A 57,671-nucleotide genomic window follows, 5' to 3' on the forward strand; every position below is an offset into this window, starting at 1 on the left:
ACCGAGGTAGCTCTTGAGGATGTCACTGTTGGCGATACTGCCGTCGCGCATCGGAAATTGAGCATCGACCAGACGGTTGAGGTTGATGCGCTGGAGGTACTTGCCAATCAAGGCCAGACCGGCCTGGGCGCTCAGGTCGTAGGGCAACTGTTTGAGAATGAAATTGGGCATGGGGATTCACCTGCTGGGCGAACAGTATTTGGAGCTTAAACTATTGATTTCAATAGGGAAACTGGAGATTTTTGACATGAATTCACGGATTCAGGGGTTTCGTCAATACCAAACCACAAAATCACCAAGGGAATCAGCGCCAGCGCCGGGATGTTGCGTACCATTTGGATGCTCGAATCGAGCAAAGTCTCGGCCCAACGCACCGAGCCGGTCAACAAGCCCAGCAGCAACCCCAAGCCACCGCCTACCGCCAAACCTGCCAAGGCGCGGCCCGTACTGACTTGCACATGCGTCCACAAGTCACCCGAGAGCGTGAGCGTCCACGCAGCGCGCAACACATCGACGGGCGCAGGCAGCACGCGCGTGGACAACCAACCCAAGGCCGAGGCGATTTGCCACAGCGCCAGCAAGCCCACGGGCAGCAACCAAGGCAGCAGGCGCTGCACCACCGCACTTATCCAAGAGCCTTCCTCGTCAGTCCCAGCGGTGTTGCTGGCTGCTGGCTGGCCGGGTAAGGATTTAACGCTGGTGTTCATAAACTTGGCCCTTGCGTACTGCTGGCGCTGGCCGTCGGGCTAAATTGGTTGCCCACGGTTTCGCCAAACGGCCCCAAAGGCGAGCCACCGGCCAGTTTTTCGCGCAACGGCAGCGGCAGCAGCGGAAACACCAATTCGGCAAAGCGGTAGGCTTCCTCTAAATGCGGGTAGCCCGACAGCACAAAGCGCTCAATGCCCAACGCTGCATACTCTTGCAGGCGTGCTGCCACCGTTTGCGGATCACCCACCAAAGCCGTGCCAGCGCCCCCGCGCACCAAACCGACACCAGCCCACAAATTGGGACTGATTTCTAATTCAGCCCGTGTACGTTTCGTGCCACGCGCATGCAAGGCGGCCATGCGGCGTTGGCCTTCGGAGTCCATGCGGGCAAATACGGCTTGCGCCCGTGCCACGGTGTCGTCATCGACATAGCGAATCAGGTCTTCCGCCGCTTGCCAGGCTTGGGCTTCGGTTTCACGCACAATCACATGCAAGCGAATGCCAAATTTCACCTCGCGGCCATGCCGGGCCGCTTTTTCGCGCACGTCGGCAATCTTTTTCGCGACTTCTGCTGGGGGTTCGCCCCAAGTGAGATAGGCTTCGGTGTATTGCGCGGCCAACTCGTGCGCTACCGGCGAAGAGCCACCAAAATAGACGGGCGGATGGGGTTTTTGCAGCGGCGGAAACAGCAGCTTGGCCCCTTTCACTTGCAGATGTTGGCCTTGATAATCCAAAGTTTCGCCTTGGTGGCTGCGCGCCAAAATTTCGCGCCAAATGTGAATGAACTCGGTCGCTTGGGCATAGCGCGTCGGATGGTCTTGGAACAGTCCATCGCCCTCCAGCTCGATTTGGTCGCCGCCCGTGACCAAGTTAATCAGCAAGCGCCCACCCGATAGGCGGTCAAAGGTCGAGGCCATGCGTGCGGCCAGTGCCGGTTGGTGCAAGCCGGGGCGCACCGCTACCAAAAATTTCAGGCGCGTGGTGGCCGGAATCAAGCTGGAGGCCACCACCCACGGGTCTTCGCACGAACGCCCTGTGGGAATCAACACCCCTTCGTAACCCAAGCTGTCGGCTGCTACCGCAATTTGGCGCAGGTATTCGGGGCTAAGCGCGCGTGCGCCTTCGGTCGTGCCCAGATAGCGGCTATCACCGTGGGTAGGAATAAACCAGAAAATTTGCATGGTGAATGTCTTTCGCAATCAGAATGTTCAGTAAGAGATGGCAAAACCACCGCGTGGAGCGCGGGCCAGCACGCGGCAAGACCGTTGCCCATTCAAGCCCCAAGCGGTAGCGGTGATGCACAACAGGCGTTGCAAGCGTTGGTGCAAAGGAAAGGGCATCGGAACAGGCGCGGGCATGGCGTTCTCCTCAAAAATCAGCAGGGTAAAGGCGCTGCAATCAGCGCAAATCAATCGGTGCGGCGTGGCGCAGATTGAGTTTTTTCGGAATCAACTTCAACTCAAAGAAGGTGTCGGCAATCGCTTGTTGCTCGGCCAAAATCTCGGGGGTGACTGGCACCATTCCGTAGCGCAAGTTGTTGACATACAGCTCAACAATGGAGCGCTCCAAGCCCAGCACTTTGGACAGCTCTTGCGCGGCCTCGGCTTTGTTTTTGCTGGCCCAAGTGTCAATGGCGCTGACTTCTTCAATCGCAATCTTCAGCACATCGGCGTTTTTGCTGGCAAAGTCACGCGAGGTAAAGTAATACTGGCGGTTGTTGGCCAAGCCTTGGGCATCGGCCAACACACGCGCCTCTAGCGTCTTGATGGCAGAGGACAAAAACGGGTCCCAAATCAGCCACGCATCGACCGAGCCACGCTCAAACGCGGCCCGTGCATCGGCGGGCGGCAAAAACACCACTTGCACATCGGCATACTTCAGGCCGTGCTTTTCCAGCAACTTGACCAGCAGGTAATGCACATTCGAGCCTTTGTTCAGGGCAATTTTTTTCCCTTTCAAATCGGCCACTTTTTGCAGCGTCGAGCCTTTGGGCACCAACACCGCCTCGTTGTGTGGGCGCGGCACGCTGGTGCTGGCATAAACCAACGGCGCGCCAGCGGCTTGGGCAAAAATCGGTGGGGCTTCGCCCACATCACCAAAATCAATCGAGCCGACATTCAGCGCTTCTAATTGCACTGGCCCAGCCGTGAACTCGGTCCAAGTGATGCTCACGCCCAAGGGGGTTAGGCGTTTTTCTAAGGTGCCCCGGCCTTTCAGGATGGAGAACCAGCCTTTTTGGTAACCAATGCGTAGCACACGATGGATATTGCCCGATTGGGCCAGTGCCGAACCGGTAGCGCCCAGCGTGGCGGCCACAGCGATGGCACTGGAAGCGAGCAAACGGCGGCGCGATAGAGAAGTAAAGTCAGACATACGCGGTGTTCTTTCAAAATCGGTGGTGAATGCAGGCAAAGCTGCGCCCGGCCCTGCTGGGGCAGGACAAAAATCAATCAAGGAGAATCAGGACGGCTTAAACGCTACAGCGCACTTGCGAGAAATCCACCGGCGCAAAGCTGCCTGCCGCCCAATGGGCCGGGCGCAAGGTTTCGCTCAGCAAAATGTGGGCGGCATCGTCCAATCGGGCCCCAATGTCGGGGTGAACGGTGTAAGCGCCTTCGGGGCTTAGCGTGACTTGGGCATCATTGGCATAAATGCCGGGCAAAATATGTTTGGCTCCCAGCGATTGCAGCACCGGGCGCAAGGCGTAGTCCAGCGCCAGCATGTGGTGTGGGCTGCCGCCGGTAGCCAGCGGCAACACGGTTTTGCCTTTCAGGGCGGTTTGCGGTAGCAAATCTAAAAAGGCTTTCAGCACCCCGCTATAAGCTGCCTTATAGACCGGCGTGGCCACCACCACCACTTGGGCTTTTTCCACTTGGGCGCTGGCCGCCACGATAGCTGGATGGTCAAATTGGGCCAGCACCAGCGCTTCCGGGGCCACATCGCGCACGCTCAGGCGCTCGCTGCGAATCCCCTGCACCGACAAACGCAGGGCCACGGCATCCAACAAAGCCGCCGAGCGTGAACGTGCCGTGGGGCTGCCAGCAATCAATAAAACAGACATGATGAACTCTTCTCTTTCGCCTGTGCTGGCTTACTTGCGCGCGGCATAAATTTGGTCAAAGCTGCCGCCATCGGCAAAATGGACTTTGGCCACCTTGTCCCAACCCCCAAAAGCCTCGTCAATCGTGAACAGGTTCAGCTTGGGGAACTGCGCGGCATACTTGGCGCGGGCTTTTTCCGATACCGCTGGGCGGTAAAAATGCTTGCCTGCAATGTCTTGGCCTTCTTCGCTGTACAGGTACTTTAAGTAAGCCTCGGCCACGGCGCGCGTGCCTTTTTTGTCCACGTTTTTATCCACCACCGTCACCGCTGGTTCGGCCAAAATGCTGATGCTGGGCACCACAATTTCTATCTTGTCGCCAAACTCTTTTTTCAGCAGATAGGCTTCGTTCTCCCAAGAAATGAACACATCGCCTTGGTTGCGCTGCGAGAAGGTAATCGACGAACCGCGCGCCCCGGTATCGAGCACCGGCACATTGGCATAGAGCTTTTGCACAAAGTCTTTCGCTGGGGCCTCGCCACCGTACTTGCGCTTGGCAAACTCCCAAGCCGCCAAATAGTTCCAGCGTGCGCCGCCCGAGGTTTTGGGGTTCGGGGTAATTACGCTCACGCCCGGCTTGACCAAATCATCCCAATCTTTAACCCCTTTGGGGTTGCCCTTGCGTACCACCAGCACAATGGTGGAGGTGTAAGGTGATGCGTTGTGCGGCAGGCGTTTTTGCCAATCTTGCGGAATCAGCTTGCCATTGGCGTGCAGCGCGTCGGTGTCCCCCGCCAAGGCCAAGGTGGCCACATCGGCGCTGAGGCCGTCAATAATGGCGCGCGCCTGCTTGCCCGAACCGCCGTGCGATTGCTGCACAGTTACCTCCTGCCCGGCCTGGGCTTTCCAGTGCTTGGCAAAGGCTTGGTTAAATTCGACATACAGTTCGCGCGTCGGGTCGTAGGATACGTTCAGCAACGTGACGTTTTGTGCAAGAGCCGAGGCAGCGCTGAGGGTCAAGGCCACAGCGGCCAGAGGAATCTTGATAAAGTGGCGACGAAGGCTCATGGTCGGTCTTTCTGGTGTCTTGAAATGCAATGGCTGGATTCTGAAAGCTAAGCTTCAAAACTGGAACGACTGAATTTTCAGTTTTTAATTACCTAAACATCTAAAGAAGCGATTTGATATGACAAGAATGGTTCAATGTATCAAGCTGGGCAAAGAAGCCGAGGGCCTGGACTTCCCACCCTACCCCGGTGACTTGGGCAAGCGCCTGTGGGAAAACGTGAGCAAAGAGGCTTGGGCCGCTTGGCTCAAGCACCAAACCATGCTGGTGAATGAAAACCGCCTGAACTTGGCCGATGCGCGGGCGCGCCAGTATTTGGCCCGGCAGATGGAGCAGCACTTTTTTGGCGGCGGTGCCGATGCGGTGCAGGGCTACGTGCCGCCCAGCGCCTAACGGTGGCGCGGACGGTGTAGCCTTTGCGCACCGTACCGTGGGTTTTGCGGGCACCCTGGGTGGTGCCTTTTTCTTGGACTCTGCTCTTTGATGCCCTGTGTCGAACCCAAGCCCCTTGCTCCCTGCCATCGCACCCGCCAGCGGTGGCGCACTGACCAATCCCACCGGGCCGCAGCGCATTGCTGCGCGCATGGCGGAAGACCTGTTGAGTGTGGCGCGCAGCCAAGACTCTAGGTCAATCGGGCTTGATGTACCGTGTGGTAGAAATACCGGCTTCAGCATGGGCCTGAGTTTTGACGAAGAAATCTACAAAAAGGCCAAGCCGTTGTTTCAGCAAGCTATTGCCAATCTTGGCAACCCCAACAGTGATTTGAAAGAGGCTATGCGTGCCGTAGTACAGCTGGTGGTGGACAAGTTCGGAACGGAGGCCGCACAGAATATGAAGCCCTATGTGGTGCGTTTTATCAGCGAGCGACAATCACCAATCATGTAGGTTGGAGGGTTGACTTGCTTCACTGAAATTGTCATACCTGTCTGACAGTGCGCCTATCTCCTTGACTTCCATGTCCCACCAAAAACCCCTGCTCCCGGCCATTGCCCCCGCCAACGGTGGCGCACTGATCAATCCCATCGGGCCGCAGCGCATTGCCACGCGCATGGCAGAAAACCTATTGAGTGTGGCACGCAGCCAAGAACGAGCGCTGGCAGCCCAGCGGCATCATCCACTTGGTGATAACAAACCTAAAAATCTCAAGCTGAACCAGTTTGATGACGGTTTAGACAAAGAAATGCTGGAGTGGGGCGTTACTCTTACGGGGTTCCACCTAGAGGCTGGTGTTCGTAAGTTTGCAGACTTGGCAGCCGTACTGGCCAATGAGCTGGGTGTCAGCCAATCTAGGCTCAAACCATACTTGCGTTGCTGGTACAACGGCGCACGGGATGTGATGGAAGATCATGGCTTGAGCATTGAGGGCATGGACTCCCCGGATGTTGTGCTCGCAGAATTGCAAAAAATACTAAAGCAAGAGCTGCTTTCAACCCTAACCCGTGTGATGGATGCTGCTTTCCGACTTGGCCACTATCAATTCAGGGAAGCAGGTCGGTTTGTCATGCAGATGATCCGAGAGGATATTAGCGATGATGTTGCAGATCAAATCACGCTAGACCTACTGCAAGGGGCGTATATTGCTATGGCGGGTAGGTACAAGAAAGATGGTGCCAGTAGCAATTTTGAGGTCATAGAAGTCAAATCACTGGACGAACTGGATCAAAGGGTTGGGCCAACCACCACAGAACAGAACTTGGGCTCAACACGCTCAAGATAAGCCCCAAATAACCCAAGCCCACATCAAGCAAAAATGAACCACCATTCTTGGATCCTCCTCGACACCGAAACCAACGGCATCAAGGCTCCAATCTACGTGGTAGAAATCGGCGCGCAAAAAATGAACGGCTGGCTGCCCGATGGCCCACCGTTTCGCCGTTTGCTCAACCACAATGCCAACATTCCGCCCGAAGCCTCGCGCGTCAACGGCTATACGCGCGAAATTCTGGAGCGCGATGGCGACGACCCGCTGGCGGTGTACCAAGACTTTGCCGCCTACGTGGGTGATGCGCCCTTGGTGTCTTACAACCTGCCGTTTGATTTGGATCGGGTGCTGCTGCCCGAGTGGCAACGTCTGAACATCACCCCGATAGGGCAACGCGGTTTTTGTGCGCTGGTGCTGGCACGTCGTCTGCTCGACCCAGTGCCCGCTGGCAATTGCAAGCTGCAAACCTTGCGCCAGTTTTACCGTCTGCCTGCCCGTGGCGCACACAGCGCGCTGGGCGATGTAGAAACCGTGGTCGATTTGCTCGACCAAGTGCTGCGCCCGCTGGCCGAAGCACGCGGCATCCAGACTTGGACTGAGGTGCTGGCCTTCACCGAAGCGCCTTGGTTTCCCTCGCTGATTGCCTTTGGCAAGTTCAAAGGCCGCAATTTCCGCGAAGCCGCCACCGACAGCGACTTGCACGATTGGTTGCAATGGCTGGCCGGTTCCAGCAACGCGCGCAGCGCCAGCATGGGCCAGTGGTATTTGGCGCAACTGGAGGCCGACGCGCCGCCACCAGCAGCCGTAGGCGTGGCTGCCAGTGACAACGTCAACATTGCCGCCTTGCCACAGGGTAGCGCCGTGGTGCTGTACCTATCGCCGCAAAAGGCTGAACTGCAACAACTCATCAGCGCGGCACGCAACCGACTGGCCGATTTAGAAGCCGACTACACCGCGCAAAAACACGCCGTCGATGTCACTTTGGCCCAACTGTTCCAGGCTTTGCGGCCCTACTACCAGCGCCGTGACCAACTGCAACTGAAAATTAACTTCCGCCGCCAATACCTCGATGTGCTGATGCAAGCCGGGGACGAAGAAGCCGAACAAGTCCAGCAAGCGCACACCCAAGCACGCCAGCAAACCGACGCAGAATATGAACAAGCTGCAACAGAAGCCGCCAGCAAACAGGCTTTGACCGAAGAAGAAGCCCAAGAAACCAAAACCATCTGGCGCAAACTGGTCAGGGCCTTCCACCCCGACCGCTGCATGGACGACGCGGAAAAACGCCAAGCGCACGAATGGCTCACGGCAGAAATCAACCACGCGCGTGACCGGGGCGACATTCAACGCCTGCGCGAGATTGCACACGACCCGGATGCCTTCCTGCTCCAGCATGGCATGGCCGTGCTGAGCCAAGAGGACTCCAACGATGTGCTGCGCTTACGGACGCTGCTGGACTCCTTGCAACAGCGTATTCTGGAAATCCTCGAAGCCTTGAACGATTTGCACGAAACCTCCGGCTACGAACTGCACCAGCGCGTCCAACAAAACAGTGATTTCTTTAACAACACCGTGGCCGAACACATCTCCGCGCTAGAGGCAGAAATCGCTGCTTTGGACGCAGAGGCCGCCCAGCTGGCCGAAGAAATTGAAGGACTAACGGGCGTGTCCATAGAAAATGATTAAGCCATGACTGAAGCAACCGACGAGCTGACCGACTCCACGCAAGCGCGCGAGGTGTTCTTGCAAGGCTGTGGCCTGCCCGAGGATTGGGCGGGTCAGGCCCAATGGCGCATCCTAGAAACCGGCTTTGGTTTTGGCCTGAATTTTCTGGTTACTTGGGCCGCTTGGCGCGCCGACCCGCAACGGCCCCAGCTGCTGCATTTCATCGCGCTAGAGGCTGGGCCGGCAGCGGCGGATGATGTGCTGCGCGTAGCAGCACGCCACCCCGAACTGGCCGAACTGGCCCAAGCCCTGGCAGCCCAATACTGGGGCTTGCTACCGGGGGTGCATCGCCTGTTTTTTGACGAAGGCCGCGTGCTGCTCACGCTGGCCATTGGCGATGCCCAAACGCTGTTGCGCGCGCAAGATTGGACGGTGGACAGCGTTTATCTGGATGGCTGCTTTAACCCAGCTTGTAACCCGGAGCTTTGGAGCCTAGCCAGCTTCAAAGCCGTGGCACGCTGTTGTCGCCGTGGCGCACGGCTGGCGACTTGGAACGTCGCCCGGCCAGTGCGCGAAGCCCTGACGCAATGCGGCTTTAGCGTGGCTAAAGTGCCGGGGATACCACCCGCGCGCGACACCCTGCAAGCCACCTTTGACCCCCATTGGCAGCCGCGCAAGCCTGCCAGCGCCAGTGCGACACCTGCACCTGCCAAAGCTGGGCAGTGTGTGGTGATTGGTGCGGGCTTGGCCGGTGCCGCCGTGGCGGCCAGTTTGGCCCGGCGTGGTTGGCAAGTGCAGGTGCTAGACCAAGCCGCGCAGCCTGCCGCTGGGGCTTCTGGTTTGCCAGCGGGCTTGTTCTGCCCGCATATTTCCCCTGACGATAGCGTGATTTCGCGCCTCTCGCGCAGTGGCATTCGGGTGCTGATGGCCCAGGCCCAAAACCTGTTGCAAGCAGGCCAAGATTGGCAACCCGAGGGCGTGTTAGAGCATCGCGTCGATGGTCGTTTGGGCTTACCAGCCCACTGGCCCGATGGCCCCGGCAGCGATTGGAGCCACCCGGCCAGCACCGCCCAACTGCAAGCCGCTGGTTTGGCGCCCGAGGCCATCGCCTGCTGGCATGTGCGCGCTGGTTGGTTGCGCCCGGCCCAATTGGTCGCCGCCTTACTGGCACAGCCCGGCATCGTCTGGCGTGGTGGTGCCAACGTGGCCCACCTGCACGCCACCGAAGCAGTCAATGGCAACTTGCAATGGCAGATGTTGGATGCCGACGGCCACCTGCTGGCCCAAGCGCCCTTGGTGGTGCTGGCCGCTGGTTTTGCCAGTCGGGCTTTGTCGGGTGAGCGCCTACCGCTGCGCCCCTTGCGCGGGCAAATCTCTTGGGCAGTGCAAGATGCGGCCTTAGAGGCCGCCTTGCCTCCCTTCCCCGTCAATGGCGAGGGCAATTTGGTCAGCCATATTCCGCTGGACGATGGCCGCCGTGCTTGGCATTTAGGCTCCACCTTCGAGCGCGGTATCGACACCCTGCCACCCACCGCAGAGGAACGCGCGCAAGCCCACGCCGCCAACCGGCAACGCTTGTCCGGTTTACTGCCCACGCTGGCCCCCACCTTTGATGCCTATTGGCCCGAGGTACAAGCTTGGGCCGCCGTGCGCTGCACCGCCCCCGACCGCCTGCCCGTGGTAGGCCCGCTAGACAGCGCCAGCCTGCCCGGCCTGTGGGCCTGCACTGCGATGGGCGCACGCGGGCTAAGCTTGTCTTTGCTGTGCGCCGAATTGTTAGCCGCCCGTTTGCATAATGAGCCGCTGCCCTTGGATGCCAAACTGGCACAAGCCTTGGCCGTAGAGCGGCTGTAAGCTGCTGCCGCCTTATACCGTGCGGCTACGCGCCAGTGGCGGATTTTTGGCAAAGTAGCGGCGGATGCCATTCATCAGCGCATCGGCCAACTCAGCCTGATAAGCGGCACTGCGGAGCTTGGCTTCTTCTTCCGGGTTGCTGATAAAGGCCGTCTCGACCAACACGCTGGGGATGTCGGGGGCTTTGAGTACCGCAAACCCGGCTTGTTCTACCCGTGGTTTGTGCAGCTTGCCTACATTGCCAATCTCGCCCAACAACACGCTGCCCAATTTCAGGCTGTCGTTGATTTGTGCTGTGGTGCTCATATCCAGTAGCGCACGCTGCACATGCTGGTCTTTGACGCGCACATTCACGCCACCAATCAAATCGGCTTGGTTTTCTTTGTTCGCCAACCAACGCGCCGCCGTGCTGGAGGCCGCTCCTTGGCTCAGGGCAAACACGCTGGCCCCACGCGCATCGGGGTTGGTAAAGGCATCGGCATGGATACTGACAAACAAATCCGCCTGCACGCGCTGGGCTTTTTGCACCCGCGTAGCCAGTGGCACAAAATAATCGCCATCGCGCGTCATGTAGGCGCGCATTGGGTTACCGGCAATCGTGGTGCGGTTGATGCGTTCGCGCAGCAGATGGGCCACGCGCAACACGATGTCTTTCTCGCGCGTACCGTTGGGGCCAATCGCGCCGGGGTCTTCGCCGCCGTGGCCGGGGTCCAGCGCAATAATGATGAGGCGGTCGGTTTGGCGTTGCTGGGCCGTGGCTGCGCTAGAGTTGCTTACGGGGGGGGGCGCGGCGGTCGCTGGAGCTGGTGCTGGCGCTACGGGACGTGTGGCAGCAGGCTTCGGTGCCGGTGCCGGAATGGGATGCTGCTCGTGGTGCTTGGCAATCAACTCCCCCAGCGGGTCCACGCCAGCACCGGCAGGCGTGGCGGCTGCCGTGGCTGGGCTGGCTGATTTGCTGGCGCTGGGCTTGGTTGCTGCGGTTACGGGGGCGGTGACAGGTGCAGGTGCAGGTGCAACTGCTGGTGCAGCGGCAACGCTGGCATCAGAATCGCGCAGGCGCTCGGCAATCAGCGCCTCTAGGGGGTCGATGGGGCTGGCGGGATATAAATCAATCACCAACCGATGGCCATAGGCGGCCACAGGCGGCAGGGCAAACACTTGGGGCCGTGCTGCTTGCTTGAGGTCAATCACCAGCCGCACCACATTCGGGGCATTTTGGCCCACGCGGATGCCCGCAATGTTGGGGTCATCGGCACGCACCTTGGCCAGCAACTCGCGCAATTGTGGGCTTAGTTCAATGCCCTCAATATCCACTGCCAGCCGGGGCGGTTGGGTGATAAAAAATTGCTTGTTGTTCAGTTTGGTGTCTGACTCAATCGTCACGCGGGTGTAATCGGCCGCAGGCCAAACGCGCACCGCCAAAATGCCAGCGCCACGGGCCAACTGGCCAGCTCCCAGCAGCAGCACCAGTCCACCACGTTGCAACAGACTGCGCCGGGTTGTATGGGCGCTCATGCTTGCAATCCTTGCAGTAGCTGTTGCCCACGCACGGTCTGGGCTTGTAGCGTGGCTTGGCGGCAGGTTTCGTCCTGTACGTCTAAGGCAATCGCCAAATCAGCCGGAGGCAGCACGGCGGCAGCTTTTTCTGGCCATTCGGCCAGTTTTAGGCCGGTGCTGGCAAAAATATCCCGAAACCCGGCATCTTCCCATTCACGCGGGTCATCAAAGCGGTAAAAATCAAAATGCCAAATGGCCATGTGGGGCGCTTGGTGTGGCTCCACCACCGCATAGGTCGGGCTTTTGATACGGCCTTGTACCCCCAAAGCGCGCAACAAATGGCGCACCAAGGTGGTTTTGCCTGCACCCAAATCGCCATGCAAAGTGATAAAAGCATCGGCCAAGGCCGGTTGTGCCGCCAAACGTTGGGCAAAATGGGCGGTATCGTCTTCATGGTGCCATGTAAACACTGCCGGTGCAGTGACAGTTTCTACAATCGGGCAATGGTGGTTTGTAGCAGTCAACTTATTCCTCAAATGCGGCAATGGGCGCGCGAGCTGGGATTTTCCCAAATTGGCATCGCGGGCGTAGATTTGTCTGGTGCAGAAGCCGGTTTGGTGCAATGGCTGGCCCAAGGGTTCCACGGCGACATGCACTATATGGCCGCCCACGGCCTCAAGCGTGCGCGGCCCGCAGAACTGGTGCCGGGCACCATCAGCGTGATTACGGCGCGCATGGATTATTTGCCGCACGATACGCCAGCGGGCTGGCAAGGTGTCGAGTTTGCCCGTTTGCAACAACCCACGCAAGGCGTGGTCTCTTTGTATGCCCGTGGGCGCGATTACCATAAAGTGTTGCGCGCCCGGCTGCAAAAGTTGGCGGACCGGCTGGCCCAAGCCGTGGGGCCATTGGGGCACCGCGTCTTTACCGATTCGGCCCCGGTGCTAGAAGCCGAACTGGCGGCACGCAGTGGCCAAGGCTGGCGCGGTAAACACACCCTGCTGCTCAACCGGCAAGCGGGTTCCATGTTTTTTTTGGGCGAAATTTATATTGATTTGGCCTTAGAACCCACCGAGGCCAGCAGCGCCCATTGCGGCCAATGCAGCGCCTGTATGGATATTTGCCCTACCCAAGCCATTGTGGCCCCTTACCGCTTGGATGCGCGCCGCTGCATTTCTTACCTGACGATAGAACACGCTGGCCCGATTCCCCTAGAACTGCGCCCGCTGCTGGGCAACCACATTTACGGCTGTGACGATTGCCAACTGGTGTGCCCGTGGAACAAATTTGCCCAAACCAGCACCTTGGCCGATTTTGCTGCGCGCGCTGGGTTGTCGGGTCAGCAGTTGGTGCATCTGTTTTCGTGGGATGAAGCCAGCTTTTTACGTTTAACCGAAGGCAGCCCCATTCGCCGTATTGGCCACGAACGCTGGTTACGCAACGTGGCCATCGCTTTGGGCAACGCCTTGCGCGTGGCCGATGCCCAAACTGCCGCGCCGCTGCGTGCTGCGCTGCACAACCGTAGCGACGCTACCAGCACCTTGGTGCGCGAGCATATCGCCTGGGCCTTGGCCCAAGCGCCCAACTTGGGCAACACTTAAAGCGACATTTGCGCCTGAATTTCGCGCGCAATCGCCTCTAGCGACACGGCACGCATCACCGCGCCGCGCTTTACCGCCTCTTTGGGCATCCCATAAACCACGCAACTGCGCTCATCTTGGCCCAAGGTTTGCGCGCCCACTTTACGCATCTCCAGCAAACCCGCCGCGCCATCATCGCCCATACCCGTCATGATGACCCCGAGCGCATTGGCCCCGGCACTTTTGGCCACCGAACGGAACAACACATCCACCGAAGGCCGGTGCCGATTGACCAGCGGGCCATCCACCACCTCGACAAAATACTGGGCACCGTTGCGCCGCAGCAACATATGCTTGCCACCGGGCGCAATCAAGGCTCGGCCTGGCATCACGCGGTCGTTGTTTTGCGCCTCTTTAACTTCAATTTGGCACAGGCCATTGAGACGGCTGGCAAAGGCAGCAGTAAATTGTTCGGGCATGTGCTGCACAATCACAATACCGGGACACACGCGCGGCAAAGCAGTCAGCACCACCTCTAACGCTTGTGTGCCGCCGGTAGAAGTACCCAAAGCCACCACGCGCTCAGTGGTTTGAATCATGGCTTGGCGGCCAGTATCGGCCACGGCGGGCAAAATCGCATCTGCCGTAAGTTTATCCCGTGGTTGTAATCGACGCACATTGGCGCGCGCCGCTGCCTTGACGGCGGCAGTTAAATCATCGCTGCTATCGGTTAAAAATTGCTTGAGGCCCAATTTGGGCTTGGTGATAATAGAAACCGCTCCAGCAGACAAAGCCGCCAAAGAAGTTTGCGCGCCCTTTTCTGTCAGGGTAGAGCAAATCACCACCGGCGTGGGATGCTCGGCCATGATTTTCTTTAAAAAAGTAATGCCATCCATGCGCGGCATTTCAATGTCCAGCACAATCACATCTGGCCATTGTTTGGCCATGCGCGTCATGGCCAAAATCGGGTCGGCCACAGCAGCCAACACCTCAATTTCGGGGTCAGATTCTAATAATGCCGTCACTACTTGGCGCACGACCGCCGAGTCATCGACCACCATCACTTTAATACGTTTCATGGCTGATTGGGGAGTTGTGTGGGTTTGACTTGGTGAGACCAAACATCCCCGGTACTGACATCAAAAATAATTTGTCGGTGGCCAATGCCAAACAGGCTCTCAGAAATAATTGGGATGCCCTGCGCCTGCAATAAAGTGCGCGCCGCCTCGCCATTTCTGCGCCCAATGTGCATCATGCCTTTGCGCGTTTGTTTAGGAAACATATTACCACCGCCAAAAATTTTGCTTTGGCATTGCTGCGGTTTGATACCAGCTTGGGCCAATTCAGCCAGCATCAGCTGCAACGCCTCGTCGCCATAGCGTGCATCCAAAGGCCGTACTCCAGCATCGAACAAATGGCGTGTAGGCAGTAAAAAATGCGACATGGCCCCGATGCGGCTGGCTGGGTGCCACAGGGTAATCGACACGCACGAGCCTAGCATGGTACGTATTTGGTAATTGGCATCACCGACAAAATACTCCCCTGGCTTGAGAAAAATGTCAATCAAATCGTTCAGGTGCGCCATTTCAGGGATTTTTGCGATAAATAGAGGGAGCCAAGGGCTGCACGTCGTGATTAATATCGTTCAAGCTTTCAGAATGTCCAATAAAGAAATGCCCCCCAGGGCGAATGGCTGCAATCACTCTGGCCACCACTTCGCGTTTAGTATTGTCATTAAAATAAATCATGACATTACGCAAAAAAACAATATCAAACAGACCCAATTGGGGTAAAGGCGCATTCAGATTCAGTTGGCGAAAATGCACTTTTTGACGCAAGCTGCGCTCAATCAACAAGCTGCCTTGGTATTCTTGCGTGCCACGCAAACAAAAGCGCCGCAGGTAGTCGGTAGGCACATCTCGCGCACGTTCTAGCGAATAATGGGCTCTGGCCGCACCACGCAATACCTTGGTGCTAATATCTGAACCTACAACCTCCCAAGGGGTATCTTGGCCCAAGCAATCGGCCAAAACCATTGCAATACTGTAGGCTTCTTCACCGCTGGAGCTGGCGGCACTCCAAACCCGAAACATCGCACTGCGCCCACGGGCAGCCGAGGCTTGGCGACGCAAAAATTCAAAATGTTTGGCTTCGCGGAAAAAATAAGTTTCGTTGGTCGTTAGCGCATCAATCGCCATCTGCAATTCTGCCGCATGTACGCCATCGTGCAGCAGCCGAAAATACTCGCCATAGCTTTCTAAGCCGTGGTAACGTAAGCGTTTGGCCAAGCGCCCACTGACCAAGGCTTTTTTAGAATCTGGCAGGGTAATGCCGGCTGCATCAAAAATAAAGCGCTGGAATAAAGCAAATTCTTGGTCACTCAACGCAGTGGTCATAGGGTGAAATACCGCCACAGTGAAAGATAAAATCCACTCGACACACCAAGCCCCCATGTGATAGCGCCCAATTTATTCATAGAGCCACCTTTTAGAATTTGGTAAACTTACTTTCGTCAATATCGGTATCGCTGCCCTCAGGGCTTGCAGAGGTCGCCAAACCCATTGATTTGATAAAAGCTTTGGATGAACCCGCAGAGACCCGCCCCCTTGGAGCCTGTGCATGACTGCTGTGCTGCGCCACTCTGCCAGCGCCAGTATAGGTAGCGGTAGAAGCTTTAGCCGTATTGGCTACCAACCTGCGACCGCTTCCCTCTAATTTGAAAAAAGCCATTGTTTGCTGCAACTGCTGCACTTGGCCGCTCATTTCTTCTGCAGTGGCTGCCAGTTCTTCCGAGCTGGAAGCATTTTGCTGTGTGGTTTGGCTCAATTGGCTGATGGCCGAATTAATTTGGCTGGCTCCAGAGGATTGCTCCTCAGAAGCTGCGCTAATCTCTTGTACCAAATCAGAGGTTTTCTTAATGCTGGGCACAATTTCATCCAGCAGCTTTCCCGCTTTTTCCGCCAAATCAACACTCGAACCCGCAACTTCGCCAATTTCTTGTGCTGCCACTTGGCTGCGCTCGGCCAGTTTACGCACTTCAGCGGCTACCACGGCAAAACCCTTGCCATGTTCACCCGCACGGGCTGCCTCAATTGCTGCATTCAGGGCCAGCAAATTGGTTTGGTAAGCAATATCGTCAATAATACCGATTTTCTTGGCAATTTGCTTCATGGCAGCTACCGTTGCTGCGACTGATTCACCGCCTTCGGTGGCTTGTTTGGCCGCTTGGCTGGCCATGCCATCGGTGACTTTGGCATTTTCGGTATTTTGCGAGATGGAAGAAGTCATCTGCTCAATCGAAGCGCTGGTTTGTTCCACACTGGCGGCCTGTTCGCTGGAGGCTTGCGACAATGATTGTGCAGTGACACTTACCTGATCCGACGCATTAGACAGCGCTTCGGTCGCATTAATAACTTCGGCAATCACGCTGGCCATTTTACCGACCGCATTATTGACCATATTCTTTAGCTCGCGCAGGTCCCCTTGATAATTGCCATCGACACTGTGTGTTAAATCACCTTGTTCAACGGAGCCAAGTACGGCACTGACCTCGTTCACTGGCTGTACCACGGCTTCTAAGGTGGCATTAATGCCTTCAATCACCTTACGGAAATCGCCCAAATGCTTCGCTGCATCGGCACGCACCGATAATTTACCCTCTAAGGTAGCTTGAGACAGCATTTTGGCATCAGCCACCAAAGCCCCTACGGCATGAATCACATCCAGCAAGCTCTTGGCCAGAATATCTTGCTCAGAACGCACCTTTACCGACACTGATAAATCGCCCTTAGCGATGGACTGGGCTGCCGCTGCCTGCTGATTCGTTGCTTCAATACAAGCATTCAAGTTATTTTTAATGGTATTAAAATCACCATTATAACTATCCGTGATGGCAGGTGGTACATCACCGATGGCAATACGGGCCACATAATTGGCGGCAACATTCAAGGGGCCAATCACGGCATCCAGCGTATCATTAACACCCTGCACAATTTTACCAAAATCACCTTGATGTTTAGAAACATCAGCACGGGTAGTCAATTTTCCCTCTACTGCCGCCTGAGATAACAAATGGGCATCGACCATCATGGTTTGTACTGCTGATTGCATAGCAGCAATAGATTGTGTCAAAGCCCCCACCTCATCACGGCTACCATGCTCAAGCTGGAATGCAAAATTGCCTTCTGCCATATTTTGTGCCGCATTCATTAATTTACGCACAGGCGGCACGATTTTCATAAACAACAACCAACCCAACACCACTGAAGTCAGCACCGCCAAGGCGGTGATAACAAAAAGCAAATTCTTCAATGTTTCAGAATGTGCGGCACTTTTTGCTACTTGAGAGGCTGTGCGCTTGTCAAGTAGTACAAAAAATTCATCGACTGGTGCCATCACCTTGGCTTTGTAGAGGTGATAATCACGGCTGTGCAGCAAATTTCTGGCCAATTCAAAATCTGGTGCTTTCGATACTGTGTAGTTACCTTGGCTATCAGCGTACAAACCCTTCGCTGCATTCATCGCCTTTATTTCGGTTTGCACCAATTCATTAGAATTAGCAGCAGATTGCTCTAGCTTGGCCAACTCTTCGGTGCTAAATCCGGCTTGTTTCATCAAGGTCAACAAAGGCACAGCCACTGTGGGCGGGCGCGGCATACTCTCACCAGCAGCTACAAAATCCCAATAAATGCGTTGATACTCTTGCGGCCTTGGTTTTTTGCCATTGCGAATATCTAAAATTTCATTGTATTGACGTTCATATTCTGCTTGGCCACCACTGACCACATAAGTGCGTGCCAAACGGGTTAAATCATCAGAGCTTTGGCGCAATTCATCGGCTAATAAATAAGCTGCATAGCGTTCTTCTTGGCGCAGAGAGGCTTCTTTTTCAGCCGAAGATGCTAGGATAGAAAAAGTGAAAATTATCAATAAAAAACTGATAATAACGGCAAAGGAAAACACCAGCAATGTACGAATAGACATATTTTTCATGATTTTCCTTAGTGAATTATCAATTAATTATTTTGATTGATGTCAATAATACTATAAGCAGTGAAGCGCCCCCCACTTAGGCGGTAGTATTTTGCAGGGTTTCAGCTTGCGTTGTCACCCGTGTTAAGCTGCTCAACTCATCGAGTGATAATACTTCATTCACATTGAGCAGAATAACAAAATGACCATTGACCTTGCCCATGCCTTCGATGAAATCAGTACGAATCTTGGCCCCAAAAGCGGGGGCAGGTTCGATTTCACTGCGTGGAATTTCCAATACTGCATTCACGGCATCTACCACTACACCCATGTCATGACTGGTATCGCCCGTTTTAACCTCCACAATCACAATGCAGGTTTTTTTGCTCACTGCCCCCGGCTTTTTACCAAAGCGCACCGCTAAATCTAACACTGGTAATACAGCACCGCGCAGGTTAATGACACCCCGAATACACTCGGGCATCATCGGTACTTCAGTTAAGCCGTTGTACTCAATAATTTCTTTAATGCACAAAATACCAATAGCAAAAGGCTCACCATTGAGTAAAAATGTCAGATATTGCTGATTTTCTTGGGTAGCAGTGCTGGTCGTTTTCGCCGACATGGGGGCAATTTGGTTCATGGAGCAGCCTTTTAAAATTTGGTAAATTTGCTTTCGTCAATTTCCGTATCGCCCGCATCCAAGGTACCCGCACTTCCCAATCCGGCGGACTCCATAAATGCCTTGGCTGGCGTGCTATTGCCTAATTTGCGCGCACTTATTTTGGCATGGGCTGCACTGCTTGTCGCTGTGGTTCTGGAGGCATGGGCGACTGGCTTGTGCAACTGATGGCCACTGCCTTGAATTTTGAAGAATGCCATTGTTTGCTGCAACTGTTGCACTTGGCCGCTCATTTCTTCTGCGGTGGCGGCCAGTTCTTCCGAACTGGAGGCATTTTGCTGTGTGGTTTGGCTCAATTGGCTGATGGCCGAATTAATTTGGCTGGCCCCAGAGGATTGCTCCTCAGAAGCGGCGGTAATCTCTTGTACCAAATCAGAGGTTTTCTTAATGCTGGGGACAATTTCGTCCAGCAGTTTGCCCGCTTTTTCCGCCAAATCAACACTCGAACCCGCGACTTCGCCAATTTCTTGCGCTGCCACTTGGCTGCGCTCGGCCAGTTTACGCACTTCAGCGGCTACCACAGCAAAACCCTTGCCATGCTCTCCGGCACGGGCTGCTTCAATCGCCGCATTCAGGGCCAGCAAATTGGTTTGGTAAGCAATATCGTCGATAATACCGATTTTCTTGGCAATTTGCTTCATAGCAGCTACCGTTGCTGCAACCGATTCACCGCCTTCGGTGGCTTGTTTGGCCGCTTGGCTGGCCATGCCATCGGTGACTTTGGCATTTTCGGTATTTTGCGAGATGGAAGAAGTCATCTGCTCAATCGAAGCGCTGGTTTCTTCTACACTGGCCGCTTGCTCGCTGGAGGCTTGCGACAATGATTGTGCGGTAGCACTGACCTGGTCCGAGGCATTGGACAATGCCTCAGTAGCATTCAGTACTTCGGCAATCACGCTGGCCATCTTACCCACTGCACTATTGACCCTATTTTTCAGCTCACGCAAATCACCTTGGTAATTGCCATCGACACTGCGCGTTAAATCGCCTTGCTCAACGGCACCCAGCACCGTACTCACTTCGTTGACGGGTTGTACCACGGCTTCTAGGGTGGCATTAATACCTTCAATGACTTTACGGAAATCACCCAAATGCTTCGCTGCATCGGCACGCACCGATAATTTACCCTCTAAGGTGGCTTGCGACAGCATTTTAGCATCGGCTACCAAAGCACCCACGGCACGAATTACATCCAGCAAGCTCTTGGCCAAAATATCTTGCTCAGAGCGTACCTTCACTGACACCGATAAATCACCCTTGGAAATAGACTGTGCAGCGACTGCTTGTTGATTGGTGGCTTCAATGCAGGCATTCAAATTATTTTTAATGGTATTGAAATCACCATTGTAGCTATCGGTAATAATCGGAGGCACGTCACCGACTGCAATACGGGCAACATAACTGGCCGCCACATTCAGCGGCCCAATCACGGCATCCAGAGTTTCATTGACACCTTGCACAATTTTACGGAAATCACCTTGATGTTTGCTGGCATCGGCACGGGTGGCCAATTTTCCATCCACCGCAGCCTTAGACAGCATGGCGGCATCGGTCACCAAAGCATTGACGGCTTCAATACAGGTATTGAGGTTATTTTTGAGTGTATTGAAATCGCCGTTATAACTGTCAGTGATTTTAGCTGGAATAGCACCACGCGAAATATCATCGACATATTTGGCAGCAACGTTCAGTGGCCCAATCACGGCATCCAGGGTTTCATTGACACCCTGTACAATTTTACGAAAATCACCCTGGTGTTTGCTGGCATCGGCACGGGTGGCTAATTTACCATCCACCGCAGCTTTAGATAATATAGTTGCATCACTGACCAAAGCATTAACGGCATCAATACAGGTATTCAGGTTATTTTTAATGGTATTAAAATCGCCATTGTAGGTTTCAGTGATTTTGGCTGGAATGGCTCCATGCGAAATATCATCGACATATTTGGCGGCTACATTCAGCGGCCCAATCACTGCATCCAGCGTATCATTAACCCCCTGCACAATTTTACGGAAATCACCTTGGTGTTGCGTTACATCAGCCCGTGTGGCCAGTTTTCCTTCTACTGCCGCCTTAGAGAGCAAGCTCGCATCAGCCATCATGGCTTGAACCGCTGCTTGCATAGAGCGCAATGATTGCGCCAGCACACCCATTTCATCTTGTTGATTCAGTGTCAGTGCATTGCCAAAATTACCCGCAGCCATATCATTGGCATGGTTCATCAATTGGCGTGTGGGTTCGGTAATACTGCGCGTAATCAGCCAACCTAAGACAGCACTCAAAGCAGCAGCAGCCACCGCTAAAATGAGCAATAAACGCTCGGCAGCTGAGGCCAATTCTTCTGCCTCTTTGCCACGGCTCACAATCAATGCGGTCTGCCCCTCTGCCATTGCATGTACGGCAGCGATATAGTCTGCTTGGCTTGCACGCAAGGCACCCGAAAGCATAGCGGTAGCTTCTTCGCGTTGACCGGCTTTAATAAAAGCAATATAGCGCTCCATGTCTTTCACATAAGCAGCCCTAACATCTTTCACCTTTTGCAGTGCCGCTTGTCCAGCATCAGTTTCGAGCATTTTTTCTAATTTAGCGACATTTTCAGTGACCTGCTTGCTTTGTGCTGGCAGACGATCCAGTTCTTTTTGTACCTCTTCGTCTTTGAAAATATGAATGTTGCGTATAATACGCGCATTGACATTAATGGCTTCAATGATTCCGTTGGCTATGACTGTTTTTGGAAAATCTTGTTGCACCAAAGATCGAATATCGCCATTAATTTGATTGATGCGTGACATGCCAATACCGACCACGACAACCAAAAAGATTAACATGGCTGAAAAGCCAATTGCTAATCGAGTGCCAATTTTCATATTTCCAAACATAGAATTTCTTTCTGGTTCCGATGTCAAGTTTTTGGCAATAGATGATTTAAATCATCGCCAGAGATTCCGTTTTTTTTGCGCTCTGCATGGCCTTGGGTGGCTTGCTGTATCAAAGCAGGCACATCCAAAATCAAGGCCACCTCACCGCTGCCTAAAATGGTAGAACCACTGATACAGCGCGCTTGGTTAAATAATTTGCCCAGGGGCTTGATGACGGTTTGAAACTCACCCAACAGGGTATCCACCACCAGCCCAGCTTTTTGCCCTGAATGCTTCAGTACCACAATATTTTCACGGCGCTTGGGCGGGGTGCGTATATCAAACAGCTCACGCAGTCGAATAAATGGCAAAATTTCACCCCGCAGATTGGTGTAATTGTGGCCTGGCTCTTCAGAAAAAGCCACACATTCTTCAATCATGTCCAATGGAATAGCAAACACCGAGGTATCCACTTCGACCAAAAATCCATCAATAATGGCCAAGGTCAAGGGCAAGCGAATTGACACCGTAGTGCCTTGCCCTTCGGTGCTTTGAATGGCCACACTACCGCGCAAAGCTGCAATATTGCGTTTCACTACATCTAAACCTACACCACGGCCAGACAGGTTAGAAACTTTATCGGCGGTAGAAAACCCTGGCTCAAAAATAAGGGCATAGACTTCGCTGTCGGTTAGGTGGTGGCCTGACTCCAGCAAGCCTCGCTCAATCGCTTTGCTGAGAATTTTTTCACGCTTGAGGCCACCTCCATCATCTTCTACGGTAATAACAATGCTGCCAGAATCATGGAAAGCATTGAGACGCAAACTGCCTTGGGCGGGTTTTCCTCGGGCTTGGCGCTCGGCTGCGGATTCAATGCCGTGGTCCATTGAGTTGCGAACCAAGTGCATTAACGGGTCGCCGATTTTCTCGACCACGGTTTTATCGAGTTCAGTGTCTTCGCCGTTGATAAGCAAAACAATGTCTTTGCCCAATTCGCGCGAAACATCGTGTACCACACGCTGAAAGCGGCTAAAGGTGGCCCCAATTTTGACCATCCGCAGTTGCAAAGCGCTGTCGCGCACCTCTTCTACCAAACCAGACAATTTAGAGGTGTGTTCTTGTAATTCGGTGATGTTGGCACGCTGCGCTACCAAATTCACACCAGCACCGACAATAATCAGTTCGCCCACCAAGTTAATCAGTTGGTCTAGTTTATCGGCATCAATGCGGATGGAGCGGCTTTCTTGGGCGTGCATCTCCTTGACTTGGGCTTGTTTTTTGATAGCAGCTTCTACGATTTCGGGCGGGACGGATTGCTGCTCTAGTAGTACCTTGCCCAGCAGTGGCGCAGGGGGGAGTGATGCGGCCTGTGTTTGCAAGGCCATGTCCAGTTCTTGCTGGGTCAGGGCACCGCAATGCACCATCATCTCGCCAATGCGGGCGGAGGCTTCGTGCGATTCTTGCTCTAGGATGCGGATGTAATCGCTGGTGCGGCTGTGGGGAGGCAAAATTTGCAGCTGGCAATCATCGCGTACAAATTCAAACACGCCCTCGATGGTAGTTTTGGTGGCGTTGCTGCTGAATTCAATTTCATAGCCCAGATAGCAATCTTCGGGGTCCATGTCGGCGGCATCGGGTAGCTTGTCCTCCAGCACCAGCATTTCCACAATTTGCCCCAAGGTTTGCAAAAAGCGAAAAAACGACAGGGGGTCCATGCCATTGCGTAGCACGTTGGGCGCAAAGCGTACCGAAATATGCCAGTGGTCTTGGGGTGAGGCGGCAGAGGGCAGGCGTTGTGCGGTGGGCGCTGGCGTAGCAGCAAGGCCCGAGCTGGTGGGCGCGGCGGGTGCGGCGGCCAAATAGCTACGCAGTTGCTCTAACAACGGTGCCCCTTGTGCCGTGAGCGTGGCATCCGAAGTATCTTGCCCGGTGGCTACCGCATCAATCAGGGCGCTGATATGGTCACAGCAGGAGAGTAACAGGGCAATGAGTTGGTCTGAGATGGTGACCCGACCATCGCGCACGCGGTCTAGGACGCTTTCGGCCACATGGGTAAATGCCACTACGCCATCGAGGCTAAACAGCCCTGAGGAGCCTTTGATGGTGTGCGCTGCCCGAAAAATAGCGTTGATGAGTTCGGTTTTTTCTTCGGCCTGCTCTAGGGTGAGCAGGGAATTTTCCATGTCTTCGAGCAGCTCTCGGCTTTCGACAATGAAGGTTTGCAGGGCTTGGTCGAGGTTCATAAAAAACACCTTTGCCGGGAGTGCCCCTGTGCTTAATGGCGCGCTGAAGTGGGCGGCGGCTGTGCGATGACTAAATCATCACCAAAATAGGCGGCTAAATTGAGCAAATCAAATACATTCAGCACCGCCGGGCTGTGGCCCATGAGGCGCAATTGCCCGTCTTGCTTGCGGGCAGTGCGCTTGGCCAATATCAGCAGTTGCAAGCCCGCAGTATCCAACTCTGTGACACCCGAGAGATCAACTTCTAGCGTGGCGCCGGGTTGTTGTAAAGGCTCAAGTAACAGCTGCTTGAGTTCTGCGGCGCGGTAAATGGTCATTTCGCCAGCCATACGCAAGCTGGTGTGGGGGGCGGCGGCAGTCGTAGTCATGGTGTGCAGACGACGTTAAAGTTTAAGGCAAACACAATTTTTGTACCGCACCCAGCATTTGCTCGGGTTTGAAGGGTTTTACCACCCAAGCCTTGGCCCCTGCCGCTTGGCCTTCGCGTTTTTTGGATTCATCGGACTCGGTGGTGAGCATGATGATGGGCGTGAAGCGGTAATTGGCCAGTTGTTTCACCGCTTTGACAAAACTGATGCCATCCATCACGGGCATGTTGACATCGCTGATGATGAGATGCACTTTTTGCCCAGTCAATTTATCTAAGGCATCTTTGCCGTCTTTGGCTTCAATCACCTCGTAGCCAGCACCGCGCAAGGCAATGCCAACTACCATACGGATAGAGGCGGAATCGTCAACAATCATGATTGTTTTGGCCATTTTCCCTCCTAGAAGAAAGTAATATCGTCGTCCGCAGCGGACGGGGTTGTGGGGGTGGCGGTTTTTTCTGCCCCAGCCTTGTTAGCACTGGAGGGGGCGATGTTTTTTTGCTCGTGCGCCAAATGCTGGTCTTTCATGACGTAGCTTTTACGCATTTCGGCCAAAAATTCTTCAGAATTGAGCGCGGCGACATTGCCCTGTTGTAGGCAGTCTTGCTCGTGTTCGGCAAAGTAGGTTGGAATGCGACCAATGTTTTGCTCTACTTGTACCAAAATTTGACTGACCCGGTCTTGGAATTGCAAATTGACCAAAGCCTCGCCAATTTCGCCATGAATGGCCATGCTTTCTTGCTTGAGCAAATCGCTGGAGGCCATCAGGCCACCGGCAATGTTGCGGAAATTTTCTACCACTGTGGTGATGCGCTCTTGCGAGGCTTGCATGGCTTGGTCTTCTTGGTTGACCGATTGTTGCGCCGTTTGGCAGGTGTTGGTGATGGCTTCGCTAATCACCTTGACCATGCTGGCAATGCGCTGGCCGGTTTCGCCCGATTGGTTAGACAACATGCGAAACTCTTTGGCCACCACCGAGAAACCCCGACCATGCTCGCCAGAGCGGGCAGCTTCGATAGCGGCGTTGAGGGCCAGCAAGTTGGTTTGGGCGGCAATTTTGGCGACATCGGTCGCCATGTCTTCTAATTGTTTGGTGAACTGGTTGAGCGATTGCACCTGCTCTAACATGCCCGCCATGCTGTGCATGGCCGAAGTTTGCGAGGCCAGCACTTGGGTAAGTTCTTGTTGGCTTTGTGCCAACACCTGCACCAAATCAAGGCCTTGGCTATCGCCCGAGGTGGTGGCTTGGCTGGCGGCAGAAACGGTGTTTTCTAGGCGCTGCACAATTTCGCTGAAACGCAGCGTCAGGGCGGTAATGGCCGATTCCATCTGCGTGCGCGAGTTGCTGATATGCCCGGCCCAGACCGGGGTAACTTTTTCGCTAAATTCGCGCTGGCCAGCTAAAAATTGAGCCAATAAGGCGGCTTGCTGGCGGCTGTGTTGCGCGTGGATAAGCCAGCCTAGCCCAGCACCAGCCAGCAGCAAGACCACAGCCAACAGCCAAGCCAGCCAGCCAGTGCTACCTACCAGCAGCACGGCCAAAGCGCCCGCTAAACCGAGCAGGGCTGAAAACCAGAAAGTCGAATTATTCCAGTCGGAGTGAATCAAGAAATTTTTCTCCTGGGTGGATAATAAATAAAACCATGCTTTGTTGTGGGTGTACCGTGATGTAACACAGTGACACAGTGCATAGGAATGCTACCAGCTTTTAATGTCCCTGAAGCCAAGCCCACAAGGGTAATAAGTGGTATGGCACTATGGGTAGGCAGCAAATAGAAAAGCCCCCAAGATTTCTCATGGAGGCTTTTAAATCTGGTAGGCGCGATTGGAATCGAACCAACGACCCCCACCATGTCAAGGTGGTACTCTAACCAGCTGAGCTACGCGCCTCTGAATTAACAGAGAACGCTATTGTAGCAGCAAAAAACACGGTCTTGGCAATTGCTTGGCAATTTTTTGCCAAAAATCTCAACGCCGCCGCGCGGCACGTACCCCCGGCACCATCGCCACGGCAGTTAGAACCCGCTTCAAGCGCCCAGCATCCGATACTTCGACCGTGAAGGTCATCCAAGCCGTGCCCTTGACGCTTTGGGTTTGTACGCCAATGACGTTGACTTTCTCTTTGGCAAAGACTTCGGAAATATCACGCAACAAGCCTTGGCGGTCGGAGGCTTGCACCACCACATCGACCGGATAGACCGAAGCCACAGCGGAAATTTTGGGCAAACCCCACTCGACATCAATCACGCGCTCAGGGGTGCGGGCGGCCAGTTCATGAAAATTGCTGCAATCAGCGCGATGCACACTGACCCCTTTGCCTCGGGTGACAAAACCCCGAATGTCGTCAGGGGGGGCCGGTTTGCAGCATTTGGCCAACTGCGTCATGAGTGACTCTACCCCGACCACCAGCACGCCACCTTTGGGGGTGCGGTCGGTGTGGCGGGCTTTTTTGAGCAGCAGGTAGTCTTCGATGTCGGGGGGTGGCTCGGGTGGGCGCAGTAAATTCTCAATGTTACGCAACGAGAACTCGTCTTTGCCCACCACTTCAAACAAAGCCTCGGCGGATTTGAAACCCAGCTGTTCGGCCAAGTCGTCTAAGCGGATGGCGGTTTTGCCTTCGCGCTGTAACAGTTTTTCTACCGCTTCGCGGCCACGGGCCACGGTTTCGTGCAAGGCACGGGCATTGAACCAAGCACGGGCTTTGGCGCGGCCTCGGCTGCTGTTGAGGTAGCCCAAATCGGCATTGAGCCAATCGCGCGAGGGGCCGCCTTCTTTGGTGGCAATGATTTCTACGGTTTGGCCGTTTTGCAACTGGGTGTTGAGTGGCACCATCGTGCCGTTGACTTTGGCCCCCCGGCAGCGGTGGCCTAGATTGGTGTGGACGGCATAGGCAAAATCGACCGGCGTGGAGCCTTGTTGCAATTCGACAATCGCAGCATCCGGGGTGAAGATGTAGATGCGGTCGTCAAACAAGCCTTGTTGTTGTGGTGCCCCCACCAAGTCGCGCTCCCAAGCCAGCAGTTGGCGCAACACGGCAATTTTGGCATCGTAGTCGCCGCTGGCCGATACCCCGGCATAGCCTTTGGTGCCAGCTTCTTTATAGGCCCAGTGGGCCGCTACGCCATGCTCGGCATGGTCGTGCATGGCTTGGGTGCGAATTTGGATTTCAATCGTGCGCCCGCCTTCGTCGCGCACCACGGTGTGTAGCGATTGGTAGCCGTTGGGTTTGGGTTTGGCGATGTAGTCGTCAAACTCTTCGGCGATGGATTCAAATTGGGCGTGAATCCAGCTCAGGGCGGCGTAGCAATCGCGCACCGTGGGCACAATCACGCGCAAGGCGCGCAAGTCAAACAGTTGGTCAAAATGCAAGGACTTGCCACGCATTTTTTTGACGATGCTGTAAATGTGTTTGGGCCGCCCTTGCACGCTGGCACTGATGCTGCGCGCGCGCAACTCAGTTTCTACCCGGTCGCGCAGTTGCGCCATATAGACTTCGCGCCACGCGCGCTTCTCATCCAGCAGTTGCGCTACTTCGCGGTAGGTTTCTGGCTCTAAAAAGCGAAAGGCCAGGTCTTCCATCTCCCATTTGATTTGCCAAATACCCAAGCGGTTGGCCAAGGGGGCAAATACATGCAGCGCCTCGTGTGAGATGCTGGGCGGCACCGGGGTTTTGCTGGCGGCGTGGTAGCGCAAGGTTTGCAAGCGCGAGGCCAGCCGGAGCATGATGACACGCAAATCGCGCGAGAACGCCAGCAGCATTTTGCGTACATTTTCGGTCTGTACCGCCGGGTCGTTGATTTGCTGCACCGAAGGGTGTACGGCGCGGGTGCGCTCTTGCAGCCGCATCAGCTTGGTGCTTTCTACCGCCAAAGTAGCAAAATTTTGCCCAAATGCCTTGGCAATCACCTCTTCCGGGCGGTTGAGGTGCATACCGGCATAAACCAGATAAATAGCCGCCTGCATGGCTTCGGAGCCACCAATGGTTTTGAGGATAGCGGCTACGGCATCGGCGTGTTCTAAGATGTTCTCGCCGGTGGGCAGGGTTTCATCGGTAATCAGGGGTTCGGCGAAGGCACGCGCGCGCACCAAAGCGTTTTCTTGTTCGGGTAAGGCTTGAGCGGTAACGGCAAACAAAGGCGCGATTAACGCCCCTTCTGGCAAGGTTTCGGGCTCTGGACTAGGAGAAAGAATCATGCGCCACCTGGGTCGGCTATTGCTCGGAAAATAAAAAATCACGCACCACGGCCACCTGTTCTGCGGCTACCAAGGTGGGGGCATGGCCTACATGCTCAAACGCTACCAAGCGCGCTTTGGGGCCGCGTTGGGTCATGGCAGTCGCCGTGGCCGCAGAGAGTAAATCGGACTGTGCGCCGCGTAGCAGCAAGGTTTGTGCCGTGATGTGTTCATAAAGTTGCCACATGGCGGCCTCGCCCGCTTGGGCCATCTCGGGGGTGGCTTGGGCCAAAGCCCGAAAGGGTTCGGCAATGGCCGGGTCGTAGTGCAGCGTCCAGCCGCCTTGGGGGTGCGGGCGCAACTGCGGGCGGCACAGGGCCAGCCATTGCTCGGGGGTGTGCGGGCCAAAATGCTCGCCTGCCATCTCCCACAGCGCTTGTGCGGCTTGTTCTACGCTGTCGAAATGCTCCATCTGCCCGACATACTCGCCAATGCGCGCCAGCGCGTCCCATTCAATCACCGGGCCGACATCGTTGAGTACCAAACGGCGCACTGGCACCGGCCAAGGCAGCTCAGGCTGGCCCAGCAAACCCATCGCAATCAGGCCGCCCATGCTGGTACCCACCCAATCCAAAGTGCGGATGGGGGCTTGTTGGTGCAATTGGGCCAGCAGCCCGAGTATGTCCATGCCATACAGTGGCACTTGGTAGCCTTGGGGGTCGGCCAGCCAGTCGCTTTGGCCGCGTCCGGCCACATCGGGGCAAATGATGCGCGCTTGGGTGCTTAAACTGCGCGCCAGCACATCAAAATCTCGCCCTTGGCGCGCCAGACCATGCACGCACAGCACCACATGCGGATGCTGGGGGTTGCCGGTGGCGTTCCACTCCCAATAGGCCATGCGGCGCACGGCTTGGGGTTGGCCTGCGGGTGCAGCCACGGGGCAGGGTACGTAGTTCAGCGTAGGTTCAATCATCAGTGTGGCTCCGGGAGGCGTGGCAGGATAATGGGGCTAAAAACTTAGCCGTTTCTTATTCCATCGTAATTCATTCGCAGGAGATTTCATGCTTAAAGGCAAAACAGCACTCGTTACCGGCTCGACCAGCGGCATTGGTTTAGGTATTGCCAAGGCTTTGGCGGCCCAGGGTGCCCATGTGGTACTGAATGGTTTTGGCGATGTAGAGGCACCGCGCGCCGAGGTGCTGGCCGCTGCTGCGGGCAATGGTGCCCGCGTAGGCTACCACGGTGCCGATATGTCGCGCCCCAGCGAGATTGAAGCCATGTTTGACTATTGCCGCGCAGAATTTGGTCCCGTGGATATTTTGGTCAACAACGCCGGTATTCAGCATGTGGCCAATATTGAGGACTTTCCGGTAGAGCGCTGGGATAGCATCATCGCTATCAATTTGAGCAGCGCTTTTCATACCACCCGGCTGGCACTGCCCGCCATGAAGGCGGCCAACTGGGGGCGCATCATCAATTTGGCCTCGGTGCATGGGTTGGTGGCCTCGGCCCAAAAGGCGGCCTATGTTGCGGCCAAACATGGCATCGTCGGCCTGACCAAAGTCACCGCGCTAGAAAACGCTACCAGCGGCATCACTTGCAATGCCATTTGCCCCGGCTGGGTACTGACCCCACTGGTGCAAAAGCAAGTCGATGCCAAAGCAGCCACGCTGGGCATTTCGAACGAAGAAGCCACGCGTTTGCTGTTGGGCGAAAAAGAGCCATCCATGCAATTTACCACCCCTGAAGAGCTGGGCGCGCTGGCGGTATTTTTCTGTTCCGCTGCGGCCAACAATGTGCGCGGTGTGGCTTGGAACATGGATGGCGGCTGGGCAGCACAATAAATTGCGACTCAATCGCAAAATGTGTAACCTTTGGTCAGATAAGGCCAGCAAATTCTGGGGTAAGCCCGTGCAAACTTGTAACAATGCCCCTTGTTACCAATTTTGCTGAAAAAAATAAATAATTACGGGATACCAAAAAATGGCAAGCACCAACCACCGGGCCGACAAAATTGTGATTGTCGATGACGATGCCCGCATCCGCGACCTGCTGCGCCGCTACCTGGCACAAGAGGGCTTTGAAGTCATGGTGGCCGAAGACGGCAAGGCATTAAGCCGCCTGTTGCTGCGCGAAACCGCCGATTTGATTGTGCTGGACTTGATGATGCCGGGCGAAGATGGCTTGTCCATCTGTCGGCGTTTGCGCGCCTCCAATGACCGCACGCCCATCATCATGCTCACGGCCAAGGGCGAAGATGTGGACCGCATCGTCGGCCTAGAAGTGGGCGCGGACGATTACTTGGGCAAGCCCTTTAACCCGCGCGAGTTGCTGGCGCGCATCCATGCGGTGCTGCGCCGCCGCCCCGCCCCCGAGGCGCCGGGTGCGCCCTCGGGCGAGAACGAGGTCGCTACCTTTGGCCCCTTCACTTTTGACATGGGCACGCGCACCTTGCAAAAGAGTGGTGAAGAATTGTCTTTAACCACGGGCGAGTTTGCCATGCTCAAGGCACTGGTGCGGCATCCACGCCAACCGCTATCGCGTGAAAAACTGGCTCTGCTGGCGCGTGGCCGCGAGTTTGAACCCTTTGACCGTAGCCTAGACGTGCAAATTTCGCGCTTACGCAAGCTGGTTGAAGACGATGCCACCACGCCGCGCTACATCCAGACCGTTTGGGGGGTGGGCTACGTTTTTGTCCCCGATGGCAACCACTAACAACCACACCCCCTACCCCGACGCGACCATCCCAGCACCCCTGCAACCCAACAAAACGCAGCGCGAAGCCAGCAAGCGTATGCGCCTGAATTTATTTTGGCGCACTTTTTTTCTGCTGGGTTTGTTGTTGGTGGTCAGTATTTTGGCGTGGCTAAAGACGCTGCACGAGTTAGAGTTTGAGCCTCGGCATTTGGACAAAGCACAGTTGTTGGCATCGCTGGTCAATATCAGCCGCACGGCCTTACTGCAGTCCGACCCCGCAAGCCGCGCCACCTTGCTCCAGCAGCTGGCCGAGCAAGAAGGGGTGCGCGTGCTGGCACGCCTGCCCGAAGACCAGTTCGTCGCGCTGCCCTCCTCCACCATGAACCAACGTTTGCAGCAAGCCATCCACCAACGCTTGGGCCGCAGTGCCTTGCTGGCGGGTAGTGTGAATGGGGATGCTGGCTTGTGGGTGGGCTTTCAGGTGGGCCGCGAGCCAAAATGGTTGCGTATGGACAGCGAACGCCTGTCCACGGCGCGCAGTACAGCATGGCTGTTTTGGCTGGTCACCGCCGGGGTGTTATCGCTGGCCGGTGCAGCGGCCATTGCGCGCCTGATTAACCAGCCGCTCAAGCAACTCTCGTATGCAGCCAACAAAGTGCAAGATGGTGATTTTGCCGCCAGCCATTTGGACGAAGAGGCGGTGACGGATGAAATCCGCGAGGTCAATATCGGCTTTAACCGCATGGCAGAAAAGCTGGCCAAGCTAGAGCAAGACCGCGCCGTGATGCTGGCCGGTATCTCGCACGATTTGCGTACCCCGCTGGCACGCTTGCGGCTAGAGACCGAGATGAGTGTCTCGGACGAGGTAGCACGCGAACATATGGTGGCCGACATCGTGCAACTGGATGCCACCATCGACAAATTTTTGGATTACGCCCGGCCCGACCATGTCAAATTGCGCCCGGTTAATTTGCAGGCCGTGGTGGCCTCTTGCGTCTATGCGGTGCAAAACCACCGTGAACTGCAAATTAGCATGACCGTGCCCGAAGACCTGAACGTGCTGGCCGACGAGGTTGAGCTGGCGCGCATTGTTTCTAATTTACTAGAAAACGCGCGCCGCTACGGCAAAACCCCCGACAGCACCGGCGTTACCCATGTCGATATTGTGGCCAAGGGCAACGAAAATTGGGCGCTGCTCAAGGTGCGCGACCACGGCCCCGGCGTACCGGCCGAGCATCTGGCCAACCTGACCAAGCCGTTTTTTCGGGGTGATTTGGCGCGTACCGCCGCCGCAGGGGCTGGGCTGGGGCTATCCATTGTGGATAAAACCGTGCAGCGCATGGGTGGGGTGTTTGCCTTGGCCAACTCCAGCGCTGGCGGCTTGGTGGCGCATGTGCAATTGCAACGCGCCCATGACCTGCCCAACGGCACCGACCCAGAGCAACGCTTGCAACGCCCCCAAGTGAAGCGCCAATTACCGCCCAACGCTAACCCAGCGTCGGGCTGAACAACAAAGCCACCGCCCGCGCCTCTATCGCCAGCCCTTGCCCGACTGGCCCGAGGCGTTCGGCGGTTTTGGCTTTGATGTTGATGTGTGCCAACGGCAAGCCCAGCCCTTGGGCGATGGCTTGGCGCATGGCCGGAATATGCGCGGCCATGCGTGGCGCTTGGGCAATGATGGTGCTGTCGATATTGCCAATCTGGTAGCCTTGGGCGCGCACCCGGCGCACCGCCTCGGCCAACAGCGCCATCGAATCAGCCCCGCGAAAGGCGGCATCGGTATCTGGGAAATGGCTGCCAATATCGCCCAAGGCAGCCGCCCCCAACACCGCATCAGTGATGGCGTGTAAGAGCGCATCGGCATCCGAATGCCCTAGCAGGCCACTGTGGTGGGCTATCTCGATGCCGCCCAATACCAAGCGGCGGCCCGGCACCAAGGCGTGGATGTCCCAGCCTTCGCCAATTCTGAAGTTCATCTATTTTTCCTTAAAAAATGGTACGTGGTGGGGCATCGCTGGCCAAGCCGCGCTCGCCGCCAAAGCGGTCTAGCGTGGGTGCATGGGCGCGTTGCGCCAGCACGGCCTCGGCCAAGGTGAAATCTTCGGGGTAGGTGACTTTGAAATTGAGCGCATTGCCCGGCACCAAGCAGGGGTGTAAGCCCAGTGCCTCTATCGCGCTGGCCTCGTCGGTGGCCGCTGGCCCCACTTGTTCTAGCGCTTGGTAGAGCAGCCCCAAACGGAACATCTGTGGCGTTTGCGCCAGCCATTTGTCATTGCGGTCTAAGGTGCTACCCACGCGCAAGCCCGCCATGCCGGTGATAGAGGTTTTCAGGGTGTCGGCCAGTTTGTGCGCCAACAAGCCGCCCACGCTGTCGATGGCGCAAGCATCTATCAGGGCATCTATTTGCTGCGGCGTAATCAGGCAACGCGCGGCATCATGCACCAAGACCCAATCGTACTCCTGTGCCCCTTGCTGGCGCAGTACGCGCAAACCACCGAGTACGGTCTCGGCGCGCGTGGGGCCACCGCATTCGGCCAAAAAGAACGCGCTTGAAGGATAAGCATCCAGAAAACGGTCACCCGCTGCCACGGCCACCAGGGTGGAGTGTATGCGTGGCACCAAGGCAAAAGCGGTCAAAGTATGCAGCACCAAAGGCTGACCGGCCACCTGCTGGTACTGCTTGGGCAGCACCGCCTGTCCATGCGGCAGGGCCGCAGGCAAGGCCCGGCTACCCGTGCCAGCACAAGGAATAACCGCCCAAAAACGGGCATGGGCAGCAGTGGTATCAGGCGGGTTTGGGAGAGGAGGCAAAGTGGCAGTCATGGCAGCATTCTAAAATTGCCGCTTCCCGTCGCGGGCGGTGCGCGCACAGTTTGCGCCATCGGGGTCGTGGCGCGGCCACTTTCCCCTTGAGCGCATGGAACTCCCGAAACTCTCTCCCGGCAAACGTTTTACCCTTCCCCGTCCTGTGGGCAGTGCCGATGCCCTGTTGCTGGCCCGCTTGGGCCAACGTGAACAAGCTGCACAACGCACCACCGCCATCGTGACCGCCGATGCCAGCGATGCCGCGCGCTTGCTAGACGAGCTGGCCTTTTTTGCCCCTGATTTGCGCTGTGCCTTGTTTCCAGACTGGGAAACTCTGCCCTACGATACCTTCAGTCCACACCAAGATTTAATCAGCGAACGCTTGGCCACCCTGTGGCGCATTCGGCAAAAATCCCAAGACACGGGGGCCGACGTAGTGATTGTGCCCGCCACCACGGCGCTCTACCGGTTGGCCCCGCCGAGTTTTATGGCAGGCTACACCTTCCACTTCAAAGTGGGGCAAAAACTGGACGAAGCCAAATTTCGCGCTCAACTCACGTTGGCAGGTTACAACCATGTGACGCAAGTGGTCAGCCCCGGCGAGTATGCCGTGCGCGGTGGTTTGATGGATTTGTTCCCGATGGGGTCGTTGGTGCCCTACCGCGTGGATTTGTTCGATGATGAAATCGACAGCATCCGCACCTTTGACCCCGACAGCCAACGCAGCCTGTACCCGGTGCCCGAAGTACGCCTGTTGCCGGGGCGCGAGTTTCCGATGGACGAGCCAGCACGGGCTAAATTCCGTAGCCGCTGGCGCGAACTGCTGGACGGCGACCCCACCAAAAGCCGCATCTACAAAGACATGGGCAATGGCGTAGCCACGGCAGGCATCGAGTATTACCTGCCGCTGTTCTTCGACGATACCGCCACCGTGTTTGACTATTTGGGCGAAAACGCCACCGTGGTGCTGCACGGCGATTTAGAACCGGTGTTTCAACGCTTCTGGCAAGACACCCAAGAGCGCTACCGCCTCGTGCAGGGTGACCCAGAACGCCCGGTGTTGCCACCGCAAGCCTTGTTTCTGAGCGCAGAACAGTTCTACGGCCAGTGCAAAGCCCATGCACAGTTGGCTTTGCGCCCAGCCAACGATGGCAACGCTGCCACCCCCGGCCTACAAGCCCTGCCCGATGTCTCGGTGGTACGTGGCGCAGAAGAACCGCTGGCCCGCTTGCGCGCCCATATTGCCCAAACCACACAGCGCGTGCTGCTGCTGGCCGAAAGCGATGGTCGCCGCGAGAGTTTGTTAGATTTTCTGCGTGCAGGCAAGGTGCAGCCGGTGGCGTTTGAGTCACTGGCCGCCTTTGCCGCCAGCACCGAGCCGCTGGGCATCGCCACCGCTGCTTTGGCGGTCGGTTTTGCTTGGCCAGCGCAGGGCATCGACTTTGTTACCGAGACCGAATTGTTCGCTGCTGGGACCAGCGTGCGCCGACGCAAAAAGCAAGAACAGGTCAGCGATGTCGAAGCGTTAATTAAAGACCTGAGCGAACTGAACATCGGCGACCCGGTAGTGCATAGCCAGCATGGCATTGGCCGCTACCGGGGGCTGATCAACATGGACTTGGGCGAGAAAAACGCCGATGGCAGCCCAGCTTTGCAAGAGTTTTTGCATTTAGAGTACGCCGCCCAAGCCGTGCTGTATGTGCCCGTCAGCCAGTTGCACCTGATTAGCCGCTATACCGGCGTGAGTGCCGACGAAGCCCCACTGCACAAGCTGGGCAGCGGCCAATGGGAAAAGGCCAAACGCAAAGCCGCCGAGCAGGTGCGCGACAGCGCCGCCGAGCTGCTCAATATCTACGCCCGCCGTGCCGCGCGCGAAGGCTTTGCCTTCCGCTTCCATCCGCAAGAATACGAAGAATTTGCCAACGATTTTGGCTTTGAAGAAACCGCCGACCAAAACGCCGCCATCCATGCCGTCATTCAAGACATGATTAGCCCACGTCCCATGGACAGGCTGGTGTGTGGCGATGTGGGTTTTGGCAAAACCGAAGTCGCCTTGCGCGCTGCCTTTGTCGCGGTGACGGGCGGGCGGCAGGTGGCCTTGTTGGCCCCGACCACGCTGTTGGCCGAGCAGCATTACCAAACGCTGGTCGATCGTTTTGCCAAGTGGCCGGTGAAGATTGCCGAAGTATCGCGCTTTCGCTCGGGCAAAGAGATTTCTGCTGCCATCAAAGGCATTGCCGATGGCACGGTGGATATTGTGGTGGGCACGCACAAGCTGCTGTCCGAATCCACCCAATTCAAGAATTTGGGCCTGCTCATCATTGACGAAGAACACCGCTTTGGTGTGCGGCACAAAGAGCAAATGAAGGCTTTGCGCGCCGAAGTGGATGTGCTCACGCTCACGGCCACCCCGATTCCGCGCACCATGGGCATGGCGCTAGAAGGTTTGCGCGACCTGAGTGTGATTGCCACAGCCCCACAACGGCGCTTGGCGATTAAAACCTTTGTCCGCAGCGAGAACAACGGCGTGATTCGCGAAGCGGTATTACGTGAACTCAAGCGCGGCGGCCAGTGCTACTTTTTGCACAACGAAGTCGAAACCATCGAGAACCGCCGCCAAAAGTTATTAGAAATTTTGCCAGAAGCGCGTATTGCCATCGCCCACGGCCAAATGCCGGAACGCGATTTGGAAAAAGTAATGCGTGATTTTGTCGCACAGCGCTTCAATATCCTGCTGTGTTCTACGATTATAGAAACCGGTATTGACGTGCCCACCGCCAATACCATCATCATGAGCCGGGCTGATAAATTTGGCTTGGCCCAATTGCACCAGTTGCGTGGCCGTGTGGGCCGCAGCCACCACCAAGCCTATGCCTATTTAATGGTGCCCGATGTAGAAAGCCTGAGCAAGCAAGCGCAGCAGCGGCTGGACGCCATCCAAGCGATGGAAGAATTGGGCAGCGGCTTTTATTTGGCGATGCACGATTTGGAAATTCGCGGTGCGGGCGAGGTGCTGGGTGAAAACCAAAGCGGCAACATGATGGAGATTGGCTTTCAGCTTTACAACGAAATGCTATCAGAAGCCGTGCGCTGCCTCAAAGCAGGCAAAGAACCGGATTTATTGGCCCCCCTCTCGGCCACCACCGATATTAACCTACACGCCCCTGCTTTATTGCCCGATGATTACTGCGGCGATGTGCATTTACGCTTGTCGTTTTACAAAAAACTGGCTACCGCCAAAACTGCCGACAAAATTGATGCCCTGTTAGAAGAAATCATTGACCGGTTTGGCAAACTACCGCCACAAGCCCAAACCCTGTTGGACGTACACCGCCTGCGCGTACTCAGCCAGCCTTACGGCGTGACCAAGGTCGATGCGACACCCGGTGTCATCATCATCAGCTTTAAACCCCAGCCACCGATTGACCCGATGCGGATTATTGAGCTGGTACAAAAACACAAATACATCAAACTGGCGGGTAACGAAAAACTACGCATTGAACGCGCCCTACCCGACCCGAAGGAGCGCGCCCAAGTGGTGCGTGAGATTTTGCGCAGCTTGGGGCAACCGCTATAAATCGGAAGGCCACAGGCAAAAAAAGCCCGCCACCAAAAACAGGGGCGGGCTGATTTTTCAATTTTAAGCGGGTACTTACAGCGAATCAATAAAGCTACGCAATTTGTCTGAGCGGCTGGGGTGCTTGAGTTTACGCAGCGCCTTGGCTTCTATTTGTCGAATACGCTCGCGCGTGACATCAAACTGCTTGCCCACTTCTTCCAAAGTGTGGTCGGTGGACATTTCAATGCCAAAGCGCATCCGCAATACTTTGGCTTCGCGTGGGGTCAGGCCATCCAAAATATCCTTGACCACATCGCGCAAACCGGCTTGCATGGCGGCATCAATCGGGGCGGTATTGGCACCGTCTTCGATAAAGTCGCCCAAGTGGCTATCATCATCATCACCAATCGGGGTTTCCATCGAAATGGGTTCCTTGGCGATTTTCATGATTTTGCGAATTTTATCTTCCGGAATCTCCATTTTCTCGGCCAAGACGCTGGCATCAGGCTCAAAGCCAAATTCTTGCAAATGCTGGCGCGAAATCCGGTTCATTTTGTTGATAGTCTCTATCATATGCACCGGAATCCGAATGGTACGCGCTTGGTCGGCAATGCTCCTTGTAATTGCTTGGCGAATCCACCAAGTAGCGTAGGTAGAGAATTTGTAACCCCGACGGTATTCAAATTTATCCACTGCCTTCATCAGACCAATATTGCCTTCTTGAATCAAGTCCAAGAACTGCAAACCTCGGTTGGTGTATTTTTTAGCAATCGAAATCACCAGGCGCAAATTGGCCTCAATCATTTCACGCTTGGCATTGCGCGAGGCTGCTTCACCCTCATTCATGCGCTTGTTGATGCCTTTAAGTTCTGATAGCGGCACCACAACGCGGGTTTGTAAGTTAATGAGCTTTTGTTGCAAATCTTGGATGGGCGGGATATTGCGCGCCATAGTCGTACTCCAAGGCTTTCCAGCGTTGGCTTGCTTTTCTACCCATTGCAAATTGAGTAAATTGGCCGCAAACTCTTTGATAAAGGTTTCTTGCGGCATCCGGCATTTATCGACAATGATGCGGCGCAATTCGCGCTCTTTCTTGCGTACATCGTCCACTTGGGCGCGCACCATGTCGCACAGTTTTTCGATGGTTTTTGCAGTAAAGCGGATACTCATCAACTCAGCCGACAAGGCTTCTTGTACCTTCATGTAGGCTGGCGTGCCATAACCTTCTTTGTTGTAAATGACGTGGATTTGGTCGTACAGTTCGCGCAGCTTGTCAAAACGCTCTAGGGCTTGCTTTTTCAGCTCTTCTAGTTTTTTGGTCAGCGCTTTAGAGCCACCTTTGCCATCGTCATCGTCGGCTTCGTCAAACTCATCAAAATCTTCTTCGGCCACATAATCGTCGGCTTCGTTGGGATTAGAAAATCCATCGACAATGCTGGAGATAACCACCTTGCCTTCGCGGATTTCTTCGCCCATCGTCAAAATTTCGGCAATCGTGGCGGGCGAGGCGCTAATCGCTTCCATCATCGCTTGCAAACCGCCTTCGATGCGCTTGGCAATTTCAATTTCACCTTCGCGCGTCAATAGTTCTACCGTGCCCATTTCGCGCATATACATACGCACCGGGTCGGTGGTACGGCCAAACTCGCTGTCCACGGTAGAGAGCGCTGCTTCGGCGGCTTCTTCGGCTTCTTCTTCGGTGGCGGCAGTTTGCGCGGTATTGGTCAGTAGCAGGGTTTCGGCATCGGGGGTTTGCTCATACACGGCCACGCCCATATCATTGAGCATGGCAATCACCACTTCTAGCGTTTCAGCGTCAATCAGCTTGTCGGGCAAGTGGTCAGAGATTTCGGCGTGCGTCAGGTAACCGCGTGTTTTACCCAGCTTAATCAGGGTCTTGAGGCGCGAGCGACGTTTGGCTAAATCTTCTTCAGATAAAACGGTTTCGTCGAGGCCAAATTCTTTCATCAAGGCGCGCTCTTTGGCCTTGCTGATTTTCATACGCAGCGGTTTGACCTTTTCTGCGTTGGGGGAGGTTTCGGCCTCGGCCTCCGTTTCTACTTCAGCCTCGGCTTCGCCTTCTAAATCGGCTTCAATGTCCGACAAATCTGCATCATCGGCAGAGTCTGTGCTGGCATTGGGTTTGGGTTTGCGGCCTCGTTTGGCGGCTGTTGGTGTTTTTTTGGCAGCAACACCAGCGGCTTCTACGATCTCTGCGGCTTCTGTAAGCTCTGTGGCGGCTTTGGCTGCTCTAGCGGGCCGCCCTGGGCGTTTTTTACTAGGCTCATTGGATTCGCTGGGGGCTACCGCAGCAGCAGCGGCGACCGCAGCAGCCAGCACTGGGGCCGCTGCAATGGGTTTGGCTGGGGCAACCACCACCACTTTGGGCACCACGGCTGGCTTGGGCGCAGCTACTTTTTTGGCGGCAACAGGCTCAGGTTCTAGCGCTGCCGCCAGGGGTTTGAGTTGAATCGTTTTTTTCTTTTTGATAATCACTACCGGTGCTTCAGGCTCCAGCGCTGCCGCTAGGGGCTTGAGCTGAATGGTTTTTTTGGTAGTAACGGTGATGTCTTCTGGGGCGGGGGCAGGAGCGGCAGGCTTGGTCACGATGGTGGCTTTCTTGGGAAACACAAAGACAAAAACCAGCGCCACGGCAACGGACGGCACGTTGCGGGCGAGTTTTGGCAGGTGGGGCAGAGCCCTAAGGGCAAGATGTCTGGGCGAACATTTGGTGTGCAGTCCTTGCGGTGCCAGGGGCGGTTGTGCGTGTGTGTCACGGTGGCCCAACCCGGAGGTGCTGCTGTCGCTCTTGCCGAAAACTGTATATTGTACGACTTGGGTTTATTTCAAGGGGTATGGCGGTTTAATTTTTCTAGCAGATGGCGGCGGCGGGCTTCCAATTGCTGGTAATGCTGGATTTGGGTCGGGTCGTGTGCGGCCAGTGCCAGAGTTTGATTGGCTTGTTGCTTGATTTTTTCAAGCAGCAAGCGGTTGAGCAGGTCGCGCAACTCGGAGCGCCATTCGCTCAACTCGCCTTCGGTTTGGGCATGGGAGCCGGTCATGAGTTGGTTTGCCAAGGCTTCGCAGGCGTGGCCGCGCAGGCGTTCGCGCAATACAGCCCAAGACAAAGCGCCATGCTCATGAAATTGCTCTTCTAGCCAAGCAAACAAGGGGCTATAAGGCGGGCCTAAAGCGTGTAGCACGTCCATATCTTCGTGCGAGAGTTCATCCAAAAACTCCAAGTGCGATAGCAATAAGCGCGCGGCATGGTCGGCACGGCCCACCGACACGCTGGCTTTGGCCTTCCAAGCGGGCAAGCCCAGCGATGGCGCTTGTTTTTTTGCATAGCGTGGCGCAGTGGGGGCCTCTGCTGGCGATGCAGTCGCCGCTGCACTGTAACTGCCCGCACGGGCTTGGGCGCGTTTCCAAACATCGAGCAAATCTGGCACTGGCAGCTGTGCTTGGGCTGCAATTTCGCCCAGCAATTGGCGCTTAAAGGCTCCATCGGGCAAGGCCCACCACAAAGGTCGGGCTTTGCTGCTCATGTGGGCGCGCCCTTCGGGGGTGGATAAATCGCATTGCTGCGCCGCGACTTCGCACAGCCACTGGCTCAGGGGTTGGGCCGTGGCCACCAAGTGGGCAAAGGCATCACTGCCTTGGCTGCGGATATAGCTGTCCGGGTCATGCTCGGGTGGCAGGAATAGAAATTTAATACTGTGGGTGTCGGTGGCATGGGGCAAAGCCGCCTCTAGTGCTTTGTGGGCGGCACGTTGACCCGCTGCATCGCCATCAAAGCTAAACACCACCGTCTCGGTAAAGCGAAACAGCTTGGCGATATGCTCCGGCGTACAGGCGGTGCCCAAGGTGGCCACGGTGTTGGCAAAGCCTAGCTGCGCCAAGGCCAACACATCCATATAGCCTTCGGTCACCAGCACATAACCCTGTTCGCGGATGGCGGTGCGCGCCTCAAACAGGCCATAGAGTTCGCGCCCCTTGTGAAACACCGGGGTTTCGGGCGAATTGAGGTATTTGGGTTTTTCGTCGCCCAACACGCGGCCACCAAAGCCGATACATTCGCCCTTGACGTTGCGAATCGGAAACATCAAGCGGTCACGAAAGCGGTCGTAACGTTTGCCACCCTCTTCGGTGTGTACCACCACCAAGCCGCTTTCTTCTAGCAGCGCATCATCGTAATGTGGAAACACGCTGGCCAAGCTGCGCCAGCCCTCGGGGGCGTAGCCGACACCATAGGTGCGCGCTGTCTCGGGTGTTACGCCACGCGCGCGCAAATAGGCAATCGGGCGCTGCGCGCCGCGCAAATGCTGGCAATAGGCTTGGGCCGCTTGCTCTAGCACTTCGGTCAGGGTGGCCTGTTTTTGCCGTTGGGCGCTTGCTTGGGCCTGCTGTTGCTGTGAGCGCTCATCTTCGGGCACTTGCAGCCCAGTTTGGCGCGCCAAGTCATGCACTGCCTCGACAAAGCCCATGCCGCCATGCTCCATCAAGAAGCTGATGGCATTACCGCTTTTGCTGCAACCAAAGCAATGGTAAAACTGCTTGGATGGACTGACACTGAACGAAGGTGATTTTTCGTCATGAAAAGGGCACAAGCCAAGGAAGTTGGCACCGCCCTTTTTTAGCTGCACATAGCGTCCGATGACCTCGACCACATCGACGCGCGCCAGTAGCTCTTGAACGAAAGAAGGGGGAATAGACACCGGGCAGCTGGCTGTTTTGTTTCGGGTAGTGCAGCGATTGCCCTATGCTGCACAGAAAGATGGTGCCTCGAGCCGGAATCGAACCGGCACGCCCCTTTTCAGGAAGCGGCGGATTTTAAGTCCGCAGTGTCTACCAATTTCACCATCGAGGCCGCGTGCTGTGGCATGTACCACAGCCCACAAAATAAAAGGGAAGCGTGGGCTTCCCTTTTATTGTATTTGGAGCGGGATAAGAGGCTCGAACTCTCGACCTATACCTTGGCAAGGTATCGCTCTACCAACTGAGCTAATCCCGCAGAGAACCACATTGTGTGTGGTTTTCAATTATAGCAGAGCTTTTGAAGGCTCTTCCAACTTTGGAGGCGCGGTCCGGAGTCGAACCGGACTAACCGGATTTGCAATCCGGGGCATAACCGCTTTGCTACCGCGCCTCAGTATCCGAATACAAAAGGGAAGCGCTTGCTTCCCTTTTGTGCCAATGTGGAGCGGGATAAGAGGCTCGAACTCTCGACCTATACCTTGGCAAGGTATCGCTCTACCAACTGAGCTAATCCCGCGATTCCGAAATTATAGCAGCATTTTTTGCCTTGCAGGCAAATTTAATGCTTTACGGCACCTTTTCTGCCTCGGCTGCTGGGCGGTGCAATGGCGGCAGCGGCAGCGACGGCGGGCACGGGCGCATCGGCCAGCAAAGCAGGCGGCGCATCGGTGAGGGGCACAGGCTGGCGCTCTAGGGCAATCTCTAGCACCTTGTCAATCCAGCGCACCGGCACAATCTCTAGCCCATTTTTGACGTTGTCTGGAATCTCTTGCAAGTCCTTGACGTTTTCTTCGGGGATGAGTACCGTTTTGATGCCACCGCGCAAAGCGGCCAGCAGTTTTTCTTTCAGGCCACCAATCGCAGTGACTTCGCCGCGCAGGGTGATTTCACCCGTCATGGCGACATCGCCGCGCACCGGAATGCCGGTCAGGGCCGAGACAAAAGCCGTGGTCATGGCGGCACCCGCGCTGGGGCCATCTTTGGGCGTAGCACCATCGGGCACGTGGATATGCACGTCTTTTTTCTCGAAGGCTTCATCGCTAATGCCCAAGGCACGGGCGCGGCTACGCACCACGGTGCGCGCTGTCTCGACCGATTCTTTCATTACATCGCCCAAGGAACCAGTGCGGGTGATAACCCCCTTGCCGGGCATGGTAGCGGCTTCGATGGTGAGTAAATCGCCGCCCACTTCCGTCCAGGCCAGCCCGACCACCTGACCGACTTGGTTTTGTTGCTCGGCACGGCCATAGCTGTATTTACGCACACCCAAATAATCGGCCAAGTTATCGGCATTGACCAACACCGGCGCTTGCAGTTGCTTGAGCTGCAAACCCTTAATGACCTTGCGGCAAATTTTGGACAGCTCGCGCTCTAAGGAGCGCACACCCGCTTCGCGGGTGTAGTAGCGCACGATGTCGCGCACGGCGGACTCGTCGATACCCAGCTCTTCGGCTTTGACACCGTTGTTGCCAAACTGCTTAGGAATCAGGTACTTGGTAGCGATGTTGGTTTTTTCGTCTTCGGTGTAACCCGAGAGGCGAATCACCTCCATGCGATCCAGCAACGCTGGCGGAATGTTCATCGAGTTGGATGTCGCGACAAACATCACATCGCTCAAATCAAAATCGACTTCCACATAGTGGTCAGAAAATTTGTTGTTTTGCTCTGGGTCTAGCACTTCGAGCAGGGCGCTGGACGGGTCACCGCGAAAATCCGTGCCCAGTTTGTCGATTTCATCCAACAAAAACAAGGGGTTGCGCGCCCCAGCTTTGCCCAAACTTTGCAACACTTTGCCCGGCATAGCGCCGATATAGGTGCGACGGTGGCCACGAATTTCGGCTTCATCGCGCATACCGCCCAAGGCCATCCGCACGTATTTGCGCCCAGTGGCTTTGGCAATGGATTGCCCGAGCGAAGTTTTGCCTACGCCCGGTGGCCCGACCAAGCACAAAATCGGGGCCTTGACCTTGTCCACGCGCTGCTGCACTGCAAGGTATTCCAAAATGCGGTCTTTGACCTTGTCGAGGCCGTAATGGTCTTCGTTGAGGACCGCTTCGGCGTTGCCCAAATCGTGTTTGACTTTGGTTTTTTTGCTCCAAGGCAGGCCCGTGAGTACGTCAATGTAGTTGCGTACCACGGTGGCTTCGGCGGACATGGGCGACATCAGTTTGAGCTTTTTCAGCTCGTTTTCGGCTTTTTTGCGCGCTTCCAACGGCATTCTGGCCAGCTGGATTTTTTTGTCCAGCTCTTCTAAGTCGGCACCGTCTTCACCTTCGCCCAGCTCTTTTTGAATCGCCTTGACTTGTTCGTTCAGGTAAAAATCGCGCTGATTTTTTTCCATCTGGCGCTTGACGCGCCCCCGGATTTTTTTATCGACATTGAGGATATCGACTTCGCGGTCCAGCTGCTCGAACAGGTTTTCTAGCCGGTCTTTGATGTCGGACAGGTCTAGCACCGCCTGTTTGTTCTCTAGCTTGAGTGGCAAATGGGCGGCAATGGTATCGGCCAAACGACCAGGGTCTTCGATGTTGGCGATAGAAGTGAGAATTTCGGGCGGGATTTTTTTGTTCAGCTTGACGTATTGGTCAAACTGCTGCATCACCGCACGGCGCAGGGCTTCAATTTCGCTGGGCTTGGCCGCTGTCAACTCCAACTCTACCGGCAACAGTGTGGCAGAAAAATGGGTTTGCACATCCTCAATTTTCTGCACCAAAGCACGCTGCAAGCCTTCTACCAGCACCTTGACGGTGCCATCGGGCAGTTTGAGCATTTGCAAGATGGTAGAGACGCAACCCACCTCGAACATATCGTCCACCGCAGGCTCATCTTTGGCGGCGGCTTTTTGGGCCACCAGCATGATGCGCCGGTCGGCCTCCATCGCCAGCTCTAGTGCTTTGATGCTTTTGGGCCGTCCGACAAACAGCGGGATGACCATGTGGGGAAAAACCACCACATCGCGCAAGGGCAACAGTGGCAGGTCAACGGAAATAGCGGGCAAGGGGGTGTGTCCAGACATGGAAATTCTCAGATCAAGGCTCAAGCTTGCTTGGCAGCTTCGCGATAGACCAGCAGTGGCGGCTTGTTGTCGTCAATGGTCGATTCGTCTAGCACGACTTTATCGACGTTGCTCATGGTGGGCAGGTCGAACATGGTGCCAATCAGGGCTTGCTCCAAAATGGAACGCAGGCCACGCGCACCGGTTTTACGCGCCAAGGCTTTGCGCGCGATGGCTTTGAGGGCCGCCGGGCGGATTTCTAACTCGGCCCCTTCCATCGTGAGCAGTTTGCTGTATTGCTTGACCAGAGCGTTTTTCGGCTCGGTCAGGATTTGCACCAGCGCGTCTTCGCTCAGTTCGGCCAAGGCGGTAACCACCGGCATCCGACCCACCAACTCGGGGATGAGACCGAATTTAATCAAATCTTCGGGTTCAATCTCGGTGAAAACATCTGACAGCGAGCGCTGCTTTTTGCTACGCACCGCTGCGCCAAAACCGATGCCCGAGGCTTCGGTACGGTTCTCAATCACCTTCTCTAAGCCAGCAAAAGCCCCACCGCAGATGAACAGGATGTTGGTGGTGTCAATTTGCAAGAAATCTTGGTTCGGGTGCTTGCGTCCGCCTTGGGGCGGTACGCTGGCCATCGTGCCTTCAATCAGCTTGAGCAGCGCTTGCTGCACGCCTTCGCCCGAGACATCGCGGGTGATGGAGGGGTTGTCGGCCTTGCGCGAGATTTTGTCGATTTCGTCGATATAGACAATGCCACGCTGGGCGCGTTCTACATCGTAATTGCAGCTTTGCAGCAGCTTGGCCACGATGTTTTCCACATCTTCGCCCACATAACCGGCTTCGGTCAGGGTGGTAGCATCGGCCATGACGAAGGGCACATCCAACATGCGCGCCAGCGTTTGCGCCAGCAGTGTTTTGCCCGAGCCGGTGGGGCCAATCAGCAAAATATTGCTTTTGGACAGTTCGACATCGTCTTTGTGCGCCTTGTCTTTGTGGCGCAGGCGCTTGTAGTGGTTATAGACCGCCACGGCCAAGGTGCGCTTGGCGGTTTCTTGGCCAATGACATAGCTGTCGAGGTTGGCTTTGATTTCGGTGGGGGTGGGCAAATCACCGCGCGTCTCACGGCCCGTGTCGGCGGGCAACTCGTCACGGATAATTTCATTGCACAGGTCGATACACTCATCGCAGATGAAGACCGTTGGGCCGGCAATCAGCTTCTTTACCTCGTGCTGGCTTTTGCCACAGAAAGAACAGTAAAGGGGTTTTTCGCTGGGAGAGCCTTTTTTATCGGCCATGGGAGGAATGCCTTGTCTCGAGAATAAAGAAATGAATCGGCGATGATAACCAAACACAAACGGCGTCTTCCCGGTGGGGAAAAACGCCGTGTCTGCTCCAAAGGTTATGCTTAGGAGCGTTTGGCAATCACTTGATCGACCAGACCATAATCTTTGGCCTCGTCTGCCGAGAGGAAGTAGTCGCGTTCGGTGTCGCGCTCGATTTTTTCCAGCGGCTGGCCTGTGCGTTCGGCCAAAATTTTGTTCAATTTTTCGCGCGTTTTCAGGATTTCGCGCGCGTGGATTTCAATTTCGGTGGCTTGGCCTTGCATACCGCCCAAAGGCTGGTGGATCATGACCTTGGAGTTGGGCAAAGAGAATCGCTTGCCCTTGGCACCCGCAGCCAGCAAAAAGGCACCCATGCTGGCGGCCATGCCGGTACACAGCGTGGAGACATCGGGCTTGATGAAGTTCATGGTGTCAAAAATGGCCATGCCTGCACTGACTGAACCGCCGGGCGAGTTGATATAAAACGAGATGTCCTTGTCGGGGTTCTCGCTCTCTAAAAACAGCAATTGGGCTACTACCAAGTTGGCCGAATGGTCGTTGACGGGGCCGACTAAAAAAATCACCCGCTCTTTGAGCAGACGCGAATAAATATCGTAAGACCGTTCGCCACGGCCCGATTGTTCGATGACCATCGGAATCATGCCTAGGCCTTGTGTATCGAGTGCGCTCATTGTGTTCTCCTGTCAGGCGGGTACTGTACCCAGAAACAAATGGGGGCTTGTGCTGGTTTGCACAAGCCCCTAGGATGCCAAAATCACCGGTTTATTTAAGCATAGGCGCGGCGCAATGGCATCGTGGTTCAGCCTTGGCCCATCAGCTCTTCAAAAGCCACGGCCTTGTCGGTGACTTGGGCTTGGCCCAGCACGAAGTCAGAAACGTTGTTTTCGATCACGACGGCCTCGACTTGGGCCAGACGTTGGCGGTCACCAAAGTACCAGCGCACCACTTCTTCGGGTTTTTCGTAGCTGGCGGCCATCTCGTCAATGTGGGCTTTGAGTTGCTCGGGCTTGGCATGCAGCTCGTTGGCGCGCACCAGCTCGGCCACTACCAAGCCCAGACGCACGCGGCGCTCGGCTTGGGGCAGGAATACCTCGGCAGGAATTTCTACCTTGTCGGCATCTTGGATACCGCGTTGCTTGAGGTCGGCCACAGCACCTTCGCGCAGGCGTTCGACTTCGGCCTCGACGCTGGCCTTGGGCAAATCGAGTTCGGCCTTGGACAGCAGCGCATCCATCACGGCTTGCTTGTTGCGTGTCAGTAGGCGGAATTTGACTTCGCGCTCTAGGTTGGCCTTGATGTCGGCGCGCAGACCGTCAATGCTGCCATCGGCAATGCCCAAAGATTTGGCCATCGCTTCGTTGACTTCGGGCAGGTGGGCGGCTTCAATTTTCTTGACCGTGACCAAGAAATCGGCAGTTTTGCCAGCGACATCTTTGCCGTGGTAGTCTTCGGGGAAGGCCAGCGGGAAAGTTTTGCTTTCGCCAACTTTCATGCCACGCACGGCATCTTCAAATTCTTTCAGCATTTGGCCTTCGCCGACCAAAAATTGGAAGTCTTCGGCTTTGCCGCCTTGGAAGGGTTCGCCGTCGAGTTTGCCTTCAAAATCTACCGTGACGCGGTCGCTGTCTTCGGCCGCAGCGTCTTGGGGGCGTTGGGCGAAAGTGCGGCGTTGCTTACGCAGGATGTCAATGGTTTTGTCGATAGCGGCTTCATCGACTTCGGTGGTGAGCTTTTCGACGGTGACTTCGGCCAAGTTGCCAATTTTGACTTCGGGGAAGACTTCAAACACGGCATCAAAGGTCAGTTCGCCTTCGGGGGCACCTTCTTTTTCGCTGATACGGGGCTGGCCAGCGACGCGCAGTTTGGCTTCGTTAGCAGCAGCGGCAAAGGCTTCGCCGACTTTATCGTTGAGGACTTCGTATTGCACCGAGTAGCCATAACGTTGGGCTACCACGCTCAGGGGTACCTTGCCGGGACGGAAGCCGTCCATCTTGACGGTGCGCGCCAGACGCTTGAGGCGGGTTTGCACTTCGGACTCGATGGCGCTGGTGGGCAGGCTCAGCGTGATTTTGCGTTCGAGCTTTTCGAGGGTTTCAACGGTAACGGCCATGACGATTCCTATGGGGGGATTTGAACCTGCCTATGACCGCACCACGGCGCGCGCCAAGAAGAGGCAAGTTTTTACAAAAAGAGTGGTGCGCGGGGGGGGACTCGAACCCCCACACCATTGCTGGCGTCAGGACCTAAACCTGGTGCGTCTACCAATTTCGCCACCCGCGCACTCTTCTAACAAACAGGGCGGCAACGCTAAGCCTACCGCCTGTGTGAAATTGGTGAGTCCGTTATTTTAACCTGTTGGCAAGCCGTTTTGGCGATTTTGCCATAAAGGTTTGGGTTTGTTGACCCTAAAACAGGCGGCGTACAGGGCAGGCAGGCCCAATAAAGTGAGGACGGTGGCCACTATCAGGCCACCCATGATGGCCACGGCCATCGGCCCCCAGAACACACTGCGCGACAGCGGAATCATGGCCAAGACGGCGGCGGCGGCGGTCAACACAATCGGGCGCAAGCGGCGCACGGCGGCTTCGACAATTGCATCCCATGCGGGCACGCCACGGGCGCGGTCTTTTTCGATTTGGTCAATCAAAATCACGGAGTTGCGTTGAATCATGCCCATCAAGGCAATCACGCCCAGCAAGGCGACAAAGCCAAACGGCCGGTCGAGCAGCAATAGCGCCGCTGCCACACCCGCAATGCCCAGCGGACCGGTTAAAAACACCAGCAGCGCGCGGCTAAAACTGTGCAATTGCAGCATCAGCAGGGTGAAGGTGATAAACAGCATGATGGGCACGCCAGCGGCAATCGAGGCCGAACCTTTGGCGCTTTCTTCTACTGCACCCGCGACTTCTAGGCGATAGGCATTTTGGCCCGCAGCGTGCCAGCGCGCTTCTATTTGGCGCAAAGCGGGCAACAGGGCTTGCGTGACGGTAGCGCCCTGCACGCCGGTGGTGACATCGCCTTGCACGGTGATGGCGTAATCGCGGTTTTCGCGCCACAACACGCCCGGCTCCCAAGCAAACACGGGCTTGGCAATTTGCATCAGTGGAATGCTCTGGCCCGACGCGGTGGGCAGGTAGGCATTGGCAATATCGGTGATAAAGCGGCGCTCTTGCTCGGGCTGGCGCAATATGATGTCGATGAGTTTGTCGCCTTCGCGGTATTGGCCAATGCTTACGCCCGATTGCATCACCCTAGAGGCTTGGGCAATGCTTTGGCTGCTCACGCCCAGCGCACGCGCTTTGTCTTGGTCAACTTCTAAGTGCATGGTTTTGATGGATTCGTTCCAGTTGTCATTGACACCGTGCATTTGTGGCGCAGCGCGTAGCACTTCTTTGATTTCATCGGCGCGGGCGCGCAAAATCACCGGGTCTGGCCCCATGACGCGGAACTGCACTGGGTAGGGCACCGGCGGCCCATTGGGTAGCAGTTTGACGCGGCCCCGCACTTCGGGAAACTCGCTGGCCATGATGGCGGGCAGTTGCTCCAGCAAGATAGCGCGCGTCGGCAGGTCTTTGGACATGACGATGAACTGCGACACATTGGTCTGTGGCAATACTTGGTCTAACGGCAGGTAAAAACGCGGCACGCCCGAGCCAATCCACGTGGTCACGCTGGTGATGCCCGGTTGGGCGCGCAGGCGGGTTTCTAGGCGGCGCGTGACTTCTTCATTGCCTGCCATTGAAGTACCTTCAGGAAACCAAGCATCGACCAAAATTTCGGGCCGGTTGGAGTCTGGGAAAAACTGCTGCTGCACCCGGCCCATGCCCAACACACCCAAGGCAAAAATCAGGGCGGTGGCCGCGATGGTGAGCCAACGATGCTCTACGCACCAATAGACTACGCGCCGAAAGGCGGTGTAAAACGGGGTGTCAAACACCTCGTGCGGGTCGGCATGGATGCCTGCGGGTGCGCCGGGGGCAGCGGGTACGGGTTGGATATGCGGTGGCGGCTTGAGAATCAGGGTGCCCAAGTAGGGCACAAAATACACCGACACCACCCAAGATAGCACCAACGCAATCACGGTAACGGCAAAAATGGCAAAGGTGTATTCACCCGTGACCGATTTGGCAATGCCAATCGGCAGAAAACCAGCGGCAGTGATTAAGGTGCCCGTGAGCATGGGCATGGCGGTGGCTTCGTAGGCAAAGGTGGCGGCGCGCAGTTTGTCGTAGCCTTCTTCGAGCTTGAGTACCATCATTTCTACCGCGATGATGGCATCGTCCACCAGCAAGCCCAGCGCAATGATGAGCGAGCCTAAGGATATTTTGTGCAGCCCGATGTTCCAGTACCACATGGCCAAAAAGGTGATGGCCAACACCAGCGGGATGGTGATGCCCACCACCAAGCCGGGCCGGGGGTCGAGCGTCCAGCGTTGCCACCAACGCTGGGGGCTGGGGCGGCGGTGCAGGCCCAAGCTGATAAAACTGACCAGCAGCACAATCAGCACCGCTTCTATCAGCACTTTGACGAATTCATTCACCGAATCGGCCACGGCTTGGGGTTGGTCTTGCACATTGACCAGGCGCACTCCGGCAGGCAGTTGTTTGGCCAGCACATCGGCGGTTTGGCGCAAGGCTTGGCCCAAGGCGATGATGTCGCCGCCCTTGGCCATAGAGACACCCAAAGCAATCACTTCTTGGCCTTGGTGGCGCACTTTGACATTAGGCGGGTCCACATAGCCACGCCGTACCTCGGCAATATCACCCAAGCGCAATTGCCGCCCGGAGGCCCCCCGAATCGGCATGGCTTGCAGCTCCTCTGGGGCATTGAACTGACCGGCCACGCGCACTTGGATTTGGTCTTGCGGGGTTTGCACGGCACCGGCATTTTCGACGGCATTTTGCTGACCGAGTTGGGCCAAGACAGCGTTCAGGTCTAGCCCGAGTTGGGACAGGCGCTTTTGCGAAATTTCGACAAACAGTTTTTCATCCTGCACGCCAAACAGCTCTACTTTGGCCACATCGGGCACGCGCAACAGTTGTTGGCGCACCTCGTCGGCAAAGACTTTGAGTTCTGCCGGGCTGAAGCCCTCGGCCTCTAGTGCGTAAATCACGCCATAGACATCGCCAAAATCGTCGTTAAAAAATGGCCCCTGCACCCCTTGGGGCAGGGTGTAGCGCATATCGGCAATTTTTTTGCGTACCGTGTACCAAACCTGCGCGACTTGGTTGGCGGGCGAGGAGTCTTTAATCTGAAAGATGATTTGCGACTCGCCGGGCTTGGAGTAGCTGCGAATTTTGTCGGCATAGGGCACTTCTTGCAGCGTGCGCTCTAGCTTGTCGGTGACTTGCTCGGCCACTTGCTGCGCGGTGGCGCCCGGCCACAGGGTACGCACCACCATGACGCGGAAGGTAAATGGTGGGTCTTCGTCTTGCCCCAGCTGAAAATAGGCCGCAAAGCCGAGCAGCATCAGCACAATCATCAGGTAGCGCGTCAGTGCTGGGTGGTCTAGCGCCCATTGGGACAGGTTAAAGCCCGGAGCGGGGGGAGGAGCAGTCATAAAAAAGAAAAAATAAGCAGGGTAGCGGCCAGCGCACCCCCCAGTGCCAGTTAATCGGAGGCGGCTTGGCTGCGTGCCAGATTGAGGGCCAACAAGCGGCGCAAAATTTCTTCGTCGGGCATCTCTGGCGTGTAGTCTGTCCAACCATAAGCCGCCGCCACGGCGGCATCGAGTTGCGCGTGCGCGGCGGCCAGCCATGCGGGGCGTTGGTTGTAGAGTTTGGTCAGGGTGCGCTGGGCCAGCTCTTTTTCAAAACCGGGCAGCGGCAGGATGCGCTCGGGGTAGGGCGATTGTGCCAAGCCCAGCGGCACCACTTCGGGCAGGCGCTGTGTCCATTGCGGCGGGTGGAGCCAGCCTTGGCGCAGGGTATCGAGGCGCTGCGCGGCTTGGGCGATGGCGCTGGCTGCTGCGCGCACCGCTGGCGCTGTTAAATCTGCCGGAATGTATGCGCCATCGGCCAGCGCTTCGGTGCGCTGGTGCGCGGTGTCTTGGGGCGTGAGGCCGGGCGGGAAGGGGAAGGTTTCAAAGCAGGTGGTGGGGGTGTAGCGCGGGTCGTTGCCTACGCCTAAAAAGGTACACATCCGCAAAGACCACAGTTCATGAAAACGGCTGTGCAAAATGCCCAAGGTGGTGTCATCGGCGCGGGCGATGGCCAAGGTGGCTTGGTCTGCTAAAACCGCGCTGTGCATCCAAACAAAAATGCGGTATTTAGCGACGGCTGCCGTAATAATAAAGCGTGGTAAATTGGCCAAAGCGACACGCATTCCTGGCCTGGCTTCTGCGTGTCGCCACCAAAACTTTCGATAAGATTCGCGATTATTTGTTTCTCGTAAAGGTTTAACTTCTTTAGACACATAAGAAAATGGCGCTTCAAATAATGAAGCATCTGCCTCTGACATTTTCGTGCCAAAATCCACAATCCAACGGTCACCCCAGCGGCGATTGAGGTCAATGCCATTGCATAAGGGGCGTACCACTTCGGCATTTGATTGCTGATGTGGATTGGGCAAAGCCAACCAACTTCTGGCGGTATCGCCATCAATATCAAAGGGGGCTTTTTTCGATGCTCCCATAAAGCAGGTGCCAGCAGCTTCTGGCAAAATTACCGCCGTAGTCAAATTAGTGCTTGCAATTTCTGAACTTTCTGCACTGTTGCCCGTAAGGTCAGGATGGATACTATGAACCTCCGTTCCGTTCAGAGTAGCTCCTAATTCATCACCAAAACACACCAGAGACACCCGAACCGCTGCGCCATTGTTAATCCAAGGTTCATCGCTCCAAGCCTCAAAAATCCGGCTATTGGTACAAATTGCTTCTAATACCTTGCGATTGGCTCCGCCTCGGATAGAATTGGTGGTGACCAATCCAGCACGTTTCAACTGACCCGCCTCTATTTGTGCGCGCGCCTTATCAAACCAATAACAAACCAAATCTGCGCCACTGGGTACGCGCTTATCGTAAACGGTTTTCAGCGCTTCAAAATAAGCACCACCCAGTTCACCCCGCTTTTTACTGCCACCCAAAAACGGCGGATTGCCAATCACTACGTCGGCCAGCGGCCAAGCCGCTTCTGTCACGGTGTTTGTGCCAAAATGGAGCAAGGCATCGCGGCATTCGATATGCTCCAAGGCTTCCAGCACCGGGTTCATCTTAAATTCATAACCGTGCGCCAAACGCCATTGCAACTCCCCAATCCACACCGTCACACGCGCCAACTCAGCGGCATATTCGTTCAGCTCAATCCCCAATACATTGTGTGGCCCGGTTACCAAATCGGCCTCACGCTCTAAACCCAGTGTGGTGGCTTCTAGGTGACTGTGGTGTTCTACGTCTTTCAGGCATTTGAGCGCTAAAAACAAAAAATTGCCACTACCGCAGGCTGGGTCTAGGGCGCGGTAATTTTTTAGCATATCCAACCACTGCACAAAACGCGCTTGGGCCGCGCGATAATGTTTATCGCCCTTTTTCTTGAAAGGGGCCATCAGGGTTTTAATTTCTTGCGCTACCACTTGCCACTGGCGCAGCAGCGGGCGGCGAATCACCGGGTCGATAATGCGCTCAATGGTGGCCGGGTCGGTATAGTGTGCGCCCAATTGGCTACGTTTGGCCGGGTCTAGGCCACGCTCAAACAAGGTGCCAAAAATGGATACATCAATCGCGCTCCAATTGAGTTGCGCGGCGCGGCGCAGTTCTAACACATCGGGCGCGGTCAAGGCCGGAACGTGAATGGTTTGAAACAAGCCGCCGTTAAACCACGGAATATCCGCCACGCCAAACAAACCGCCGTTTTGCATGGCACCAAACAGTTGTTCTAAGCCTTGGCCCAAGCGTTCAGGGGCAATTTTTTGGTTATTGACCAAACGCTCAAACATACGGTCGGGCAGCAAACCTACATCTTCGGCAAAAAAGCAAAACAAGCATTGGGTTAAAAAATGCGCTACCGCGTTGGCATCGCCTGCGCCGCGCTGGCGCAAGCCTTCGGCCAGAGTGGCAAAACTGCGCGCGGCGGCTTCGGTAATGTCGCGGTTGGTTTGGCGCGGTTTGAAGCTCTCGGGGGCCGTCCAAATGCGGCGTAGCAGGGCGCGCTTTTCGGGCTGGTCTAGCTCCTCAATCTCTATGGTGTGCGTTTGGCTGGGGTGGCCGGTAAACTGGGTGTGAATGCGAATGGTGAGACGGTCCGACACCACCAGCAGCGGTGGATTGGCCAGCGCCAAGCTGTAACTGAGCAACTGCTTGAGCGCGGCATCCAGATTTTTGCCGGGGGCTTTGTTCTCCCAAGCAAACACGCCACGCAGCGATACGTCGGCATAGCCGGTTTTGCCGCCAATAATGTAGCTTTTTTCTTCAAACAAGTAGCCCGCAGCGCTGCCGGGCTTGGGCACGTCCAGCAGCTCGCACAAATCCAAAAAATGGCTTTGTGCGCCTTGTTCTTCGTTCAGGCCATAGGCCGGGCCGGGTACGCCGCCGGGCGCGCCCCATTTGGTGATGAAATCTTGGGGGGTCATAAAGACGGTCGGCATCCATAGACAAACTATTAGGCCAGTCTAGCCTATGCCCGCCCCAAGGCGCTAACTCCACATGGGCAAAAGCCCCAGACTCTATCTGCATAGAGTTGGGGCGAGCAGCCGAAATTTACCTAGGGCGTTTTAGAGTACGCCTTGGCCCAACATGGCATCAGCCACTTTGACAAAGCCAGCTACGTTAGCGCCGTCAATGTAGCTCACGCTGCCATCGGCACGCTGGCCGTATTGCAGGCAAGCGGCATGGATGCCTTGCATGATGCCCAGCAGGCGGGCATCGACTTCTTCACGCGTCCAGCTTAGGCGCAGGGCGTTTTGGCTCATTTCGAGGCCAGAGGTGGCGACGCCACCGGCGTTAGAAGCCTTGCCGGGTGCGTACAACACACCAGCAGCTTCAAAAGCCTTGGCCGCTTCGATGGTGGAGGGCATGTTGGCCCCTTCGGCCACGCAAACCACGCCATTGGCAATCAAGGTCTTGGCATCGGCTTCGTCCAACTCGTTTTGGGTAGCGCAGGGCAGCGCCACATCCACCTTGACACCCCAAGGGCGCACGCCGGGCAGGAATTCGGCACCCACCTTGGCGGCATAGTCGCTGGCGCGGCCATACTGGTTGTTCTTGATGTCCATCAGGATGGCCAGCTTCTCGGGGGTGAAACCGGCTTGGTCCACCACGGTGCCGCCCGAATCGGACACGGTAATGACTTTGGCACCCAACTGCATGGCCTTCTCGACCGCGTATTGGGCTACGTTGCCCGAACCCGACACCGACACCGTCAGGCCAGCAAACGACTTGCCACGCACTTTGAGCATTTCGTCGGCAAAATACACGGTGCCGTAGCCAGTGGCTTCGGGGCGAATCAGGGAGCCGCCAAAGCTAATGCCCTTGCCGGTGAACACACAGTCGGCACGGTTGGCCAGCTTTTTGTACATACCAGCGATAAAGCCCACTTCGCGGCCACCAACGCCAATATCACCGGCGGGCACATCGGTATCTGCGCCCACATGGCGGAACAGCTCGGAAGCAAAGGCTTGGCAGAAACGCATGATTTCGCCTTGGCTCTTGCCCTTGGGGTCAAAGTCGGAGCCACCCTTGCCACCGCCCATCGGCAGGGTGGTCAGGGCGTTTTTGAAGGTTTGCTCAAACGCCAAGAACTTGAGTACCGACAGGTTGACCGAGGGATGGAAGCGCAGGCCGCCCTTGTAGGGGCCAATCGCCATGTTGTGCTGAATGCGGTAGCCCTTGTTGACGTGGACTTGGCCTTGGTCATCCACCCAGCTGACGCGGAACATGATGACGCGCTCAGGCTCGACCAAACGCTCCAGCAAACCGAACTCGGCGTACTTGGGGTTTTTTTCGATGAAGGGCCACAGGCTTTCCATGACCTCGGTCACGGCTTGCAAAAATTCAGGCTGGCCGGGGTTGCGCTGGGCGACTTGTTCAAGGAATTGGCCGACGGACTGGTACTTCATGTTAAAAAACCTTTGGCTGAAAAAGAACGTTGCATTATTTGAGTGCAACATTATGTCAAAAAGTTATGCCTGAATGCACCAAAGCGATGCAAGCTCCCCATTTTTGGGCATTTAGTGTGTGGCCGGATGGGGCAAAGACCAGAGTTGGTGGGTATCTAGCTGCCAGCGGGCTTGGGCTTGGGTGGCCTCTAGGGCAGCGGCATCTGCCGCCAGCAGGGCTTCTAGGGCGCTGCGCTGGGCCAGCAGTACGTCATTGAGTTCGCTTTCACCCAGTTCGTAGGCACGCGCTTGCAGTGCGGCACTGCGCTGCATTTGCTCTAGCGCCTGTTGTAGCTGCACATTGACTTTTTTGGTTTGCGCTACCGCGCTGGCCACTTGCCAAGCAGCTGCTTCTACCCGCTGGCGGGTGCGGTGTAACTCGTGCTGGGCGATGTCTGCCTGTGCCAGTGCGGCTTGGTAGTCGGCTTGGCGTCCGGCTCGGCCCAAGGGTATCGAGAGGTAAACGCCCCACACCCGTTCTTGTCCACCGCGTTCGCGGGCGGCGCGTACCCCCACCGTAGGGTCGGCTTGCTGCTCTAGGCTGGCACGCTGGGCTTGCTGCTGGGCCTGCTGGGCTTTGGCTTGGGCCAGCTCTAGCTCGTGGTTATCGGCCAATATCTGCTCGACTGCGGCGGCCAAACTGGGTTCGGGGGTGTCAGCAGTGGTTTGCCGTGCTGCTGGTGCTGTTGGCAGGCTATCGGTGGGCAGCGCTAAACCGGGATAGAGGCGTTGGAAGGTTTGCACACGGGTATCGGCCTGCAAACGCGCCCGCATGGACTGGGCTTGGATACGGGCTTGCTCGGCGCGGGCGGCTTGTAACTCTAGCTGGGCGGCCTCGCCAGCTTGTACGCGGCGTTCGGTGTTGCCTAGTTGCTTACTGACCAATTGGCTTTGTGCCTCTAATAAATTGGCGCTGCGTAGGTCGCGCAGGGTATCGAACCAATCGTTGAGCAGGCTGCGGGCGGCCTCGTGCCAAGCATCGGCATAGGCCAATGCGCCTAAGCTGATT

Annotated in this window: 41 protein-coding genes, 6 tRNA genes and 2 pseudogenes (1 of these 49 running past the window's edge); 10 read left to right on the forward strand and 39 right to left on the reverse strand. The window is 56.0% G+C overall.

Annotation, left to right across the window (positions count from 1 at the left end; translation table 11 throughout):
* Positions 1 to 210: 210 nt before the first annotated feature.
* The 6 genes and pseudogenes from PHX60_RS10650 to PHX60_RS10675 all read right to left on the reverse strand — a co-directional run.
* A pseudogene (locus tag PHX60_RS10650) lies at positions 211 to 707 on the reverse strand (ABC transporter permease); the annotation flags it as partial.
* Entirely contained in the window at positions 704 to 1,888 is a 1,185-nt protein-coding gene (gene ssuD, locus PHX60_RS10655) for an FMNH2-dependent alkanesulfonate monooxygenase (protein ID WP_300077258.1), read from the reverse strand. The pseudogene PHX60_RS10650 and the gene ssuD, both read right to left, overlap by 4 nt.
* Before the next feature lie 27 nt (positions 1,889 to 1,915).
* Positions 1,916 to 2,065, reverse strand: a complete 150-nt coding sequence (locus tag PHX60_RS10660) for a hypothetical protein (RefSeq protein WP_300077259.1) — start codon at positions 2,063 to 2,065, stop codon at positions 1,916 to 1,918.
* Between the two features lie 40 nt (positions 2,066 to 2,105).
* Entirely contained in the window at positions 2,106 to 3,080 is a 975-nt protein-coding gene (locus tag PHX60_RS10665) for a sulfonate ABC transporter substrate-binding protein (protein WP_300077260.1), read from the reverse strand.
* A gap of 97 nt (positions 3,081 to 3,177) precedes the next feature.
* Entirely contained in the window at positions 3,178 to 3,768 is a 591-nt protein-coding gene (ssuE, locus tag PHX60_RS10670; RefSeq protein WP_300077261.1) for an NADPH-dependent FMN reductase, read from the reverse strand.
* Between the two features lie 30 nt (positions 3,769 to 3,798).
* The gene (locus tag PHX60_RS10675) at positions 3,799 to 4,815 is read right to left on the reverse strand and encodes a sulfate ABC transporter substrate-binding protein (RefSeq protein ID WP_300077262.1); all 1,017 of its coding nucleotides are present in this window, start codon (positions 4,813 to 4,815) and stop codon (positions 3,799 to 3,801) included.
* A gap of 118 nt (positions 4,816 to 4,933) precedes the next feature.
* Between PHX60_RS10675 and PHX60_RS10680 the strand changes: the two genes are divergently transcribed.
* From PHX60_RS10680 to mnmC, 5 genes are all read left to right on the forward strand, one after another.
* Entirely contained in the window at positions 4,934 to 5,206 is a 273-nt protein-coding gene (locus tag PHX60_RS10680; RefSeq protein ID WP_300077263.1) for an oxidative damage protection protein, read from the forward strand.
* Between the two features lie 97 nt (positions 5,207 to 5,303).
* Positions 5,304 to 5,699 carry a hypothetical protein gene (locus PHX60_RS10685; protein WP_300077264.1) on the forward strand — a complete coding sequence of 132 codons (396 nt, stop codon included), beginning with the start codon at positions 5,304 to 5,306 and terminating at the stop codon, positions 5,697 to 5,699.
* A gap of 70 nt (positions 5,700 to 5,769) precedes the next feature.
* Entirely contained in the window at positions 5,770 to 6,531 is a 762-nt protein-coding gene (locus PHX60_RS10690) for a hypothetical protein (protein WP_300077265.1), read from the forward strand.
* A gap of 33 nt (positions 6,532 to 6,564) precedes the next feature.
* A complete protein-coding gene (locus PHX60_RS10695; RefSeq protein WP_300077267.1) occupies positions 6,565 to 8,202 on the forward strand; it encodes an exonuclease domain-containing protein in 1,638 nt (545 codons plus the stop codon).
* A 3-nt stretch (positions 8,203 to 8,205) separates the two neighbouring features.
* Positions 8,206 to 10,035: an FAD-dependent 5-carboxymethylaminomethyl-2-thiouridine(34) oxidoreductase MnmC gene (gene mnmC / locus PHX60_RS10700; RefSeq protein ID WP_300077268.1), complete on the forward strand. Its 1,830-nt coding sequence runs from the start codon at positions 8,206 to 8,208 to the stop codon at positions 10,033 to 10,035.
* A 12-nt stretch (positions 10,036 to 10,047) separates the two neighbouring features.
* Here mnmC and PHX60_RS10705 read toward each other — a convergent pair whose 3' ends face one another.
* Complete coding sequence (locus tag PHX60_RS10705) at positions 10,048 to 11,550, reverse strand: N-acetylmuramoyl-L-alanine amidase (RefSeq protein ID WP_300077270.1); 1,503 nt, start codon at positions 11,548 to 11,550, stop codon at positions 10,048 to 10,050.
* Positions 11,547 to 12,002: a tRNA (adenosine(37)-N6)-threonylcarbamoyltransferase complex ATPase subunit type 1 TsaE gene (gene tsaE / locus PHX60_RS10710; protein ID WP_300077340.1), complete on the reverse strand. Its 456-nt coding sequence runs from the start codon at positions 12,000 to 12,002 to the stop codon at positions 11,547 to 11,549. The genes PHX60_RS10705 and tsaE overlap by 4 nt, the downstream gene beginning before the upstream one ends.
* A gap of 66 nt (positions 12,003 to 12,068) precedes the next feature.
* On the opposite strand from tsaE, the gene queG reads away from it, so the two are divergent.
* The gene (queG, locus tag PHX60_RS10715; protein WP_300077272.1) at positions 12,069 to 13,133 is read left to right on the forward strand and encodes a tRNA epoxyqueuosine(34) reductase QueG; all 1,065 of its coding nucleotides are present in this window, start codon (positions 12,069 to 12,071) and stop codon (positions 13,131 to 13,133) included.
* Here the strand turns inward: queG and PHX60_RS10720 are convergent.
* From PHX60_RS10720 to PHX60_RS10785, 14 genes and pseudogenes are all read right to left on the reverse strand, one after another.
* The gene (locus tag PHX60_RS10720) at positions 13,130 to 14,191 is read right to left on the reverse strand and encodes a chemotaxis response regulator protein-glutamate methylesterase (RefSeq protein WP_300077274.1); all 1,062 of its coding nucleotides are present in this window, start codon (positions 14,189 to 14,191) and stop codon (positions 13,130 to 13,132) included. The two genes, queG and PHX60_RS10720, sit on opposite strands and share 4 nt — an antisense overlap.
* Positions 14,188 to 14,697 (reverse strand): chemotaxis protein CheD, encoded by a 510-nt coding sequence (locus tag PHX60_RS10725; RefSeq protein WP_300077276.1) that lies wholly within the window; start codon positions 14,695 to 14,697, stop codon positions 14,188 to 14,190. Before PHX60_RS10725 ends, PHX60_RS10720 begins: the two co-directional genes overlap by 4 nt.
* A gap of 1 nt (position 14,698) precedes the next feature.
* Positions 14,699 to 15,508 (reverse strand): protein-glutamate O-methyltransferase CheR, encoded by an 810-nt coding sequence (locus tag PHX60_RS10730; RefSeq protein WP_300077278.1) that lies wholly within the window; start codon positions 15,506 to 15,508, stop codon positions 14,699 to 14,701.
* A 91-nt stretch (positions 15,509 to 15,599) separates the two neighbouring features.
* On the reverse strand, positions 15,600 to 17,387 hold the full coding sequence (locus PHX60_RS10735) for a methyl-accepting chemotaxis protein (protein ID WP_366144382.1): 1,788 nt from the start codon (positions 17,385 to 17,387) through the stop codon (positions 15,600 to 15,602).
* A gap of 793 nt (positions 17,388 to 18,180) precedes the next feature.
* Complete coding sequence (locus PHX60_RS10740; RefSeq protein ID WP_300077280.1) at positions 18,181 to 18,726, reverse strand: chemotaxis protein CheW; 546 nt, start codon at positions 18,724 to 18,726, stop codon at positions 18,181 to 18,183.
* An 11-nt stretch (positions 18,727 to 18,737) separates the two neighbouring features.
* Positions 18,738 to 19,916: a methyl-accepting chemotaxis protein gene (locus PHX60_RS10745; protein WP_300077344.1), complete on the reverse strand. Its 1,179-nt coding sequence runs from the start codon at positions 19,914 to 19,916 to the stop codon at positions 18,738 to 18,740.
* A 147-nt stretch (positions 19,917 to 20,063) separates the two neighbouring features.
* Positions 20,064 to 21,647, reverse strand: a pseudogene (locus tag PHX60_RS10750) (MCP four helix bundle domain-containing protein); the annotation flags it as partial.
* Positions 21,648 to 21,670: 23 nt separating this feature from the next.
* Positions 21,671 to 23,869, reverse strand: coding sequence for a chemotaxis protein CheA (locus PHX60_RS10755; protein WP_300077282.1), 2,199 nt, complete (start codon positions 23,867 to 23,869; stop codon positions 21,671 to 21,673).
* 32 nt (positions 23,870 to 23,901) lie between these two features.
* A complete protein-coding gene (locus PHX60_RS10760; RefSeq protein ID WP_300077284.1) occupies positions 23,902 to 24,237 on the reverse strand; it encodes an STAS domain-containing protein in 336 nt (111 codons plus the stop codon).
* 22 nt (positions 24,238 to 24,259) lie between these two features.
* Positions 24,260 to 24,628, reverse strand: coding sequence for a response regulator (locus PHX60_RS10765; protein ID WP_300077285.1), 369 nt, complete (start codon positions 24,626 to 24,628; stop codon positions 24,260 to 24,262).
* Between the two features lie 8 nt (positions 24,629 to 24,636).
* Positions 24,637 to 25,845: a methyl-accepting chemotaxis protein gene (locus tag PHX60_RS10770; RefSeq protein ID WP_300077287.1), complete on the reverse strand. Its 1,209-nt coding sequence runs from the start codon at positions 25,843 to 25,845 to the stop codon at positions 24,637 to 24,639.
* Between the two features lie 205 nt (positions 25,846 to 26,050).
* Positions 26,051 to 26,127, reverse strand: a tRNA-Val gene (locus tag PHX60_RS10775).
* A 78-nt stretch (positions 26,128 to 26,205) separates the two neighbouring features.
* Positions 26,206 to 28,431 (reverse strand): bifunctional (p)ppGpp synthetase/guanosine-3',5'-bis(diphosphate) 3'-pyrophosphohydrolase, encoded by a 2,226-nt coding sequence (locus PHX60_RS10780; RefSeq protein WP_300077289.1) that lies wholly within the window; start codon positions 28,429 to 28,431, stop codon positions 26,206 to 26,208.
* 16 nt (positions 28,432 to 28,447) lie between these two features.
* Positions 28,448 to 29,383, reverse strand: coding sequence for an alpha/beta hydrolase (locus PHX60_RS10785; protein ID WP_300077291.1), 936 nt, complete (start codon positions 29,381 to 29,383; stop codon positions 28,448 to 28,450).
* Positions 29,384 to 29,471: 88 nt separating this feature from the next.
* Here PHX60_RS10785 and PHX60_RS10790 point away from each other — a divergent pair, with 88 nt between their 5' ends.
* The 3 genes from PHX60_RS10790 (at position 29,472) to PHX60_RS10800 (ending at position 32,614) form a co-directional block, all read left to right on the forward strand.
* Positions 29,472 to 30,254, forward strand: coding sequence for a 3-hydroxybutyrate dehydrogenase (locus PHX60_RS10790; protein ID WP_300077292.1), 783 nt, complete (start codon positions 29,472 to 29,474; stop codon positions 30,252 to 30,254).
* 139 nt (positions 30,255 to 30,393) lie between these two features.
* Positions 30,394 to 31,125: a two-component system response regulator OmpR gene (ompR, locus tag PHX60_RS10795; protein WP_300077294.1), complete on the forward strand. Its 732-nt coding sequence runs from the start codon at positions 30,394 to 30,396 to the stop codon at positions 31,123 to 31,125.
* Positions 31,112 to 32,614: an ATP-binding protein gene (locus PHX60_RS10800; RefSeq protein ID WP_300077295.1), complete on the forward strand. Its 1,503-nt coding sequence runs from the start codon at positions 31,112 to 31,114 to the stop codon at positions 32,612 to 32,614. The genes ompR and PHX60_RS10800 overlap by 14 nt, the downstream gene beginning before the upstream one ends.
* On the opposite strand, the gene ispF is transcribed toward PHX60_RS10800, so the two are convergent.
* Together ispF and ispD are read right to left on the reverse strand one after the other, a co-directional pair.
* Positions 32,595 to 33,083, reverse strand: a complete 489-nt coding sequence (ispF, locus tag PHX60_RS10805; RefSeq protein WP_300077296.1) for a 2-C-methyl-D-erythritol 2,4-cyclodiphosphate synthase — start codon at positions 33,081 to 33,083, stop codon at positions 32,595 to 32,597. The genes PHX60_RS10800 and ispF overlap by 20 nt on opposite strands.
* A 10-nt stretch (positions 33,084 to 33,093) precedes the next feature.
* Positions 33,094 to 33,930 carry a 2-C-methyl-D-erythritol 4-phosphate cytidylyltransferase gene (gene ispD, locus PHX60_RS10810; protein ID WP_300077297.1) on the reverse strand — a complete coding sequence of 279 codons (837 nt, stop codon included), beginning with the start codon at positions 33,928 to 33,930 and terminating at the stop codon, positions 33,094 to 33,096.
* Between the two features lie 94 nt (positions 33,931 to 34,024).
* On the opposite strand from ispD, the gene mfd reads away from it, so the two are divergent.
* Positions 34,025 to 37,489: a transcription-repair coupling factor gene (mfd, locus tag PHX60_RS10815; protein WP_300077298.1), complete on the forward strand. Its 3,465-nt coding sequence runs from the start codon at positions 34,025 to 34,027 to the stop codon at positions 37,487 to 37,489.
* Positions 37,490 to 37,564: 75 nt separating this feature from the next.
* Here the strand turns inward: mfd and rpoD are convergent, their stop codons facing one another.
* The 15 genes from rpoD to PHX60_RS10890 all read right to left on the reverse strand — a co-directional run.
* Complete coding sequence (gene rpoD / locus PHX60_RS10820; RefSeq protein WP_300077347.1) at positions 37,565 to 39,808, reverse strand: RNA polymerase sigma factor RpoD; 2,244 nt, start codon at positions 39,806 to 39,808, stop codon at positions 37,565 to 37,567.
* A 509-nt stretch (positions 39,809 to 40,317) separates the two neighbouring features.
* Entirely contained in the window at positions 40,318 to 42,186 is a 1,869-nt protein-coding gene (dnaG, locus tag PHX60_RS10825; protein ID WP_300077299.1) for a DNA primase, read from the reverse strand.
* Between the two features lie 60 nt (positions 42,187 to 42,246).
* Positions 42,247 to 42,338, reverse strand: a tRNA-Leu gene (locus tag PHX60_RS10830).
* A 68-nt stretch (positions 42,339 to 42,406) separates the two neighbouring features.
* Positions 42,407 to 42,482 (reverse strand) — tRNA-Gly (locus tag PHX60_RS10835).
* 61 nt (positions 42,483 to 42,543) lie between these two features.
* Positions 42,544 to 42,617 (reverse strand) — tRNA-Cys (locus PHX60_RS10840).
* Between the two features lie 50 nt (positions 42,618 to 42,667).
* Positions 42,668 to 42,743, reverse strand: a tRNA-Gly gene (locus tag PHX60_RS10845).
* Between the two features lie 42 nt (positions 42,744 to 42,785).
* Positions 42,786 to 45,242: an endopeptidase La gene (lon, locus tag PHX60_RS10850; RefSeq protein WP_300077300.1), complete on the reverse strand. Its 2,457-nt coding sequence runs from the start codon at positions 45,240 to 45,242 to the stop codon at positions 42,786 to 42,788.
* Between the two features lie 20 nt (positions 45,243 to 45,262).
* Positions 45,263 to 46,525 (reverse strand): ATP-dependent Clp protease ATP-binding subunit ClpX, encoded by a 1,263-nt coding sequence (gene clpX / locus PHX60_RS10855; protein ID WP_300077301.1) that lies wholly within the window; start codon positions 46,523 to 46,525, stop codon positions 45,263 to 45,265.
* A gap of 110 nt (positions 46,526 to 46,635) precedes the next feature.
* On the reverse strand, positions 46,636 to 47,244 hold the full coding sequence (gene clpP, locus PHX60_RS10860; RefSeq protein WP_300077302.1) for an ATP-dependent Clp endopeptidase proteolytic subunit ClpP: 609 nt from the start codon (positions 47,242 to 47,244) through the stop codon (positions 46,636 to 46,638).
* Positions 47,245 to 47,372: 128 nt separating this feature from the next.
* Positions 47,373 to 48,683 (reverse strand): trigger factor, encoded by a 1,311-nt coding sequence (gene tig / locus PHX60_RS10865; RefSeq protein ID WP_300077303.1) that lies wholly within the window; start codon positions 48,681 to 48,683, stop codon positions 47,373 to 47,375.
* Between the two features lie 83 nt (positions 48,684 to 48,766).
* Positions 48,767 to 48,853 (reverse strand) — tRNA-Leu (locus tag PHX60_RS10870).
* Between the two features lie 67 nt (positions 48,854 to 48,920).
* Positions 48,921 to 52,133 carry an efflux RND transporter permease subunit gene (locus PHX60_RS10875; RefSeq protein ID WP_300077304.1) on the reverse strand — a complete coding sequence of 1,071 codons (3,213 nt, stop codon included), beginning with the start codon at positions 52,131 to 52,133 and terminating at the stop codon, positions 48,921 to 48,923.
* A 50-nt stretch (positions 52,134 to 52,183) separates the two neighbouring features.
* The gene (locus tag PHX60_RS10880) at positions 52,184 to 55,138 is read right to left on the reverse strand and encodes a DNA methyltransferase (RefSeq protein ID WP_300077306.1); all 2,955 of its coding nucleotides are present in this window, start codon (positions 55,136 to 55,138) and stop codon (positions 52,184 to 52,186) included.
* A 141-nt stretch (positions 55,139 to 55,279) separates the two neighbouring features.
* Positions 55,280 to 56,623 (reverse strand): NADP-specific glutamate dehydrogenase, encoded by a 1,344-nt coding sequence (gene gdhA, locus PHX60_RS10885; RefSeq protein ID WP_300077308.1) that lies wholly within the window; start codon positions 56,621 to 56,623, stop codon positions 55,280 to 55,282.
* A gap of 111 nt (positions 56,624 to 56,734) precedes the next feature.
* Positions 56,735 to 57,671: the 3' portion of a TolC family protein gene (locus tag PHX60_RS10890; protein WP_300077310.1), read on the reverse strand. 365 nt of this gene lie beyond the right edge of the window; only the last 937 of its 1,302 coding nucleotides appear in the window; its start codon lies off the right edge, out of view; its stop codon occupies positions 56,735 to 56,737.

Source organism: Giesbergeria sp. (genome assembly GCF_028686475.1).
In the GTDB taxonomy this organism is placed as follows: Bacteria; Pseudomonadota; Gammaproteobacteria; order Burkholderiales; family Burkholderiaceae_C; genus Simplicispira.

What these genes read in the sequence shown, in the direction of transcription:
- ssuD (WP_300077258.1), bottom strand. Translation starts at nt 1,888, where the DNA reads ATGCAAATTTTCTGGTTTATTCCTACCCACGGTGATAGCCGCTATCTG.
- PHX60_RS10660 (WP_300077259.1), bottom strand. Translation starts at nt 2,065, where the DNA reads ATGCCCGCGCCTGTTCCGATGCCCTTTCCTTTGCACCAACGCTTGCAA.
- PHX60_RS10665 (WP_300077260.1), bottom strand. Translation starts at nt 3,080, where the DNA reads ATGTCTGACTTTACTTCTCTATCGCGCCGCCGTTTGCTCGCTTCCAGT.
- ssuE (WP_300077261.1), bottom strand. Translation starts at nt 3,768, where the DNA reads ATGTCTGTTTTATTGATTGCTGGCAGCCCCACGGCACGTTCACGCTCG.
- PHX60_RS10675 (WP_300077262.1), bottom strand. Translation starts at nt 4,815, where the DNA reads ATGAGCCTTCGTCGCCACTTTATCAAGATTCCTCTGGCCGCTGTGGCC.
- PHX60_RS10680 (WP_300077263.1), top strand. Translation starts at nt 4,934, where the DNA reads ATGACAAGAATGGTTCAATGTATCAAGCTGGGCAAAGAAGCCGAGGGC.
- PHX60_RS10690 (WP_300077265.1), top strand. Translation starts at nt 5,770, where the DNA reads ATGTCCCACCAAAAACCCCTGCTCCCGGCCATTGCCCCCGCCAACGGT.
- PHX60_RS10695 (WP_300077267.1), top strand. Translation starts at nt 6,565, where the DNA reads ATGAACCACCATTCTTGGATCCTCCTCGACACCGAAACCAACGGCATC.
- mnmC (WP_300077268.1), top strand. Translation starts at nt 8,206, where the DNA reads ATGACTGAAGCAACCGACGAGCTGACCGACTCCACGCAAGCGCGCGAG.
- PHX60_RS10705 (WP_300077270.1), bottom strand. Translation starts at nt 11,550, where the DNA reads ATGAGCGCCCATACAACCCGGCGCAGTCTGTTGCAACGTGGTGGACTG.
- queG (WP_300077272.1), top strand. Translation starts at nt 12,069, where the DNA reads ATGCGGCAATGGGCGCGCGAGCTGGGATTTTCCCAAATTGGCATCGCG.
- PHX60_RS10720 (WP_300077274.1), bottom strand. Translation starts at nt 14,191, where the DNA reads ATGAAACGTATTAAAGTGATGGTGGTCGATGACTCGGCGGTCGTGCGC.
- PHX60_RS10725 (WP_300077276.1), bottom strand. Translation starts at nt 14,697, where the DNA reads ATGGCGCACCTGAACGATTTGATTGACATTTTTCTCAAGCCAGGGGAG.
- PHX60_RS10730 (WP_300077278.1), bottom strand. Translation starts at nt 15,508, where the DNA reads ATGACCACTGCGTTGAGTGACCAAGAATTTGCTTTATTCCAGCGCTTT.
- PHX60_RS10740 (WP_300077280.1), bottom strand. Translation starts at nt 18,726, where the DNA reads ATGAACCAAATTGCCCCCATGTCGGCGAAAACGACCAGCACTGCTACC.
- PHX60_RS10745 (WP_300077344.1), bottom strand. Translation starts at nt 19,916, where the DNA reads ATGCTGTCGCAAGCCACCTTAGAGGGTAAATTATCGGTGCGTGCCGAT.
- PHX60_RS10755 (WP_300077282.1), bottom strand. Translation starts at nt 23,869, where the DNA reads ATGAACCTCGACCAAGCCCTGCAAACCTTCATTGTCGAAAGCCGAGAG.
- PHX60_RS10760 (WP_300077284.1), bottom strand. Translation starts at nt 24,237, where the DNA reads ATGACTACGACTGCCGCCGCCCCCCACACCAGCTTGCGTATGGCTGGC.
- PHX60_RS10765 (WP_300077285.1), bottom strand. Translation starts at nt 24,628, where the DNA reads ATGGCCAAAACAATCATGATTGTTGACGATTCCGCCTCTATCCGTATG.
- PHX60_RS10780 (WP_300077289.1), bottom strand. Translation starts at nt 28,431, where the DNA reads ATGATTCTTTCTCCTAGTCCAGAGCCCGAAACCTTGCCAGAAGGGGCG.
- PHX60_RS10785 (WP_300077291.1), bottom strand. Translation starts at nt 29,383, where the DNA reads ATGATTGAACCTACGCTGAACTACGTACCCTGCCCCGTGGCTGCACCC.
- PHX60_RS10790 (WP_300077292.1), top strand. Translation starts at nt 29,472, where the DNA reads ATGCTTAAAGGCAAAACAGCACTCGTTACCGGCTCGACCAGCGGCATT.
- ompR (WP_300077294.1), top strand. Translation starts at nt 30,394, where the DNA reads ATGGCAAGCACCAACCACCGGGCCGACAAAATTGTGATTGTCGATGAC.
- PHX60_RS10800 (WP_300077295.1), top strand. Translation starts at nt 31,112, where the DNA reads ATGGCAACCACTAACAACCACACCCCCTACCCCGACGCGACCATCCCA.
- ispF (WP_300077296.1), bottom strand. Translation starts at nt 33,083, where the DNA reads ATGAACTTCAGAATTGGCGAAGGCTGGGACATCCACGCCTTGGTGCCG.
- ispD (WP_300077297.1), bottom strand. Translation starts at nt 33,930, where the DNA reads ATGACTGCCACTTTGCCTCCTCTCCCAAACCCGCCTGATACCACTGCT.
- mfd (WP_300077298.1), top strand. Translation starts at nt 34,025, where the DNA reads ATGGAACTCCCGAAACTCTCTCCCGGCAAACGTTTTACCCTTCCCCGT.
- lon (WP_300077300.1), bottom strand. Translation starts at nt 45,242, where the DNA reads ATGTCTGGACACACCCCCTTGCCCGCTATTTCCGTTGACCTGCCACTG.
- clpX (WP_300077301.1), bottom strand. Translation starts at nt 46,525, where the DNA reads ATGGCCGATAAAAAAGGCTCTCCCAGCGAAAAACCCCTTTACTGTTCT.
- clpP (WP_300077302.1), bottom strand. Translation starts at nt 47,244, where the DNA reads ATGAGCGCACTCGATACACAAGGCCTAGGCATGATTCCGATGGTCATC.
- tig (WP_300077303.1), bottom strand. Translation starts at nt 48,683, where the DNA reads ATGGCCGTTACCGTTGAAACCCTCGAAAAGCTCGAACGCAAAATCACG.
- PHX60_RS10875 (WP_300077304.1), bottom strand. Translation starts at nt 52,133, where the DNA reads ATGACTGCTCCTCCCCCCGCTCCGGGCTTTAACCTGTCCCAATGGGCG.
- PHX60_RS10880 (WP_300077306.1), bottom strand. Translation starts at nt 55,138, where the DNA reads ATGACCCCCCAAGATTTCATCACCAAATGGGGCGCGCCCGGCGGCGTA.
- gdhA (WP_300077308.1), bottom strand. Translation starts at nt 56,623, where the DNA reads ATGAAGTACCAGTCCGTCGGCCAATTCCTTGAACAAGTCGCCCAGCGC.